Source organism: Leptospira selangorensis (assembly GCF_004769405.1).
Taxonomy (GTDB): domain Bacteria; phylum Spirochaetota; class Leptospiria; order Leptospirales; family Leptospiraceae; genus Leptospira_B; species Leptospira_B selangorensis.
Window position 1 is genome coordinate 115,344 of the sequence record NZ_RQES01000024.1, and the last position, 57,671, is coordinate 173,014.

The 57,671-nt window shown below is 40.6% G+C and carries 53 protein-coding genes (1 of these 53 only partly in view); 24 read left to right on the forward strand and 29 right to left on the reverse strand.

Annotated elements, in window-relative coordinates; translation table 11 throughout:
* The 6 genes from EHO58_RS18470 to EHO58_RS18495 form a co-directional block, all read right to left on the reverse strand.
* Nucleotides 1–440, reverse strand: partial view of a hypothetical protein gene (locus EHO58_RS18470; protein ID WP_244241232.1) — the 5' portion only. 430 nt of this gene lie to the left of the window's left edge; 440 of the gene's 870 nt are visible here — the first part of the coding sequence; its start codon is at nt 438–440; its stop codon lies off the left edge, out of view.
* Between the two features lie 14 nt (nt 441–454).
* Nucleotides 455–1,603 (reverse strand): methanobactin export MATE transporter MbnM, encoded by a 1,149-nt coding sequence (locus EHO58_RS18475; RefSeq protein WP_135680895.1) that lies wholly within the window; start codon nt 1,601–1,603, stop codon nt 455–457.
* 49 nt (nt 1,604–1,652) lie between these two features.
* Nucleotides 1,653–2,579, reverse strand: a complete 927-nt coding sequence (locus tag EHO58_RS18480) for an MbnP family copper-binding protein (RefSeq protein ID WP_135680896.1) — start codon at nt 2,577–2,579, stop codon at nt 1,653–1,655.
* Nucleotides 2,580–2,674: 95 nt separating this feature from the next.
* Nucleotides 2,675–3,121 carry an LIC_11090 family protein gene (locus EHO58_RS18485; protein ID WP_135680897.1) on the reverse strand — a complete coding sequence of 149 codons (447 nt, stop codon included), beginning with the start codon at nt 3,119–3,121 and terminating at the stop codon, nt 2,675–2,677.
* On the reverse strand, nt 3,118–3,312 hold the full coding sequence (locus EHO58_RS19750) for a hypothetical protein (RefSeq protein WP_244241233.1): 195 nt from the start codon (nt 3,310–3,312) through the stop codon (nt 3,118–3,120). Before EHO58_RS19750 ends, EHO58_RS18485 begins: the two co-directional genes overlap by 4 nt.
* A gap of 200 nt (nt 3,313–3,512) precedes the next feature.
* The gene (locus EHO58_RS18495) at nt 3,513–6,881 is read right to left on the reverse strand and encodes a methylmalonyl-CoA mutase family protein (protein WP_135680898.1); all 3,369 of its coding nucleotides are present in this window, start codon (nt 6,879–6,881) and stop codon (nt 3,513–3,515) included.
* Nucleotides 6,882–7,079: 198 nt separating this feature from the next.
* Between EHO58_RS18495 and EHO58_RS18500 the strand changes: the two genes are divergently transcribed.
* Nucleotides 7,080–8,084, forward strand: coding sequence for a phosphatase PAP2 family protein (locus tag EHO58_RS18500; protein ID WP_135680978.1), 1,005 nt, complete (start codon nt 7,080–7,082; stop codon nt 8,082–8,084).
* Between the two features lie 4 nt (nt 8,085–8,088).
* Entirely contained in the window at nt 8,089–9,384 is a 1,296-nt protein-coding gene (locus EHO58_RS18505; protein ID WP_135627336.1) for an oligosaccharide flippase family protein, read from the forward strand.
* 55 nt (nt 9,385–9,439) lie between these two features.
* On the opposite strand, the gene EHO58_RS18510 is transcribed toward EHO58_RS18505, so the two are convergent.
* The 4 genes from EHO58_RS18510 to EHO58_RS18525 form a co-directional block, all read right to left on the reverse strand.
* On the reverse strand, nt 9,440–10,345 hold the full coding sequence (locus EHO58_RS18510; RefSeq protein ID WP_135627335.1) for an ATP-binding response regulator: 906 nt from the start codon (nt 10,343–10,345) through the stop codon (nt 9,440–9,442).
* 93 nt (nt 10,346–10,438) lie between these two features.
* Nucleotides 10,439–11,812, reverse strand: a complete 1,374-nt coding sequence (locus EHO58_RS18515) for a PDZ domain-containing protein (protein ID WP_135627334.1) — start codon at nt 11,810–11,812, stop codon at nt 10,439–10,441.
* Nucleotides 11,809–13,278, reverse strand: a complete 1,470-nt coding sequence (locus tag EHO58_RS18520) for a S1C family serine protease (RefSeq protein WP_135680899.1) — start codon at nt 13,276–13,278, stop codon at nt 11,809–11,811. The genes EHO58_RS18515 and EHO58_RS18520 overlap by 4 nt, the downstream gene beginning before the upstream one ends.
* Nucleotides 13,271–14,152, reverse strand: coding sequence for an LIC11113 family protein (locus tag EHO58_RS18525; protein ID WP_135680900.1), 882 nt, complete (start codon nt 14,150–14,152; stop codon nt 13,271–13,273). Before EHO58_RS18525 ends, EHO58_RS18520 begins: the two co-directional genes overlap by 8 nt.
* Before the next feature lie 194 nt (nt 14,153–14,346).
* Between EHO58_RS18525 and EHO58_RS18530 the strand changes: the two genes are divergently transcribed.
* The 3 genes from EHO58_RS18530 to EHO58_RS18540 all read left to right on the forward strand — a co-directional run bounded on the left by EHO58_RS18530 (nt 14,347) and on the right by EHO58_RS18540 (nt 17,894).
* Nucleotides 14,347–15,198 carry a sulfurtransferase gene (locus EHO58_RS18530; RefSeq protein ID WP_135613846.1) on the forward strand — a complete coding sequence of 284 codons (852 nt, stop codon included), beginning with the start codon at nt 14,347–14,349 and terminating at the stop codon, nt 15,196–15,198.
* 62 nt (nt 15,199–15,260) lie between these two features.
* The gene (locus tag EHO58_RS18535) at nt 15,261–17,417 is read left to right on the forward strand and encodes an alpha-glucosidase (protein WP_135680901.1); all 2,157 of its coding nucleotides are present in this window, start codon (nt 15,261–15,263) and stop codon (nt 17,415–17,417) included.
* Between the two features lie 63 nt (nt 17,418–17,480).
* Nucleotides 17,481–17,894, forward strand: a complete 414-nt coding sequence (locus EHO58_RS18540; protein ID WP_135680902.1) for a thiol-disulfide oxidoreductase DCC family protein — start codon at nt 17,481–17,483, stop codon at nt 17,892–17,894.
* 575 nt (nt 17,895–18,469) lie between these two features.
* On the opposite strand, the gene EHO58_RS18545 is transcribed toward EHO58_RS18540, so the two are convergent.
* Nucleotides 18,470–19,276: an alpha/beta fold hydrolase gene (locus EHO58_RS18545; RefSeq protein WP_244241234.1), complete on the reverse strand. Its 807-nt coding sequence runs from the start codon at nt 19,274–19,276 to the stop codon at nt 18,470–18,472.
* A gap of 98 nt (nt 19,277–19,374) precedes the next feature.
* On the opposite strand from EHO58_RS18545, the gene EHO58_RS18550 reads away from it, so the two are divergent.
* From EHO58_RS18550 to EHO58_RS18560, 3 genes are all read left to right on the forward strand, one after another.
* Nucleotides 19,375–19,956 (forward strand): TetR/AcrR family transcriptional regulator, encoded by a 582-nt coding sequence (locus EHO58_RS18550; RefSeq protein WP_135680903.1) that lies wholly within the window; start codon nt 19,375–19,377, stop codon nt 19,954–19,956.
* A gap of 397 nt (nt 19,957–20,353) precedes the next feature.
* The gene (locus tag EHO58_RS18555; protein WP_208728869.1) at nt 20,354–21,166 is read left to right on the forward strand and encodes a M23 family metallopeptidase; all 813 of its coding nucleotides are present in this window, start codon (nt 20,354–20,356) and stop codon (nt 21,164–21,166) included.
* Nucleotides 21,167–21,171: 5 nt separating this feature from the next.
* Entirely contained in the window at nt 21,172–21,987 is an 816-nt protein-coding gene (locus EHO58_RS18560; RefSeq protein ID WP_135627327.1) for an HAD family hydrolase, read from the forward strand.
* 22 nt (nt 21,988–22,009) lie between these two features.
* On the opposite strand, the gene EHO58_RS18565 is transcribed toward EHO58_RS18560, so the two are convergent.
* Entirely contained in the window at nt 22,010–22,855 is an 846-nt protein-coding gene (locus EHO58_RS18565) for an SDR family NAD(P)-dependent oxidoreductase (RefSeq protein ID WP_135680904.1), read from the reverse strand.
* A gap of 31 nt (nt 22,856–22,886) precedes the next feature.
* Nucleotides 22,887–23,594 carry an RluA family pseudouridine synthase gene (locus tag EHO58_RS18570; protein ID WP_135680905.1) on the reverse strand — a complete coding sequence of 236 codons (708 nt, stop codon included), beginning with the start codon at nt 23,592–23,594 and terminating at the stop codon, nt 22,887–22,889.
* A gap of 96 nt (nt 23,595–23,690) precedes the next feature.
* On the opposite strand from EHO58_RS18570, the gene EHO58_RS18575 reads away from it, so the two are divergent.
* Both EHO58_RS18575 and EHO58_RS18580 read left to right on the forward strand, forming a co-directional pair.
* On the forward strand, nt 23,691–24,305 hold the full coding sequence (locus tag EHO58_RS18575) for a helix-turn-helix domain-containing protein (protein WP_100707703.1): 615 nt from the start codon (nt 23,691–23,693) through the stop codon (nt 24,303–24,305).
* On the forward strand, nt 24,286–25,284 hold the full coding sequence (locus tag EHO58_RS18580) for a hypothetical protein (RefSeq protein WP_425269464.1): 999 nt from the start codon (nt 24,286–24,288) through the stop codon (nt 25,282–25,284). Before EHO58_RS18575 ends, EHO58_RS18580 begins: the two co-directional genes overlap by 20 nt.
* A gap of 41 nt (nt 25,285–25,325) precedes the next feature.
* Here EHO58_RS18580 and EHO58_RS18585 read toward each other — a convergent pair whose 3' ends face one another.
* Complete coding sequence (locus tag EHO58_RS18585) at nt 25,326–26,813, reverse strand: sodium:proton antiporter (RefSeq protein WP_135680980.1); 1,488 nt, start codon at nt 26,811–26,813, stop codon at nt 25,326–25,328.
* Between the two features lie 226 nt (nt 26,814–27,039).
* Between EHO58_RS18585 and perRB the strand changes: the two genes are divergently transcribed.
* Nucleotides 27,040–27,489, forward strand: coding sequence for a peroxide-responsive transcriptional repressor PerRB (gene perRB / locus EHO58_RS18590; protein WP_100769990.1), 450 nt, complete (start codon nt 27,040–27,042; stop codon nt 27,487–27,489).
* 6 nt (nt 27,490–27,495) lie between these two features.
* Here perRB and lpdA read toward each other — a convergent pair whose 3' ends face one another.
* Together lpdA and EHO58_RS18600 are read right to left on the reverse strand one after the other, a co-directional pair.
* Nucleotides 27,496–28,914: a dihydrolipoyl dehydrogenase gene (gene lpdA, locus EHO58_RS18595; RefSeq protein WP_135680906.1), complete on the reverse strand. Its 1,419-nt coding sequence runs from the start codon at nt 28,912–28,914 to the stop codon at nt 27,496–27,498.
* Between the two features lie 63 nt (nt 28,915–28,977).
* Nucleotides 28,978–29,721 carry a class I SAM-dependent DNA methyltransferase gene (locus EHO58_RS18600; protein ID WP_135627322.1) on the reverse strand — a complete coding sequence of 248 codons (744 nt, stop codon included), beginning with the start codon at nt 29,719–29,721 and terminating at the stop codon, nt 28,978–28,980.
* Between the two features lie 67 nt (nt 29,722–29,788).
* On the opposite strand from EHO58_RS18600, the gene EHO58_RS18605 reads away from it, so the two are divergent.
* The 4 genes from EHO58_RS18605 (at nt 29,789) to EHO58_RS18625 (ending at nt 34,190) form a co-directional block, all read left to right on the forward strand.
* The gene (locus tag EHO58_RS18605) at nt 29,789–30,892 is read left to right on the forward strand and encodes a hypothetical protein (protein ID WP_135680907.1); all 1,104 of its coding nucleotides are present in this window, start codon (nt 29,789–29,791) and stop codon (nt 30,890–30,892) included.
* Nucleotides 30,883–31,395, forward strand: coding sequence for a chemotaxis protein CheX (locus EHO58_RS18610; RefSeq protein ID WP_135627320.1), 513 nt, complete (start codon nt 30,883–30,885; stop codon nt 31,393–31,395). Before EHO58_RS18605 ends, EHO58_RS18610 begins: the two co-directional genes overlap by 10 nt.
* Nucleotides 31,396–31,419: 24 nt before the next feature.
* The gene (locus EHO58_RS18615) at nt 31,420–32,445 is read left to right on the forward strand and encodes an alpha/beta hydrolase family protein (protein WP_135680908.1); all 1,026 of its coding nucleotides are present in this window, start codon (nt 31,420–31,422) and stop codon (nt 32,443–32,445) included.
* Between the two features lie 254 nt (nt 32,446–32,699).
* A complete protein-coding gene (locus tag EHO58_RS18625) occupies nt 32,700–34,190 on the forward strand; it encodes a DUF342 domain-containing protein (RefSeq protein WP_135627318.1) in 1,491 nt (496 codons plus the stop codon).
* On the opposite strand, the gene mtnA is transcribed toward EHO58_RS18625, so the two are convergent.
* Nucleotides 34,191–35,270: an S-methyl-5-thioribose-1-phosphate isomerase gene (gene mtnA, locus EHO58_RS18630; protein WP_135680909.1), complete on the reverse strand. Its 1,080-nt coding sequence runs from the start codon at nt 35,268–35,270 to the stop codon at nt 34,191–34,193.
* 162 nt (nt 35,271–35,432) lie between these two features.
* On the opposite strand from mtnA, the gene EHO58_RS18635 reads away from it, so the two are divergent.
* Together EHO58_RS18635 and EHO58_RS18640 are read left to right on the forward strand one after the other, a co-directional pair.
* Nucleotides 35,433–36,458 (forward strand): rhomboid family intramembrane serine protease, encoded by a 1,026-nt coding sequence (locus tag EHO58_RS18635; RefSeq protein ID WP_135680910.1) that lies wholly within the window; start codon nt 35,433–35,435, stop codon nt 36,456–36,458.
* A 136-nt stretch (nt 36,459–36,594) separates the two neighbouring features.
* A complete protein-coding gene (locus EHO58_RS18640; protein ID WP_135627439.1) occupies nt 36,595–37,038 on the forward strand; it encodes an LIC11177 family protein in 444 nt (147 codons plus the stop codon).
* 102 nt (nt 37,039–37,140) lie between these two features.
* On the opposite strand, the gene EHO58_RS18645 is transcribed toward EHO58_RS18640, so the two are convergent.
* On the reverse strand, nt 37,141–38,130 hold the full coding sequence (locus tag EHO58_RS18645) for an HpcH/HpaI aldolase/citrate lyase family protein (protein ID WP_100724582.1): 990 nt from the start codon (nt 38,128–38,130) through the stop codon (nt 37,141–37,143).
* A 102-nt stretch (nt 38,131–38,232) separates the two neighbouring features.
* Nucleotides 38,233–39,165 (reverse strand): ornithine carbamoyltransferase, encoded by a 933-nt coding sequence (locus EHO58_RS18650; protein ID WP_135627315.1) that lies wholly within the window; start codon nt 39,163–39,165, stop codon nt 38,233–38,235.
* A gap of 294 nt (nt 39,166–39,459) precedes the next feature.
* On the opposite strand from EHO58_RS18650, the gene EHO58_RS18655 reads away from it, so the two are divergent.
* Together EHO58_RS18655 and EHO58_RS18660 are read left to right on the forward strand one after the other, a co-directional pair.
* The gene (locus EHO58_RS18655; protein WP_135680911.1) at nt 39,460–41,085 is read left to right on the forward strand and encodes a peptide chain release factor 3; all 1,626 of its coding nucleotides are present in this window, start codon (nt 39,460–39,462) and stop codon (nt 41,083–41,085) included.
* A 276-nt stretch (nt 41,086–41,361) separates the two neighbouring features.
* On the forward strand, nt 41,362–41,967 hold the full coding sequence (locus EHO58_RS18660; protein ID WP_135680912.1) for a CsgG/HfaB family protein: 606 nt from the start codon (nt 41,362–41,364) through the stop codon (nt 41,965–41,967).
* Between the two features lie 223 nt (nt 41,968–42,190).
* On the opposite strand, the gene EHO58_RS18665 is transcribed toward EHO58_RS18660, so the two are convergent.
* A complete protein-coding gene (locus tag EHO58_RS18665; protein ID WP_135627312.1) occupies nt 42,191–44,272 on the reverse strand; it encodes a (Fe-S)-binding protein in 2,082 nt (693 codons plus the stop codon).
* A 266-nt stretch (nt 44,273–44,538) separates the two neighbouring features.
* On the opposite strand from EHO58_RS18665, the gene mqnC reads away from it, so the two are divergent.
* A complete protein-coding gene (gene mqnC, locus EHO58_RS18670; RefSeq protein WP_135680913.1) occupies nt 44,539–45,639 on the forward strand; it encodes a cyclic dehypoxanthinyl futalosine synthase in 1,101 nt (366 codons plus the stop codon).
* Nucleotides 45,640–45,732: 93 nt separating this feature from the next.
* Complete coding sequence (locus EHO58_RS18675; RefSeq protein WP_135680914.1) at nt 45,733–46,131, forward strand: LIC11299 family lipoprotein; 399 nt, start codon at nt 45,733–45,735, stop codon at nt 46,129–46,131.
* On the opposite strand, the gene EHO58_RS18680 is transcribed toward EHO58_RS18675, so the two are convergent.
* From EHO58_RS18680 to EHO58_RS18705, 6 genes are all read right to left on the reverse strand, one after another.
* Entirely contained in the window at nt 46,079–47,209 is a 1,131-nt protein-coding gene (locus EHO58_RS18680; RefSeq protein WP_244241237.1) for a GGDEF domain-containing protein, read from the reverse strand. The genes EHO58_RS18675 and EHO58_RS18680 overlap by 53 nt on opposite strands.
* A gap of 401 nt (nt 47,210–47,610) precedes the next feature.
* A complete protein-coding gene (locus EHO58_RS18685) occupies nt 47,611–47,913 on the reverse strand; it encodes a DUF3817 domain-containing protein (protein ID WP_135680915.1) in 303 nt (100 codons plus the stop codon).
* Between the two features lie 2 nt (nt 47,914–47,915).
* The gene (locus tag EHO58_RS18690; RefSeq protein WP_135680916.1) at nt 47,916–48,380 is read right to left on the reverse strand and encodes a hypothetical protein; all 465 of its coding nucleotides are present in this window, start codon (nt 48,378–48,380) and stop codon (nt 47,916–47,918) included.
* A 10-nt stretch (nt 48,381–48,390) separates the two neighbouring features.
* A complete protein-coding gene (locus tag EHO58_RS18695; protein WP_135680917.1) occupies nt 48,391–49,011 on the reverse strand; it encodes a TetR/AcrR family transcriptional regulator in 621 nt (206 codons plus the stop codon).
* Nucleotides 49,012–49,079: 68 nt separating this feature from the next.
* Nucleotides 49,080–49,910, reverse strand: coding sequence for a GerMN domain-containing protein (locus EHO58_RS18700; RefSeq protein ID WP_135680918.1), 831 nt, complete (start codon nt 49,908–49,910; stop codon nt 49,080–49,082).
* Between the two features lie 57 nt (nt 49,911–49,967).
* Complete coding sequence (locus EHO58_RS18705; RefSeq protein WP_135627304.1) at nt 49,968–50,639, reverse strand: HAD family hydrolase; 672 nt, start codon at nt 50,637–50,639, stop codon at nt 49,968–49,970.
* Nucleotides 50,640–50,737: 98 nt separating this feature from the next.
* Here EHO58_RS18705 and EHO58_RS18710 point away from each other — a divergent pair, with 98 nt between their 5' ends.
* From EHO58_RS18710 to EHO58_RS18720, 3 genes are read left to right on the forward strand one after another with little or no spacing between them, the layout of a single operon-like run.
* Nucleotides 50,738–52,012 carry a KamA family radical SAM protein gene (locus EHO58_RS18710; protein ID WP_135680919.1) on the forward strand — a complete coding sequence of 425 codons (1,275 nt, stop codon included), beginning with the start codon at nt 50,738–50,740 and terminating at the stop codon, nt 52,010–52,012.
* The gene (locus tag EHO58_RS18715; RefSeq protein ID WP_135680920.1) at nt 52,009–53,124 is read left to right on the forward strand and encodes a D-alanine--D-alanine ligase family protein; all 1,116 of its coding nucleotides are present in this window, start codon (nt 52,009–52,011) and stop codon (nt 53,122–53,124) included. Before EHO58_RS18710 ends, EHO58_RS18715 begins: the two co-directional genes overlap by 4 nt.
* Entirely contained in the window at nt 53,121–53,798 is a 678-nt protein-coding gene (locus tag EHO58_RS18720) for an iron-containing redox enzyme family protein (RefSeq protein ID WP_135627301.1), read from the forward strand. The genes EHO58_RS18715 and EHO58_RS18720 overlap by 4 nt, the downstream gene beginning before the upstream one ends.
* Here the strand turns inward: EHO58_RS18720 and EHO58_RS18725 are convergent.
* From EHO58_RS18725 to EHO58_RS19890, 3 genes are read right to left on the reverse strand one after another with little or no spacing between them, the layout of a single operon-like run.
* Nucleotides 53,795–54,142 (reverse strand): DCC1-like thiol-disulfide oxidoreductase family protein, encoded by a 348-nt coding sequence (locus tag EHO58_RS18725; RefSeq protein ID WP_135680921.1) that lies wholly within the window; start codon nt 54,140–54,142, stop codon nt 53,795–53,797. The two genes, EHO58_RS18720 and EHO58_RS18725, sit on opposite strands and share 4 nt — an antisense overlap.
* Nucleotides 54,142–55,320 carry an acetylglutamate kinase gene (locus tag EHO58_RS18730; RefSeq protein WP_135680922.1) on the reverse strand — a complete coding sequence of 393 codons (1,179 nt, stop codon included), beginning with the start codon at nt 55,318–55,320 and terminating at the stop codon, nt 54,142–54,144. The genes EHO58_RS18725 and EHO58_RS18730 overlap by 1 nt, the downstream gene beginning before the upstream one ends.
* 18 nt (nt 55,321–55,338) lie before the next feature.
* Nucleotides 55,339–56,505, reverse strand: coding sequence for a THUMP domain-containing class I SAM-dependent RNA methyltransferase (locus tag EHO58_RS19890; protein WP_135680981.1), 1,167 nt, complete (start codon nt 56,503–56,505; stop codon nt 55,339–55,341).
* Nucleotides 56,506–57,671: the final 1,166 nt, after the last annotated feature.

The window sequence follows — 57,671 nt, forward strand, 5'->3', positions numbered from 1 at the left end:
GAAATATCTCCTGGAGAAAAATCTCCTTTGATCCCGTATTTTTGGGAATAAGAGCCGGTTCCTGGGGTAGGAGTTTCCGAACCACCGGAATGAAATACATGGACCTTTCCATCAGCGGAAGCAGAAGAGACTGAAAAAGAATTTTCAGGCGCCTTAAATAACATGGAAATACTTTCTAATACTACTTCGTTCTCCGTAAGTTGTATCTGGTAAGTAGAACTTCCGCTTAATGTAAAAGAACCTATATCTGAATCTCCTTGGTCGTCGGAATAATATAACCAGGGATCGATGATCGCTCTTCTTTCGTCCATGATACGGAATAATGCCTGAAGTTCAGTCGATCTTTCTTCCGTAGAATTTCCTAAAGTTCCGTAGGCGCATGCCTGGAAAGATATTAGGAATAATAAGATATATTCGAATTTTATTTTATTCTTCATCATATTTATCTAAAATTTCAGAACGGATCCTGGAACTTGGGATTGGTGGTGAATTCCGTATCCGTAAGGCTTTTTAAGAATTCCACCAGATCCTGTTTTTCGGATTCGCTTAAGGAAAAACTTCTTACAAAAACGTCTCTGTTAGGATTTGTAGTGCCGTCCCCGGTTCCCCCGTTTACATAATGATTCACCACGGATAATAGGTCCGGAATGGAACCGTCATGCATATATGGAGCGGTGAGTTCAACGTTGCGTAGAGAAGGTGCTCTGAATTTTCCCCGATCCGATTCTTTAGTGGTGAATTCATACAATCCACCATTTGGGCTTACAAATCTGGAGGAATCCAATCCGTTATTATGGAAAGTAACTTCTTCGAATACCGTTCCCACATGAAGGATCGTGTCCGTAAAATTGAAACCTCCATGACAATGGAAACATTCCGCTTTTTCTCCAAAGAATAAATTTTTACCTCGGATCGCAGAAGCACTTAAAGCGGAAAAATCCCCGGCTTGGTATCTGTCGTATGCGGAATTTCCCGAGATAAAAGTCCTTTGAAAGCTGGATAAAGCTTTCGTAATATTCAATATACTAAAAGGATTTTGATCGTTAGGGAAAGCCGCCTTGAATTTAGAAACGTAATCCGGGTCATTCGTAAGTCTATCCAGCAAAAGATCTTCTCTGTCCTTCATTCCAAGTTCTACAGGATTGTCTCCGAACATGGGGACTCTTGCCTGGTCCTCCAATTTTTTTAAAACCGGATTTGCCCAGGTTTGTCTGAGATTATAGGCGACGTTGGATAGATGTTGTGCGTTTCTGGGATGAGATTGCCCGGTAGAACCTACGGAAACAGTAAGACCATCCGTGAACGCGTCCTCTTGTTTATGGCAGCTTCCGCAGGATTGGGTTTCATTTTCAGATAATTTTGTATCATAAAATAAAAACCTGCCAAGCTCCACTTTTTCCACGGTGACCGGATTATCACTCGGGATTCTTGGCGCGGGGAATCCGGGAGGAAGATCCCAAGTATAAGGAGTTCCTTCGGGGGCAGAAGTTCCTAAAAGTAAAAGAATTCCTTCCGATCCGGAACTTTTTTCCTTCTCCAATCCCAATTGTGTACATTGGAAAAGTAGAAGTAAGAATAAAGAAAACGTAATAAGTCGATTCATAATATATTCCGGCTTCGATCAGAATCGACCGAAACCATCGTTATAGTTCTTATTTGGATACGATCCCAAATACTGTTTGAGCGGTGGACCCAGCATTTCCGGTAGAATAATCCAAACCGAAATTCGGATACACTAAGGAACAGTTAGCGCTGTCCATAGCTCCCATAGAATGACAAGATTTGCTTCCAGCACTGATATCCCATCCTGTGACTGCTTTTTTAAGGTCGAATTGAACCTTTTGTGTGAATGGATTAAATCCTCCGGTCGGAGTGAGTTCGATCACAGTCCGGTTAGAGTTTGTGCATGTATAAACTCCACTGGACTCGGTGCAGCCGGCAGAACCTATATGTAGAACCGCTGCATTTCCTAATGTTGCAGCATCATTGGATATAAATTCACCTACGAAAAATCTATAACCCATGGTCCATCCCCAGGCCAGTCCGGAGATATTTAGAGGGCTAGGAGCAACACTGTAATCGATATGATTGAGTGATTCCGGGATTCCCAAAGTGAATCTAAGGGTTTTATAGGTTTTATTCTCAACAGAAGTTTGGACTAAATTATTGGTTTCAGCAGTTCCGCTGCAGCTCCCTTTTCCATTTTCGAAATCCAGAAGTGTAACTCCGCTATACTGCCAAACACCTGTATTAGGAATATCTAAAGTGGTAACATTATCGTCCTGGTCTACTAATTCGAATCCGGAAACATAAAATCTAAGATCCTTTAGTTTAATGGGCATTACCCCGGCTACGTGTTGGATGGTAACAACAGAACTGGAATGAGAATCCCCATGTCCGCTTATATCCCCTTCGCAGGTGGCGTGACTATCTCCAACCACTGCACTGAATTGGATTCCAGACGGATTTCCTGTGGCTAATGCTAATAGCGCCAAATTTGGGTTGGCAGATTGGCCGTCGCAATTTGCGATGTATGCGGTTAATAACGCAATAATCGCGGATTTATATAATAATTTCATAATATTCTCCTGAGGAAAGTATCACTTTCCGATTTTTCGTATTAGCGTGAGGATATAATTATCCACCGCTTCCTCGTTCGAGGTTTAGAAAAGGTTTAGGAGAATCGAGGGGGTCTTTCTAGATCGAAAGAAACAAACACTCCGGAATCTTCTTTTATACGGCTCAAAAGTTCCGAGCCAAGAGTTTCTGGAGCTATGTTTTCTAATTTGGAATAAGTGAAAAATTGAGTGCAGATAGTTCCGCTTAAATAAGAAGCCTTGTCTTTTGCTTTTTTACAGGCGCATTTATGTGCTTCTCCTGACTTAGCGGAATGACAATCGGGTAGGGAAGAAGGTTTAGAATTAGAATGATCTTCTCCAGAATCGGCAAGTTTGGAGGAAAATCTGGAATCTTCAGAGTCCGAATGTTTTTCTTTTTGGCTTCCGTGATTACAATGGCAAAGTTTGATCTCTCCCGCGAGCATTCCGCAGAACCAACCGCTTCCGAATACCAAACTTTGGAATAGGAAGCATTGGGCCAGAATGATAGAAATCGTTTTCATTGTAGGGAGATTTTCAGTCGATTCAGAACGGTTTTGAGTCCTTCGCTGGTTTTGATTTCCACCGGGACTCCTTTGGATTTTAATTCCGCTAAAAGTTTTAAGATCCGATTCAATATGAGAGAAGGGATTGCGACTACATTTTCAAGATCCAGTTCTACAACGGTCGGTTGGATTTCTTGGATCTTTTGCATGATCAGGCCGATTTCTTCCGTTTCAACAGAACATACGTTCCGCACAAAAACGACTCTAAACCGTTTTTTTTCAGCGTATACATGTGTCTCTGTAAACTGAATTGCAGAAGAAGTCATGGTCTTGGACCAAATTTTCTACTTTGAAACCCTAAGGGAAACAAAAAAAGGTCCTCAGAATTGATTTGTATCACCTTCGTCGGTCACATACTTCTTCTGTATTGGCCACCCACTTCATAAAGAGAATGGGTCATTTGTCCCAGAGAGCAGACCTTTCCGGCTTCTACTAATGCTTCGAATCCGTTTTCTCCGGAAAGGCAGGCCGCTTGTAAATTTTTCAGAGCATTAGAAGAATCCTCTTGGTTCCTGAATTGGAATGCTTCGAGTTCCTTAATCTGCGCCTTTTTTTCATCCTCTGTGGAGCGGATCACTTCTTCCGGAAGAATTGTAGGAGATCCATCTTTGCCTAAGAAAGTATTCACACCGATCACAGGGATCTCTCCGGTATGTTTTCTATGCTCATATTCCAAGGATTCTTCTTGGATCTTGTTTCTTTGGTACATTCTTTCCATTGCACCCAGAACTCCGCCTCTTTCAGAAATACGTCTGAACTCGGACAAAATCGCTTCTTCTACCAGATCGGAAAGATCATCGATGATGAAGGAACCTTGTAGAGGATTTTCATTTTTAGCCAGACCCAATTCTCTATTAATGATTAGCTGGATCGCCATTGCTCTTCTGACTGATTCTTCCGTAGGTGTTGTGATTGCCTCATCGTAAGCATTCGTATGTAAACTATTACAATTATCATAGATAGCATATAACGCTTGTAAGGTGGTTCGAATGTCGTTGAATGCGATCTCTTGTGCGTGTAAAGAGCGACCGGAAGTTTGGATATGGTATTTTAACATTTGAGAACGTTCCGATCCGCTGTATTTATACTTCATACTTTTGGCCCAGATCTTACGTGCCACTCTTCCGATGACTGCATATTCAGGATCAATTCCATTTGAGAAGAAGAAGGAAAGGTTAGGTGCGAAATCATCTATCTTCATTCCGCGAGAAAGATAATATTCCACAAACGTAAATCCATTCGCTAAAGTGAAAGCCACCTGAGTGATCGGATTGGCTCCCGCTTCTGCGATATGATATCCCGAAATAGAAACGGAGTAAAAATTACGGACCTTATTCCAAATAAAATATTCCTGGATATCTCCCATTAACTTCAGAGCAAATTCAGTGGAGAAGATACATGTGTTCTGTGCCTGGTCTTCTTTTAGAATATCCGCCTGAACAGTTCCACGAACGGAAGAAAGAGTTTCTTTCTTTATTTTTTCATAAACTTCTTTAGGAAGGATCTGATCTCCGGTGGTTCCTAAAAGAAGAAGACCTAGGCCATCATTTCCTCTCGGGATCTCTCCTTTGTAGTGTGGAACAGGAACTCCTTTTTTAGAATAGATCTCCGCAAGTTTGGATTTTGCCTCTTCTACTTTTCCTTCTGCCCGAATATATTTCTCACAGGTTTGATCAATTGCGGTATTCAAGAAGAAGGATAGAAGCATCGGTGCCGGTCCGTTGATCGTCATGGATACGGAAGTGCTCGGACTACAAAGATCAAAACCTGAATATAGTTTTTTAGCATCGTCTAAGGTTGCGATGCTTACTCCGGAATTTCCGATCTTACCATAAATATCAGGGCGAAGTCCAGGATCTTCTCCGTATAAAGTTACGGAATCGAATGCAGTGCTTAAACGATGAGCCGGCATTCCATGGCTAACGTAATGGAATCTTGCGTTTGTTCTTTCTGGACCACCTTCGCCGGCGAACATACGAGTAGGGTCTTCTCCGGTCCTTTTAAAAGGAAATACTCCGGCGGCATATGGGAATTCTCCCGGAAAATTCTCGGTATAAGACCATTTTACGATCTCTCCCCAGTTTCTGAATTTAGGAACGGAAACCTTCGGGATATTCAGGTTACTTAAGGATTTTGTAAAATTCTCTACTTTGATCTCTTTGTCTCTTACTGTATAAGTGAAAAATTCTCCCGAATACTTTTCTAATTTAGAATCCCATTCTTTTAGGATCTTTTTTGTGTCCGGATGAAGTCCTTCTTCTCTTTTGGAATATTCTTCTTCCAAGTCGGAGACATTTTTGCCTCTTTCTTTTAAAACTTCTATCGTTCCTTTGATCCTATATAGGATCTCTGCGGTTTCGGATTCTTTTTTGACGAAGTTTTCGTATTTCTCACATTCTTCAGCGATCTCTGCTAAGTATCTTTGTCTATCCGGAGGAATGATATGGATCTTTTGGCTAGTTTCTGAACTGGAAGCAAAATTGGATTTCCAATCCAAATTGAACTTTTTGTTTAATGAATCGATGAGTGCAACGTATAGATTATTCGTTCCAGGATCATTGAATTGGGATGCAATAGTCCCAAATACTGGCATTTTCTCCGGGGCTTGATCGAATAATTTTCTGGATCTTTGGAATTGTTTTTGAACATCTCTGATTGCGTCTAATGCTCCTCTTTTATCACATTTATTGACTGCAATCAGATCCGCATAATCGATCATATCGATTTTTTCTAATTGGGTGGCGGCGCCGAATTCGGGTGTCATTACATAAAGAGAAAGATCGGATACTTCCGTAATTTCAGAATCACTTTGTCCTATCCCCGCTGTTTCTACGATCACTAGATCGAATTCTGAACTTTTAAGAACGTCCAAACTCTTTTTAACATTTCGATTCAATGCGATATTTGCTTCTCTAGTTGCAAAAGATCTCATATACACTCTTGGATGAGAGATGGAATTCATACGTATCCTATCTCCTAAGAGTGCTCCTCCTGTTTTTCGTTTGGAAGGATCTACGGAAATAATCGCGATAGTTTTGTCTTCGAAATCATGAATAAATCTTCTTACAAGTTCATCCGTAAGGGAGGATTTTCCCGCTCCTCCTGTTCCCGTAATTCCTAAGATAGGGATTATCTTTTGGGAAAGTGGAAAATCCAATTTTGTCGGATCTATTTTTTTAGAATCATTTTCGGTAGATTCTACTAAGGAGATCGATTCTGCGATTGCGATCGGATTTTTTTTACGGATCTCCGAGAACAGATTTCCATTAAATCTATGTGGAGGAAGAAAATCAGATTTTTGTAATAGATCATTGATCATTCCTTGTAATCCCAAAGAACGCCCGTCATCCGGAGAATAAATTTTAGAAACTCCATAGGCTTCTAGCTCTTGTATTTCTGAAGGAAGAATGGTTCCTCCACCTCCGCCGAATACCTTGATATGAGAACTTCCTTTTTCTTTCAGAAGATCTATCATGTATTTGAAATATTCTACGTGACCGCCTTGGTAACTTGTAACTGCAATTCCCTGCACATCTTCTTGGATGGCGCAGTCAACTATTTCCTGAACAGATCTATTATGACCTAAGTGAACTACTTCTGCTCCTGAGGATTGGAGTATTCTCCTCATGATATTGATAGAAGCATCATGCCCGTCAAAAAGTGAGGCGGCAGTCACAAATTTTAATTTATTATGAGGTGTGTAAATTTCAGGTTCCATTATATTCTCCTAATGTTCGGGTTAGGGCAAATTTTAACCGAACTTTGTTTGTTTTGTCGTTTGGAGAACGATCGTTCAATAAATTCCACTTATATATCTATCATGCAGTAGGAATACGAATCTAGCAACTGGATTTTGGCTTACAAAACGAATGTTCTAAAAACATCCGGAAGGATAGAATTACTCAAAGAATTCATTTTGCGTTTAAAACCGAAACTTTATATGCTCGTTTTTATGACGGATAGTTTCCTTTGGAAAGAGATCTTATTCTCTAACTCGCCTTTAGAGGCTCTTCATATTTCTGCGTTAAGACCTGTGTTGGATCCTCTTACAATTGTGTTCCATCATTTGGGATCTTCTCTCTTTTTTATGGCCCTGGTCTCTCTCATATATCTTTGTATGGATAGAAAGATAGGGTTTAGAATGACACTCGGTCTTTTGATCGCAGGTGTTGTGAATGGGGCATGTAAGGCACTTCTTACCATGCCAAGACCGATAGGTTTGCCATTCCCATCCGAGCTTGGACTCATGGAAGGTTCCTACGGATTTCCATCAGGACATGTGCAGACTGCAGTGGTGTTATACGGAACATTATTTTTACATGTAAGAATCCCTTGGGTCAGAATACTCACCGCGTTTTTGATCTTATTTATGCCGATTGCAAGAATGTATGCAGGACTTCACTTTTTGGGTGATACCTTAGGTGGGTTTATTTTAGGACTACTTGTATTATTCGGATTAGAGTTCTGGTTCTCAAAAGATCCTGGAGTTTTGGAACCTGGTTTTACAGGACAGGCGCCGGATCAAAAAAGACTAAAATCACTTGTACTTTTTATTTTAGCTCTCACTGTGCCTAGCATTCTTCTGCATGATCCTAGCCAACCCGAGTCCACGAATAAATCTTGGGAGCAGGTGATTTCTTCTGCAGGAGCTCTTGCGGGTTTCGGGATCGGGATTTTGTACAATAAAAGGGCAGGGTTGGATTGGAAATCAGTCGATTCTTGGATCGTATTTTTGATCAGAGTAGTTGTGATCATTCTTGGGATCTTGATCTTTTATTTGGCTCTCGGAAAAATTCTCTCCTCTCTATTGGGGGAAAATCCGGTTGCCAGATACTTTAAGTATGGGATCGTGTGTTACTATATTGGCCATCTCGCTCCCATTCTTCTGAAAAGGATACGCGGAGGCATCTATCTGACTTAACTTCATGCTTCGCCTTGGATCCTCCTTACAGTTCATTTCCGAAAGTATCGGAAAATTACGGACCTCCGGATTCATACGTAGCTTTTTTTCAGTAGGGTTTTCCAAGGTAATCGCCTCCCTACTGAATTTTATCTTCATGGTCTATTCGGTCAGGATCCTGAGTAAAAACGAGAACGGTATCTTCCAATATTATTCCGGATTTCTGCCCGTACTTTTAGCAGTGGCAGAATTCGGATTGCCCACCGCTTTAGTACGTTTTCTTTCTCCAATGACCGAAGACAAAAGAAAGATCGGGGTTCTTCTTGCATCTTCTCTTTGGGTCAAATGGGCTGCATTATTTCTACTGGTGATTGTTACTGGTACTGCTGTTTATTTTTTAAAGGAGAATGCACTTGCCGCATTTCTTCTGGTATTCGGTAGCTTCGTTCTTTCCTTTAATTCATATTTCGAAAGTATATTCGTTTCTTTCGGACAATATCATGCGCTTTCGATTTGGTATCCTCTCCCGAATTTGATCCGCATTTTGATTTTGTATTTAGCGGACCAATTTTCGGAACATGCACTTGGGCATCTGGATATACTTGGGATCTTCTCCGTAGCTCCCGTATTTACGATTGTTCTATTTTTCCTTTTATTCCCCAGAGGAAAATTGCATTGGGCGGGTGATAAAGAAGAAGTCCGACAACAAACCAGAGAGCTTATCTCGTTCAACCGTTATGCGTTTTTGGCATCTTTATTTGCGATCGTATCGGATAGAATGGAGTTATTCTTTTTAAACAAATACCATTCTAATGAGGCAGTGGCGGCTTATGGAGTGGCATTACAACCGTTCAGCGGGTTTGTGATCTTATTTTCCGTTTTGAATTCAATGATCTATCCTAAACTCTCCAGGCTTACGGAGAATAAGGAATTCACTAGTTACTTGGGAAAATCCATCTTAGTAGCTGTAGTGTTTGCTTTGGCATTAGGGCCTTGGGTGTTTTTGGGAGATTGGGTCTTCTCCGCGTTATTCTCGGGAAAATATCCTGAATCAGTTCCGGTATTCCAGCTATTATACCCGAATTATCTTTTCCAATTGGTGTTCTCTCCGCTCGGAATGGCTTTATTTGCATTAGGCCAGCCTCGGTTACTCGCAATACTCGCATTAGTGAGATTGATCTTTGGATTAATTTTGGATAATCTTTTGATCCCGGAATACGGGACAATGGGAGCGGCAGGAGCTTTTTTTCTGGGACAGATCCCCTCTTGGTTCTTGCTTAGCGGTTATTTTTTAGCGTATTACAAACCTTCTTCCAAGTAAGAGAAGAATATATATTAAAATCAGAATATTCTATATTTCTGATAAATTTTCCCGTTCAGGTCTGTTTTTGTTTCGCTTCCGCTTTTTGTAATTTTTTAACAAATGTGACTTGGTTTCCCTTATCATTATAAGAAAGAGAATCAACATTCATACGAACTAAAAAGATACCTCTACCTGAAAGTTGGCTTGCATTCGGATCTTGTACTGGATCGGGAACTCTTGCAGGATCGAAACCTTCTCCACCATCTTCCAAAATAACAGTCACTCTTGTATCGTCATAGTCCACTTCTACCTGGATCCATTCTTCTTTGGATTCACAGATCTTATCCACATAAGAGAAGTAATCATTCTCTTGGAACATTAACTCTTGCTTTTGATGATAAGTGATACGAGCACAACCATGTTCTATTGCATTTCCTATCAATTCGTACAATGCTACTTTTAAGGAGAGTTGATCCTCATTATGTAAATTAGGAAGATGAGATAGGGATTTTAAGATCAAATGAACATATTGATTTAAATTTCCAAGTCTAGGAAGAAGTGCAAACTTCTGTCTGGATTCCCGGACCTGGAACATTCTTTTGTCCACAAGGTCCTTGCCCGCATAAAATAAGTTTCTAAATCTTAAGAGGGAATAACGGATCGCCTCCATCCGAAAAGGTTTGAGGAAAAAATCCACAGCTCCCAGTCGAAGAGCGTTGATGGAGATTTGGATGTCCTGGTTTCCAGTGATGACTATAAAAGGAGTATCTACTCCTTTTTCCCTCAATTTAGTGATGAACTCGATACCGTTCATCCTCGGAAGGCGAATATCGGTGATGATCAGATCGAATGTTTCCGACTCTGCTAATGTTAAGCCCTGTTCTGCGGTTCCGGCAAGAAGGAGTTCGTATTCGCTGCCGAAAATTTCCTGGAACAGATCTCGGATAACTTCTTCGTCATCAACGAAAAGGATTTTCATAATAAATTCCTAATTCAGAACTTCCGAATGTTCAATGGACCTATTCGGAAAACAAAAGAAAACCCTGGAAAGGTATTCTAGTCAAGAATTTTGTCAGCGTATATTGTCTAGAGAATCAAGAGAATATAAGGATTTTATCCTTTCATCCAAACTTTTTAACTCCGACTTATCAAAAACTGCCAATTTATTTCCTGAAAACCGGAATACCAAAAATTCGTCCTTATTTTCGGAAATGGCCGCTTTCAAACCTTCTACGGAGTCCACGACTTTGTCATTCACGGATTCTAAGATCAAATCTTGGAATTCCTGATATGCTCTATTTTTCTCGTCCGGAAATGCTCTAGAAAGTAATACGATACGGCTTCTTTCCGGATGAAGTTTTTTAGAATAACTTTCCGCTAAGTATACTAACTTTCTATCACTGGAAGATTTGTATTTTTCTCCGTATTCTTTTAAGTAAGTATGAGTGAGTTCTGTAAAAAGTAATCCGCCTGCGATGATATATTTAGGAGCGATCTTGTCCGAACTTTCAGGGATTAAAAAAGAATCCTCGTTATACGGTCTTAATTGATAACGTATTTCTCTTTTTCTTCCATCTCTATACAGTGAAAGAGTGACCCATTCTCCTGAATTCAGATAAGATCCACCCTTGCTGAGCAGAATATCATACAATACTTGTTTTTGTTTAGAAGCAACCGGAGTCCCGTTCACGGAAAGGACTGCATCACCTGGAAACAGATTATGCATTGGCCCAATCCCTGGAAGAACTTCCGAAACGACCGCACCTACGCTACCTTTCGGAAAATAATAATCTTCTTCTGCGGGAGTTAAGGAACCTTCCGCGGAAAAACCAGGATGAGGAAAAGGAGAAGAGGAAGAAAATCTACTTTGGTAAAATCTACGAAGAAGATCAGCACCCGCATTCCAGGTTCCATCGGTAAACCCACAGACTTTTTTTCCTGAAAAGAGGAAACTTCTGGTTCCGTCTTGGTTTTCTTTTCTCGCAAGTTTAGAAAGTGGAAGGATCGATTTAGAAAATTCTAAACTTCCCCATTCAAAGTTTGTGAAGAAGGGGGAGCATACTCCTTGCGTTTTTGCACTTTCTTCCAAAAGAGCGATAGGGGAGGCCTTTTTGGATTTTCCAAAGTTTTCGGGAAGAAGTACAATACCAAGTCCTGTATCCAGATCCACTTTTTGGAAATATGCCTTTCTTCCTGCGGATTCTTCCGGATGGATCTCCGCGAATAACGGAACTTCTCCAGGTTTTAAAAGTGCGACTGCAGTTCTTTCATCCAAACGGATTGCAGGGACTTTTTTCTGATATGGAGTTCCTTTTTGGAAAGGATTATGATGGGAATATTTTCTAAAATGGACCAGAAGTGAAAATTCTGAATCTGCTTTAGCTTCTATATTTTCTAAAAATCCTAAACAAAATACAAGAAGGAATACTAATTTATACGATCTCATTTTCCCTCCTTGGATTCGTCGGACTTGATATCGAATCTTTTTCTAACTCTTAAGTCTATTGTCCTGACTGTTTTAGCATCCAATACTAAAGGAAGCCCGACCCCTCTGAATTTCAAAACCAAAGTCCCATTGGAGAATTTTTTCCAATAATCCCTAAACTCTGAGATATTCGCGGGAGTTTTTCCGTTAATAGATTCTAAAATTTTAAAACGATAATTTAAATATTTAGAATTGAGAGGATCCGGGAATAGAGTGGTCAAGATCAGATCTCTTTCCGTAAATTTAAAAAGATCGTCCTGTATAAAATAACTGTAATGGTATCTAAGAGCAGTCTCTACTCTCTGGCTTTCTTTTCCGAATAATGCTCGGTTCACCGGTTGGAATAAAAGTCCAGCTCCTAAAAAACTTCTGATCTGACGATCTCTATACAATTCCAGTGAATCGGTCTTTTTTAACTCTGCTTGGATCTTAAAGTTTTTACCGTTTCTATAAAAATACAAAGTCAGTTTTTGGCCTACGAAACCGGGTTCGATTAGATCTACGATCGTTCTTCCCGTAAATTCTAAAAGACCACCCTCATTATTCAGATAAGCCTCATCAACCTTATATAAAAAATCATCCGTTTGCAAAACATCCGAAAAAGAAGAATTAGGATATACCTTATTTACAAGCACACCTTGCAAATTCTGAGGAATTCCCAGATACTTTTTCACAGACTCGGAGTTCCCATTTTGGAAAGTAAAACCTACGAAAGGAAACCCGTCGTATTGACCGTCTTGTATATCTTTTAGAAAATGTTGTACTACTTCCGGCGGGATTAGATACGCAGTATTTCCTTGGATTTGGCTGACTTCAAAAATGATCCCTGCCACTTTTCCGTTTTGGATAGCAGGACCACCTGAATATCCTGGAAGAATATTGGCACCTACGCGGATTACTTTTCTGTAATCTAAACCGGTAAAAGAATATCTCAATCTTTCCACACGATTGACTAAACCGTTTTCTAATGTGAGATTTTCTGCACCTTCCGGATAACCGAGCATTAAAAGATTACTTCCTAAAGAAGGGGATTCCTCGGTGATTTCCAGAGGTTCTACTCCGGAAAAAAATTCTTCATCTTCTACGGAGATCAAAGCCAGATCACAGTCGAAACCTATAAATTCCACTTTTGCGTTATAATATTTGCTGCTATTAAAACGTTTTACCTTCAAATACTTGGATTCTGAGATCACATGAGCATTCGTTAATATTCTATTTCCTGCAATAATGAAACCCGAACCAACGTCTCTAGAAAGATCCTGGTCCCCGAATTCCAAAGGATCGCTTGCATCCGGATAAATATCACTTCTAACGATCACAACGCCGTTCAATAATGTTTTAAGATCGGAGTTCCCGTTTGTTTGGGAAAAAACAGGAAAACTAAATATTAGGACCAATCCCGCGCGAAGTATCCAAAACTTATTCATGAAACAACTCCGCGTCGGACCATACAATTTTATCCTTTTCTACCGATTCTAATTTCAATTTTGCCAGGTAACGTGCCCCTTCTTGGAGTTCTTCCGTCGGTTGGTTATCCACTAAAACATTTCCGCTCAGATCCGCTTTGATCCTGATCCAGGAATAAGGAGAATCCGGTAAACAACTGGCCTGGAAAGAATAATACAAAGATTTATCCCAATAAAAATCCGCATCCTTACCCAGATACAGAAGAGGGCAGGAAGAATCAAAAAAGATCTCTTTTCCTTTAGGAGTAGGGCGGTCTATGGGATGTTTGGCAATGCTTAAGAAATATTGCAGACCAAAATTCACAGTGGAAGTTTTATCCACTAATTTAGTTTCCGGATTGGATTTATCGCCCGGTGCAGGTTTGGAACTCGCTACTTTTAAATTCTCCGCAGAAAATTCCAATTCCCAATAAACTGATTTTCCTAACTTAACCGGACCTTTCACTCTGAAAGAATCTATTCTTTCCGGAGAACGTAATCTTTCTTCTCCTGAATAAAAGAAACCGTTTAGTTTTTTTCCGGGACAATCCAAAGAAAGATACTGAATTTCCTCGGACTCAGGAAGAGATCTGAACTTACATTCACCTATATGAACGGTCCCATGTTGTTTGAACCATTCTTTTAAAGGCCTTGCATCTTTCTCTTTGCTGTATTTTCTCCATCCTTCCTGGAATTCTTTCTCAGCAAAGTCTCCAATCCTGGAATTTGCTTTTTGAAGAACTGGTTCTTCTGCGAAACTTCCAGAATCCGGAATAAAAACGGAAAAAAACAAAACTCCCAGGCTCACAAAAGAAAGAAGGAGTCTTTTCGTTCTTAAATGGAAAATATTCTGCATCGGGGAAAACATTCTTAATTATTATCGGTTCGGGAAAAAGCGGATTTTACAGATCTGAAAATAGAAGAGGAATTTCCGTAGAATTCTTGCGATTATGTCTCGAATTTCCAAGAATACCAAAAAAAAGTTAAACTCTGAAACGGGAGTATGAAATATGGTTAAAACTAAGAGTAAAAAATATAACGGTATTCATCTTGTCTCACTGGAGTTTTCTTAAAACCGACCTGAACGAAAAGCAGGACTTATTCATCGATTGTCGCTCACAAGCGCAATACCAAGAATCCACCTTAAAGGGTGCGTATTATTTTCCATTCGTCAAAAAGGCTTTTGCTTCCGATCCGGATTCTTCCAAAAAATTATTGGGCCCGATCGAAGAGATACTTGCTCTCGCTAAAAAAGAAGAGAAGTCCAGGATCTTGGTTTTTGACGAGGGCATGGGGATGTTCGCATCCAGACTCGTTTTCCTTTTGAGATGCGCAGGTTTTCAAAATGCGTTTTTGATAGGGCAACGTTGGCCTGTAGACGGAGCAAAAGAAAAAGGTTCTAAAGAATTAGATATAGGACCTTCTTCCAAAGTCCGCAAACTAGAGGGCGTGATCGACAAAGCATTCTTAGAAAAGAACTTAACTCGCCTGCAAATTTTCGATACTCGCACCCCGGAAGAATATGATGGAAAACTTCCTCGTTTGACTGCTCCTGAACCGGGAAGTTTATGCGGAAGATTGCCGGGCGCATTCCTTTGGGATTGGAGAATGTTGTATGACGCGAACGGTGAGCTCGTGGACAAAACCTTCTTTAATAAAAAGTTAAGAGGTTTTCCTTTTATGCCTGAAAGGACCACCGTTATCTATGATTATAACGGAGCAAGATCCTCCTTACTTGCAATGATGCTCAAAGAAGTCGGATACAATGACGTAAACGTATATGTTGGCTCTTGGTTCGAGTGGAGAAAATCCAATCTACCTAAACAAGCAGCGAATATTTACGGACAGACTGGGGCAGGAGCTTCTGCACCAAGAGTTGGTGGCGTAGACAGAAAAAGTTAAAAAAAGAAAGACTTCTAAAGCTTCATAAAAGAACCTCTCGTTAGTTTCTAAGAGGAATAACGATGAGGTTCTTTTTTATTATCAGCATACTATTTGCATTTTTATTGGATTGTGGATCCAGATTTGAAAAAATCTCTCCGTTTTCTATTCCTCCTCAAGAATTCGACCTTGGTAACGGGGTCAAAGCAGTATTCTTACCGACTGAACTATCGTTCATTACTCCTAAAGGTAGAATATTAGAATTCAACTTAAAAGATGCATTTCTTTCTTCTGCGAAAGGAGAACAGGTCGTAAATTATAGAAAAGCAACTTTCAAGATCAAAGATAAGATCTTATTAGAATGTGGATCCCAGACAATTGAAAGTCTTGGATTAGAATCGGGTGCATTATTATTAAAAGGAAAACTCACAGGAAAAAATTGTGAAACAGGATACTCGATCCGATTCATATCTTCCGCTAATTTCGGATTAGATTGGAAGGTAGAAGTTTCTAATCCTGAATTAAATCGAACATTTATCAAATTCAAATCGGATGAGTCAGAAAGTATTTATGGACTTGGTGAACAATTCTCTCATCTAAATCTAAAAGGAAAAAAACCATTTTTATTTTCCGAAGAACAAGGAGTGGGAAGGGGAGACCAACCGATTACCTGGGGAGCAGAATTATTAGAAGGAGCCGGAGGAAATGAATACAGCACCTATACTCCTATCCCATTTTTTCTCACTTCTCGAAACAGAGCATTCTTCTTTGAAAACAGTTCCTATTCAGTCTTTGATTTTGAAGAAGATTCCGAAATTGCAATAGAGTTTAGAGAAAGAGGACTTAATGTAAAATCCTGGAAAGCTGCTAGCCCTAAAGAGATCCTAAAATTATATACTTCACATACCGGAAGATTTCCGAATTTGCCTGATTGGGCATATGGAACCTGGCTTGGTATCCAAGGCGGAAAGTCTGTCGTTTTGGAAAAGATAGAAGAAGCAAAAAAGGCCGGAAATCCGATTACTGCTCTTTGGATCCAAGACTGGGTGGGACAAAGAAAAACAGTATTCGGTTCTCAACTATGGTGGAAATGGTTTCCGGATGAGACCAGATATCCTGATTTTAAAAACTTCGTAAAAGAATTAAATCAAAAGAATATTCAGGTTTTAGGATATATCAATCCTATGCTTGCAACGGAAGGAACTTTATTCGAAGAAGCGGTCAAAAACAATTATTTAGTAAAAGATAAAGAAGGAAAAGATTATATAGTCCAAACCGCAGGATTTCCCGCAGGACTATTAGATCTTACGAATCCTAAAACTCGGACCTGGATCAAAAATATCATCAAACAAAATCTAATAGGTAACGGACTCTCCGGCTGGATGGCGGATTTCGGAGAATGGTTGCCTACGGATGCGGTATTATTCTCTAAAGAATCTTCAGAGATCTATCATAACCGTTATCCTGTAGAATGGGCAAAGCTGAACAGAGAAGCCATCCAGGAAGCAGGCAAAGAAGGGCAGATCGTATTTTTCACTCGCGCAGGTTATAGTTATTCCAATAAATATTCCACTTCCTTTTGGGCGGGGGACCAGATGGTAAGCTGGGGAAGACATGATGGGATCGTATCTTCTTTGATCGGAATATTGAGCGGAGGAATGTCGGGACTTAGCTTAAATCATAGCGATATAGGCGGATACACTACGATCCCAAGTCCTATTAAAGATTATTTTAGATCTAAAGAATTGTTTCTTCGTTGGTCTGAGTTGAACGTATTCACTCCGGTTTTTAGAACTCATGAAGGGAATAGGCCTGCTAAAAACCACCAACCGTATTCAGACCCGGACACAATAAAAGAATTTGCAAGATACGGACAGATACATCTCGCATTAAAAGAATATTTTAAATTTCTAAATAAAGAAGCGAGTGAATCAGGACTTCCTTTATTACGTCCGCTCTATCTTTCTTACCCGGAAGATAATAATACGAGAGATCTACAAAACCAGTTTTTACTCGGAGAGGATCTGCTCGTAATCCCAGTCCTAGAAAAAGGAGAAGATACTGTAAAAGGATATATGCCTAAGGGAGAATGGGAACATGTTTGGACAGGTAAAACATTCCAGGGAGGAGTTTGGATAGAAATGGAAGCTCCTCTTGGATCTCCTGCGATCTTTTTGAAAAAGAAAGGTGTTTGGTACGAAAAACTAAAATCTGCACTTTCTACTTTTAAAAAGAATTGAACGAGCGGTTTTTGTTCGAGTAATAAAACTTCTAAACTGTCTAAATAAAGGAAGAAGGTCCCTTTGTCAGAATTCACGGATCCGATCGTACTATTTGATGGAGTTTGCAATTTATGCAACGGTGCAGTGAATGTACTTTTGGATCTGGACAAACATAAAAGATTAAAATTCGCCAGCCTTCAGTCTGAATATGCAAAAAACCTAATCCAATCTAAATCTTTGGAAGAAAAGATCCGGGGTATAGACAGTATCCTTTTCTGGGATGGAAAAGAGATCCATATAAAATCCAATGCAATCATTGAGATCTGTGATAAACTGGGCGGCTTCTGGAAAATCCTAAAACTCAGTTATATCGTCCCAAGACCGATCCGCAATTTTTTATACGATCTGATTGCAAAGAACAGATATAGGCTTTTCGGAAAGAGAGAATCTTGCAGGATGCCTACTCCCGAACTAAAAGAAAGGATCTTAGGATAAGTCTTTTTATTTATGGAACGGCCTGGATTAGTTCGTAAAAATCTGTGTTTGGACAATCTGGCGGCATGCAGGAAAATTCTTCGCCTGCCGAATAAATAGATAATGATTGTTCTGATCCTGTAACCCTATCGGTGGCCAAACTTAGCCCAGTTGTCGAATTCGCATTGGCAGCTACATAGTAGTACCAAGATAATCCCATATCAGCACCATTTTCGGGACATCTACAGCTCAGAGGATGTCCTGCTGTAACTGTCCCGGAAACGTAAGACCCAAGAGTTAAATCGTAGATCATATTTGATCCCCCAGAGCGAAAACAGAGACGATTGATACCTCGTATGGATCCTGGTTCTTGGCAGATTTTTTCGTTTTCTATAAATTGTACGTATACAGGAAGAGAGTCAAATAGCCCTACATTATCCGTTTGGGGCACTAACAAGTTTTCGCATCCGAGTAGAATACTGACGCTAAAACAAAGGATTGATATCCTTCTAAGATGTTTATCCAAATTTCCGATCATGCGCGCCTACATTAACTCAATTAAACGTTATTTGCAATTAATAATGAAAGAGAGAATTCTAGGATAATACAATTTTTTTTATAAATTCAGTCGCTTCTCTCATTGTGATCTCAGCCGCTTCTTTATGAGGGGAATGTTTTGCTCCAGGGATCATTCTTTTAATAGATTTTCCGGATACTTGACCTACAATTTTATCCACTTGTTCTTCACTTCCAAATTCATCCTCTTCTCCCTGAACTACGAGTACGGGGCATTGGATAGAAGATAAAAAATGTTCCATATTCCAATCTCTAAATTTTTCGGCAAGCCAGGTATCAGACCAAGCATGAAACACATCTTCCGTCTTATCAAAATGGTATTTTTCAAGCACCTGCTTTAGTTTAGTGGTTTGGTAAGACTTTACCACTTCTCTGATCCCATTTAATGTAATATCTTCTACGAATACATGCGCGCCTTCCGTTATAATTCCAGAAATATATTCCGGAAACTTGGAAGCTGCGATTAAAGAAATAGAACCACCATCGCTATGACCGAATAAAATACTAGTTTTGATATTTAGTTTTTGGATGATCTTGAATAATATATCAGCTTCCTTCTCCAAATAAAAATGATCTCTTTTTATAGATGTAAAAGGACCGGATTTCCCATAGCCGATCCTGTCGTATACGAGTAGGTTACAGTCAACCTTCTCCGCTAATTGTTCCGGAAAATTTTTCCAAAGAGAAATACATCCTAATGAATCATGTAGAAATATAAGAAATGGCCGATCCGGTTTTTCATTTTCGAATCGAAGGATATGTATAGAAGATCCATCTATCTCAATATCGAATTCTTTGGTATGATTTATTTTTTCTTTTTGATACACGAAAAATACTATCCAGGTCCTTAAATATTGAATATATTGTACCGACTGGTACGTACATAAGTCAAGGTGTTTTTACGAAATGGGCGGGGAAGAATTGAATGTCTAGTAAGGAAGATATATTAACTATAACTGCGGACCTATTTTACACGAATGGTTATAATAATACGGGGCTTGCGGAGATACTTAGTAAATGTAATTTAGCTAAGACAAGCTTATACCATCATTTCGGATCCAAGGCAGGTCTTGGGATTGCCTATTTAGAAAGGATGAAAGAAGAACTATTTACTAGAATTCACAAATGGGTAAATAAGAGAGAATCTCTCAGTGAATATTTGAGAGCATGGATCTGGTATATTAAGAAAAGTATAAAGGAAAACAAATTCCAAGGTTGCCCATTTGCAAGTTTTGCTTACGGGCTCTCCATGGATGATCTGAAAATTTTCTCTCCTAAGATGGAGGAGATCAGTAAGGAATGGATTTCGCTTTTATCTGAATTTATCCGGAGCCTTCAAAAGGATGGAAAACTTAAAAAAGACCAAAACCCGAGTGAAATCGCTTCCGAAATGTTGGCCATCTACCATGGACATGTTACTTTATGGAAGTTGACCAGGGATTCCAAGCAGATCGAAACGATGGATCGGAAATTTAAAGAATTAGCGAAGAGTGTAGAGCGGCGATAAGCTTCTTTCTTCCATTTTTCCTCAAAAACACCTACAAAATCTGGCCATTAAGTGCCTTCCCTTATGTCTATTCTATCCGGGTTTCCGGGTTCAACCACGACGAAACTTTCTCCAAATTTCTGAAAACTTTTCAGTAAGTTTGTATTTTTTCGGGACTATATCTATGGTGCCTCACAAAAACAAAGAAAATCCGTCAAAATATGCTAAAAATCAATAGAATAGGGACTAAAATAATTAATTTCATTAGGATTCGGTCGGATTCGTTTGATATCGTTAATTCCTCTGGATTTGGGTGGAGAAAAATCCTTGTCCCGAGATTATGGACCAGGAGGATAGGTTGAACTTTCGGAAATTTACTGCCGATCTTAAAAGCAATACCCGTTTTTTAAGAGAATTTTTGGCGGCGCAAAAAGGAAAGAACCAAATGAAAAGAAAAACTATTCTTTCAATAGTAGGTGCATCTGCCCTAGTCGTACTTTCCTGGAAATCTTTCGCAAATACATATTTGGAAGAAGTGAAGGTTGATAACCAATTCATCCAAACCTATCAGTCTAGAGAAGGGATCTGGATCGTTCCTGGAAAAGTAAAAGAATCCTTAGAGGATCTTTACCATAAATTCGGAACATCAGAAAGAGAAGTTCGCCTTCTTAACGGGATCCACGACAGCGGAAAAATCCAAAACTCAGAGCCTGTATTCTTCCCTTATAACGCAAATTATACACGTAATCTTCTATTAGAGGACAAAGGAAGAGAGATCTTCACCTCTGATGCCAGAGAGTTGATCTGGCCTTTAAGCTTTAAATATTCCAGAGTTACTTCCAGATTGGGAAGACGTTGGAATGCACTGCATGCAGGTGTGGACATTGCTTGTCCGAACGGATCCGTAGTGATCGCAGCAGCTGATGGAGTTGTGACAGATTCTAAAAGAGACGGTGGATACGGACTTAGAGTAGTTCTTTCTCATCCTCAAATCAATGGGATCCAGACATTATACGCTCATAATTCTCTTCTTTTTGTGAAACAAGGGGATAAGGTTAAAAAAGGGCAGGTGCTTGCACTTTCCGGAAATACGGGTCACACAACCGGACCTCATGTTCACTTCGAAGTTCGTTACCAAAATGTTGTATTGAACCCTGAACATTATCTTCCTCCTTTTTTAGCGGATAAAGAATCCCAAGTTGCGATCGCAAAAGAAACCATCCAACAATAATCACATTGTTCTCTAATTCAGACTGGTCTTCCGAAATCTTTTCCTATTTAGAAGAGAACCTGACCGGTCGTAAATTCCATACGGTTTTATTCGATTTTGATAATACTCTTGTACGTCACGATTTCGGCGAAGCTGTTATGTGTGAGCTCCTACTTGCGGGAGTTCCTTGGATAGAATCTCTTTCTCCATACTTTCCTGAAAAAAATATCTGCGAAAGATTAGAAAACCTTAGAAAGACAGATCCCAAATCCTTTATGGACGGGATCTGGGAATATTATGAATCCAAGATAGAAAGAGAAGGCCTAGGAGTAGGTTATAGATGGTCCACTTGGATCTTCTCTGGCAGATCTGCAAAAGAATTAGAAAAAACTGCAATATCCGTTTGGGAAAAAAATCAGAAGGACACGAGTGTAAACGGAGTCCAAGCCTTTCTTCCTATGTTCGAAATTGTAAAAGAACTTACCCAAGCAGGAAGTAAGATTTGGATCGTAACCGCTTCTCCAGAACCAGTGATCCAGGCAGTCTCCGAAAAATGGGGGATCCCAAGGGAAAATGTCCTGGGCATGCGTTTAATAGAAAAGGACGGAATTTTAAGCCCTGATTTAATAGAACCTTTCACATATGGTATCGGCAAGGTAGAACTACTCAATTTAGCAAATGGAAATCTAGGATACGATCTTGCATTTGGAGATTCGGAGAATGATTTTCCGATGTTAGCAAACACTCGCTCCAGAGGGATCTTCTTAGATAGAGGAAAAAAATCGCCGCCTCCCGGAGCCTTTGTTCAATCCGTCAAAAACTGGAAAACGATCCCGCTATAATAGACGGTGATTCTCCACTGACTTAGCGTTTTTTCAAATACTCAGGCATGCTCGGAAGTTTATCTTCCGTCCAGAGCCAGTCTCCTACTAAAGAAACAATTGGCGCCTTCTCTCCATCTAGTATTTTTAATAGAGCAATTTTTAGATCATTCGGTTCGGTGATCCTGTAGGGAATGCCTGGGAAATTTTTGGCAAAACTTTCGTTCTCTCTCGATTGGATATAATCTATAAAGAAGTCGCCGAATTTTTTGCCGGAAACTTTTTGCTCTTCCATCAATTTTTGTAAGTCAGGATGAGGAGAAGATTTTGCAAGTCTTTGCAGTATGATCGTGATCCCTCTTACACTTTGGCTGAAAAATGTTCCAGCGCGTATAATCTTTCTGGAATCCGGTTTTTGGAGAGCCCATTCTTCCATTTTCTTTTTGATGAATGCCAACGAACCATAGAATGTAAGCAAGTGGGGAAGATAATAATAAGCGGAATATCCGACTGTGATCCTTGGATTTAATTTTTTCTCAAGATCCAACATTGGATCAAAACAGAATTTTGCGGCAGCAATAATATCTTCGTCGGGAGTTTCGGATACTGGATATCCTAAGTTTCCTCTGGCAGGCGTATAGATGAGTATATCTACTTTGACATTTTCTTTATTTAAGAATTTTTGAATATTCGAAACTGCTTCTTCCGGTTCTTCTAATTTGATGAGTGGAATTGTTTTATCTGAACCTTGGACCTGAGATTCTCCAGAGGTAGTGGAGTAGATCTTCCAGGTTTGTCCTGTTTTGGAGGAATATTCTCGGATTGCATCAATTGCACTATGGCCTGCTGCTCCTGATCCACCTATGATCAATGCTATTGACTCGCTCATTTTCGCCTCCAGGAAGTGAGGACCAGCTTACTTATTCCGGGAATCGTATACCAGAAAAAAAGCGCATGTATGCTTGAAAATCAATCGGAAGCTCTGATACAATTTTTATATCTTCTTCGAATTCATTTTTGAATTTTAGAAGATACGAATGTAATAAAAAACGTTTTGGTTTAGGAACTAAACTTTTAACGGAAGGATTACTGTAAGTTTCATCTCCCAAGATTGGAGTGCCGATAGAAGACAGATGAAAACGAATTTGGTGCCTTCTTCCAGTAACCAATTTTGCTGCAACCAACGAGAGGTTTTTCTCCTTAGAATAGGAAAGAAGAGTAAAATCAGTGATCGCTTTTTTACCACCTGAACGAACTGAACTTACTTTTCCTTTTCCATCTTTTAGAAAACATTCCACTCTGAATTCTTTCTCTTTTGGAATTCCAATACAAATAGCCAAATATGTTTTTTCTGAATCCGCTAAGATTGAATCCGCTTCTTTGTTTTTAGATGGTTCTTTGCAGAATAATAGGATTCCGCTAGTGTCCCGATCTAGTCTGTGCAGTAACCTTAGATCAGGCTCCTTCTCCTGTTTCCGGACAAGATCTTCCAGGGTGGGACGATTCGGATCGAATGTAGCATGGACCGGGATCCCGGCCGGTTTTTCGACAGCAAGTAGGAACCCCTTCTCATACCATTTATGGATCGGAGTCTCAGGGACCTGAAATTTAGGCTTTGTTTCCCTCATAGGATCCTCCGTTGTTTCTTCTCTAATTTGATCATCCTCTTTTGAAAGGATTGAAATTGGATTGACACATCTTCCGTTATATTGGACGAATTAGGAATGAAACAGGCCGACGCCGAAGAACTGGATGGGAAGGAACTCATCTCCAGCGAACATATAACAGAAGTCGTTAAAGAAAACCTAAAATTAATTCGCCATACTAAAGGACTCTCATTAGACAAATTGGCATCTCGTTGTGGTGTGAGCCGAGCCATGCTTTCTCAAATAGAGCAAGGTAAAAGTGTTCCTACTATCGCAGTATTATGGAAGATCGCAACCGGTCTTAACGTTCCTTTCAGTGAACTTCTAAAAGAGAAGGGAACAGAGGGAGTTTTTCTCTTAAAAGCGGAGAATACAAAAGTCTTATATTCCAGCTCAAAGGTATATTCTAGTCGTGCCTTGTTTCCGTTTATCGGAGGCAGAAGGGTAGAATTTTACGAACTGATCCTGAAACCGGGCGGAATCGAAGTTGCAGAAGCTCATAAAGCTGGAACAACTGAGAATCTTGTAGTGGTCCAAGGAAAATTGCGCCTCCGTGTGGGGGACAAGGTGGTAGAACTGGATGCAAAGGATTCCGTATATTTTAGAGCGGATGTTCCTCACGAATACATCAATCCAACAGATACCGAAACTCTTATGTATCTGGTCATGGAATATACGGACGAAGCTAACTAAACTTTTAGTCCTAAGTTTACTCCTCACTCCGGGCCTTCTATTTTCGGAAGCGCCCGATCCTTCCACAGGTTATTTCGGCATCGATAGATACGAAGAGCAGATCTCTTGTCATGAGCAAGATTGTATCCGTTATACTTTGGATGAATTAAATGCCAAAGGTGGAAAATCAGAAGTTCGAAAACTTTTAGAAGAGAATGCCGGTAAGGTCTTGGTAGATCTTTCCGGAAAAAATCTTAAACTTGCAGACGATGAACTGGATGATCTCCGGGATTTTCTATTAGAAATTTCTAAAAGAGATGGAAGAGTCGCCATCGAAAAATTGCATATTGCGATCAGAGGACTGGAGATAGCTGATCCTCCCGTTTTAAAAGATGTAGGTCTTATCGGTTGGGGTCTTATCAGAAGGATTTATCGAAATGTATATTTTAAGAGGACAGGAGATTATAACGCAAAAGTTCTCTATCATCCCGGAAGTGGAAAGATCAATCTGATTTTCTTCGTTCATAAAAGATACGGTGATATCTGTGAGACAGTATTTTCTTCCTGTAATGAAATAGAATATTTGGATGAGGATACATTCGATCTTCAATTATCCACTGCACTCAGAGAATCCAAAGAGAAGGGACTTCCAGTCAGAGTGAATTTTAAACAGGTCCAAGCATCTTTTCCGGAAACAAAACTGGAATGGGAGAATGTAAAAAATATAGGAAGATCTGCGAGAATGTATAAATGGCTCGCTCTTCCCAAAGAAACGGAAATGAAACCTTTGAGCAGATCCAGGTTTCTTCCTTTGCAGGCTGCCTTGACTGTGATCGATTATTCTGTTTCAGTATTTGATTATGTGAATCAAATTATAATGTACAAACCTGCAAGAAGCACAAAAGCAGAAGTATTATATACACAAAGATTAGCTGAAGATGGGACACCCGGAACTAAAACGATTCATTCAGTTGTGTTTGTTCCAGTTAAAGAAGAGTAAAACTTCTCCGCCTCTGATTGAAGCGGAGAAGGAAGAATCTTTTAGATAAAGAAGATCCAGGTTAAGAGTAAGAATGTAGGGACCAAAAGTAGGAATGAATACAATACGTATCCGCCGAAACTTGGCATTTTGATCTTATTCTCTTCTGCTACTGATTTTACCATGAAGTTTGGAGCATTGCCTATATAGGTCAATGCGCCCATAAATACCGCACCCACGGAAATCGCTTTCAGAAGTTCCTCTCCAACTGGATCAGCCAGGATCTGAGTTACATTAGAGAACCCTAATAATCCTTTGGCTAAGGATAAGAAAGTCAGGTAAGTAGGAGCATTGTCCAGAACTCCCGAGAATCCACCAGTTACCCAGAAGAATTGCCATCTTTCAGTGATTCCTAGTTCTTTTCCATGATGTTCCAGGAGCAATAATGCTGGGATCATGGTTAAGAAGATACCTATGAATAGGTAAGCTACCTCTTGGATAGGACCTAAGGTAAACTTATTCTTTTCTCTTAGCTTAGGATCGGAAGTCACTTTGGAAAGTGCGATCAAACCGATTAGAACCGCTTCTCTAATGAATGCAAGGAAAGGATATTTTTCAATCGCAGGAATATAGTTTTGGTTCAAGAAAGCTACGGAAAGGATCACTCCTAAAAGCCAGAGTAAGTTTACTTGGCCTTCTAATCCAAGGGGTTGTCTATGAGAATGATCGTAACGGATATCCTTTTTGGTCTCTTTTCCGTGCATGATCGTGTCCCAAATAAAGTAGATCACGAGTAAAATTCCGGAAGCGATGATCATCTGAGGGAATAGTTTAAATGTCCAAACGAATGGAACTCCTTGCAGATAACCTAAGAATAAAGGAGGATCTCCGAGAGGAGTTAAGGAGCCACCAATATTAGAAACCAAGAAAATAAAGAAGATCACTGTGTGAACCACATGTTTTCTTTCTGAGTTGGTCTTGAGTAAAGGACGGATCAGAAGCATAGAAGCTCCAGTCGTTCCGATAAAAGAAGCCAGGAAAGTTCCCACGACCAAGAAGATTGTGTTATTTACCGGAGTAGCTTCTATATCTCCTTTTAAAACGATCCCACCTGAAATATAGAATAGTGCCGCAAGAAGGATGATAAACGGAATATAATCGAATACCATAGTGTGGAAAATTTTTCCGCCCCAGCTATGCGCCATTAAGATCCCGAAAGAAACTCCTCCAAGAGCTAAGGAAAGAAGAAGTTTGTTATTATTGTTTTCCCACCAATGCTCCGTTGTTTGAGAGATCAAGGGTAGAAGTGCAATACTGAGTAGGATTAAAACGAAAGGAATAACCGACCAAAGAGGAAGATCGTCTCCTGCCTCACCATGAGCCGATGCAGTCTCTTGGTGCCCGTTTCCAGTTCCGTGTTCCCCATGACCTGCATCCGTTTCGGATTGAGCCAGTGTATTTGTTTGAGGGGATGCCCCTGTTTCCGCCCAAACGGAAACGTTTAGGACCAGGGAGAGAAAGAGTAGGGTAGTAAAAAATTTGTTTCTCATCATTCTCTGCTTTTCGAAGATTTTTCGTCAGGTTATAGAGATTCAGATAGGTTTCAAAGGAAAATCCATGATTTCTCGGGTTTTTTTGGCCTCCTTTTTTTGGATTGCATAAATCCTTCCTTTTTTGCAAGATCCTAATAGGAATTCATATCTTCTAGACTTTTTGCTTTATATTCGGCCCTTTCGGACCGTCAGATATATAGGCCCATAGAGAGAACCGACGACCATGACTGTTTTAGGTAAACACAAACAATACTGCCTGACTCCGGACGAAATAGAGAGTAGATTAAAATCGGTTTCAATACAACCGACCATGCAAAGGATTTCCATTTGCCAATACGTACTTTGTGAAGCGGATCATCCAACCGCTGAAGAAGTAAAAGAATGGGTAGATAAACGTTCTTTGAAGATGAGTTTAGCGACCGTCTATAATACTTTAAACGTTTTAGTATCTGCAGGTCTATTAAGAGAGTTTAAATTTTCCTGTTTGGGTAAATCGGTATTCGATAGCAATATCGACGACCATTTCCATTTCTTCGATGAGAAGTCGGGAAAATTCCATGACCTGGACGCGGAACTTCTTACAATCGATTCTAAACTACCTAAAGAGTTTAAAGTGAATAAGATGGATATCCTATTCACCGGATCTTTAGAAGAATCGAACGCTTCCGTTTAATATTCATTAGATATTAATCGCTTCGCCTAAAGCCTGTCCTGCCGCTTCCATTACGGATTCTGAAAGTGTAGGATGGGCATGTATCCTTCCTGCAATTTCTTTAAGAGTTAATTCGGATCCCATTCCTAAATTGATCTCTCCTAAAATTTCGGTTACATTCGGTCCGATCAAATGAGCCCCTAATACTTCTCCGGTTTTGCGATCGGCTACTAGTTTTACCATTCCTTCTACTTCGCCTAGGGCTTGTGCTCTACCGTTTGCTCTAAATGGGAATTTTCCTACGACTACGTCTATACCTGATTTTTTTGCTTCTTCTTCTTTTAAACCTACTGAGGCGACTTCCGGATGGCAGTATGTGCAGGCCGGGATCTTAAGATAATCCAAAGGTTCAAAAACTAAGCCATGAGGATTTTTATTTTGGATAGAGATCGCTTCGGCAGCCTTGACACCTTCTGTAGAGGCCACATGAGCGAGTAGAGGAGCTCCGATACAATCTCCGATTGCGTAGATATTCGGGACCTTGGTTTTAAATTTAGTATCTACCTTGATAAATCCTTTTTGAAGAAATACTCCAATCTCTTCCAGATGAATACCTTCTGTATTTGGAGTAACTCCAATGGCTACTAGGACCTTATCGAATTTTTTTCTTTCTCCTTCTGGCGCTATCCCTTCTCCTTTTAGAAGAATGGATACTCCATCTGATTCCAGTTTTGGTTCTGAAACTCCTACACTGGTAAGGATTTGGATCCCTCTTTTTACGAAGGAACGATTGAGTAGATTGGATATTTCAGGATCTTCTAATGGAAGAATTTTGTCCTGCATCTCTACGATTGTGACTTGGGTTCCCATGCTAGAGTAGAAGTCTGCAAACTCTATCCCAATTGCTCCTGCACCAATGACTGCCAGAGTTTTAGGGGGAGATTCCTGTATCATTGCATGTTTGCTGGATAGGACCTTGTCTCCGTCGAATGGAAGTCCTGGAAATTCTTTTGGTCTGGCGCCGGTGGCTATAATAAAATATTCGGATTGGATCTCTTCTTTAGAAGTGTCAGGAAGCCAAATCGTATTTTTGTCTTTGAAAACTGCGCTTCCTTTTTTTACGGAAATTTTATTCTTTTTCATTAAGAATTCAACTCCGTTGGACATTGTGTCTGCAACACCTCTGGAACGTTTGATTATATTCGGAAAGTCAGGAGAGACTTTTTCTACCTTCAGGCCGAAGGATTCTGATTTGCGAATGGACTCTAATAAATGTGCAGATTCTAAAAGTGCTTTTGTGGGAATACATCCCCAGTTCAAACATACCCCGCCTAGTTTTTCTTTTTCAACTAGACATACGTTCAATCCGAGTTGGGCTGCTCGAATGGCGGCCACATATCCTCCAGGGCCTCCGCCGATCACAGTCAGGTCGTAGTTTTCCGCCATCTCATTCCTCCGGATGGCAATTTTGGATTTTTATTCCGACTCTGGGAAGAAAATTTTATGGGTTTAATTACTCTTCTTTTTCAAAACGAGGATCATTCTACTCGCATTACTTTTGAATTTTAATTCGTTATAGTTGGAGTAAACATGTAGGATCTCCATCCTGTGTTTTGCGAGCATTCTTTGGAGTTCTACCAGGAAATAGGCCCTCATTAAATGTTTATCTTTGATCTCTTTTGCATTCAGATTATAGATATAATTTACTTCAACAACTGTGGATTGGTCCGCCCTGACTAGACGAAATCCTCTGTTTCTCTGGATGGTAGTATTTTTGGCCTTGATTTGAGCTACTGGGCCGATCGCTTTTCTTTTGATCTTACGAAGAGGTTCCGCATTCCAAACTTCTAAAACTGCGATACCTGCAGGTTTTAGATTCAACTCCAGATTTTTAAGAGCTGCTTCTACTTCTTCATTAGATAATAAATAATTAAAGGAGCCGAATAAGCTGATGATTGCGTCCCATTTTTCCTGGGACTTATAGGATTGCATTGCCCCCACTTCGAATTTGCAATGGGAATATCTTTTTTTGGCGACCTCTATCATTTTGATGGAGGAATCTATCCCTCTGGATTTGTATCCAAGGCTTTGGAAATGAGTGACATGCTCTCCAGTTCCACAACCTAGATCCAAAATATTTCGGACCCTATGTTTTCGGAAAAGCCTGTCTATAAATTGGGTTTCCATCTCGAATTTTCGAGCGTTCTTTTCAATATCGAAGTAATATTCTGCCAGTTCCGAGTAGAGTTTCATAGAAAAATCGTTTGAGCCGGACCGGGGAAAACCCGTTACATATAGTAACGGAACTGAAGTTTACAAAATGCAATTTTTCCCCGAATTTTTTCCAATTTCAGAAGTTTTTCCAATCGCTTCCGCATCTCTTTCCACCTGGATAGACGGAGAAGTTTTGGCCTTGGGCGGGATCTCATTCTGCCTGCTTTCCCTTTTCGGTTACGTTGTACATACTACAATGGATCGAAAAGAAGAGAATGGAACTGAATCAGAGGTTCCATTCTTTCAGTCGGTTACAAAGGAAGAAGTTTCCGAAGTCCAAAAGTCGACTGCTTCCGAAGGGATCTCTTCTGAGGAAGGTGTTCCTACCAACTCCCAAGATACACCTTTATTCGTTTTTAAGGAAGATATTCCCAAGGAGACAAAAGTTCCCTTCCAATCCTTCTATTTTCCAGTTCGTGGAAAAACGTATGAGGCAGTGAAATCATTCTTAGATTCTATCCAAGTCGGAGAAGAAATCTGGGAAGTCCTTCTCCATGATCCGAAAGGGGATCTACAAACTGTAGCAAGTAAGACAGGAAGTATTTCAGTATTTCCATCCGAAAGAAAAAGAGCCGGCGAGCCAAAAGAGGGAGCAATCGTTTGGAAATTGGAATGGGATTCTTTTTCCTTGGGAGAAGTCAGACAAACTTCTTCTACAGTTAGCGAATTTTCCCTTGATGAAATTTCCTTTAGATTGGATAAACTTGTAGAAGGACTGGTTCTTGCCGGAGAATCCCAAGACGGAGAGACTGGCTGGAGTTCCTACCCTGTATTTTCCCAACATTTAGAAAGGGAAAAGTTCGAGGGAGAAGAGACCAAAATCCTGGTCTTTATGGAATTCGAGTCGGACGGCGATTTAGTTTCCGATTTTAGAAGTTTAGGGAATTGGTGGAAGTCTAGATTCGGAGAAAATTCTCCCATCTATCGTATCCGAAAAAACCGCTTAGCTACTTTCTTTCACGCGGAAGATTGGATCAAATTCCAAAACTCACTTTCCGGTTTAATGGAATTTTTGGGCCCGGATAAAACCAGACTGAATATAGGCGCTTCCGTTCGGGTCAGAAAAGACGATTCGGAATGGGAACCAAGAGCCAAAAAAGCATTACATTCTTCTAAAGAAGAGGGACCGAACCGTTTAGTATGTCTTTGAACATAGATCCTTTATTGGATGAAAAATTCATACTTACAATTTCTCAGATCTTCCCGGAGTTTTTGGAAAAAAACTTAGGAGTCCAGGCTGTTCGAGAAGCATTTGGTCCTTCTAAAAACGAAGGTTTATGTTACGAGAATTGTACTGCTGTGGATTTCCAAGGAGAAGCCAAGGGTAAACTTTTTCTTGCAATGGACGGTTATACTAAGCTTAAACTTCTCCCTAAAATTGCCAGATCCTTCCATATAGATCCTACAATCCGAAGCCACGCTGCTTCTATCATGTTGGAATTTGCAAATCAGATCTGCGCCGAACTTATCTCCGAAATGAAATTGGGAAGATTCCAAATAGATATTCTTCCCCCTGAAAATCTGAACAATAAATTGGTACCTATCGATCTGGAAAATTTAAGACAGTATATTCTGATCTATTTTCTGAAAGACGAGGACGCCAAAGAATATCTGGGCAGGATCTATCTCATTCTTCTGATGCAAAAATATTAATATATATAAAAAGGCTTCCTTTGCATGATTCGATACTCTTTCCAGGGACTCCCATTTTTACTCAAATACGCAGACATGATAGATTCTCCCGATTCCGAGATACGGGAGGAAAGTTTAAAAGTTTCTAAAAAATTATCCTTCAGGACCAAAATATTCCCCGGCCCTGAGAATTCTCCCGTGATCTATCTACAACATGGGATGAGCAATCGGGGGATTGATGATCCAAGAATCCTTACTCTTGCAAAACATTTAAAGAATACGGGTGCTACTGTTTATCTTCCTGAACTTAAGGAAGTGAAAGGTCTCGAGATCTCAGTGGATACTGTCCCGAATATTAGATCCTTATTCCAAGAGATCGTGAAAAGAGAAGGCCTGGCAATCTCCTTCTTATCTGCAAGCTTCTCCGCTGGAATGGGAATGGTGGCATTATCCGGAAAGGAAGAACAGAAAAATCTAAAATCCGCTCTACTCGTTGGAACATATTCTGATTTCGCGGATACTCTTCCTTTCATTCTATCCAACTATGATGTGGATCCTTATGCGGTTCATGTTTTATTATATAATTATATTTCTAAGCTTAGGCCCAAACTTTCCAAATTAGAAGAATTCTATTTTGAAGCAGCCCTAGACAATGGATTGAAAAGGACGGGAGAAGAGGAGAAGTCCCCCAAACTTCTGAAAAAGCTAAACCAGAAGGAAAAGGATTTCGTATACGGGGTCCAATCCGAGCCTGGATTTAGGATGAGCTTAGTAGAGCCTATTCTATCCGTATTGCCGCCTAACTTCATTTTGCGTAATTCTCCTAAAAACTTCCTCTCTGATTGGAAGGCGCCTATCGCATTATTGCATGGATCGGACGATCCAGTGATCTCTCCGGACGAATCGGAGCAATTATTCGATTCTTTAGGGAACGGGAAGGAAGAGTGGAAGGTGATCCTAAGGTCCAGATTGATCACACATGGGGACCATCTTCCTTTCTACACTCAATTAGGTGAGATCCCGAAGCTTGCTGGACTATGGGGATTTTTTCTAAAAAATTCTGGTCTCTAATATTGTTTACGTTATATTTTCTGAAAATATTCCGTCCTTAGAGATAGGACCCTTGCGTCTTTTTTATGCCCCGGACCCTTGTATATTCGGAGCGAAAGGTTATAGTGGTCTCTATTGTTAAAAACGCGAAAAGGAATAACCTTGCGGGTTCAAATATGATCTTTTTCGGAACTTTCAGAAGGTTTCGAGAAAGGATTTCTTCCGTGATAAAAAAAGGCGGAGGAAACTTCTTATTGAATTGTTAGCTAGGTAGTATGGTTGTGAGTACAGAGCAAACTTCGGGTGTATCAGATCAAGAGACAAGTTGGGAGAGTGTATTCTCTCTTAAGATCAGTTCGGATAATCTGGGCGCCGATCTAACGATTCGTCCCGGGATGATCAAGGGAAGGGCTCTTTCCACTAGCATTGTTATAGAATATCTTCATAATAAGGATATTTCCCAGGATCGTATCATCGGGGATAATATCTACGGCGCATTAAAACAATTACAAGCATCCACAGGCCGGATGGATTTTTCTCCCATTTCTTTCGTGGTGGCCCAAGGTTTTCCTCCTGTAAGAGGTGAGGATGGCTGGGTAAAATTTTATCATCCCCAAGCCCAAAGGGTCAAGATCGGCGAAGATGGTCATGCCGATTATAGAAACATTGAAAGATATATTTATGTGAAAGCAGGGGAGAAACTTGCAACATTATTCGAAGGTATCCCTGGTAAACCGGGAATGGATGTTTTCGGAAAACCGATCGCTCCTCCTCCCATCAGAAGGCCTAAACTTACTATCGGTAAGAATGTCCAAGAGAAGGGTCTGGTCCAAGAGAACAAACCCTTGGTAGAATATTTTGCTACTTGCAACGGCGCTATTTTCTCCACTGAATCTTCTATCACTGTTTCCCAAGAATTGCAGATCGATTCCAACGTAGGACTCGGAACTGGGAATATCAATTATGACGGAAACGTTTTAGTAAAAGGTGATGTGGAAGCAGCTACTTCTATCAAGACCCAAGGGAACTTGATGGTAAAAGGAAATGTGGAGACTTCCGATCTAGTCATCGCTCGCGACTTAGAGGTCAGCGGCGGGATCAAAGGTGATGGAAAGAATGTAATCAAGATCGGCGGACATCTTTACGCTAAGTTCATTGAGAACGCAGAGATAGAAGTAGATGGAGATGTTATTGTCGAAGGTTTTATTCTAAACTCCAAAATCCATTCTCTTGGTAATGTGATCCTGAATGGATCCAGTGGAAACTTAGTATCTTCTACCGTATCTACTTATATGGGATTGACTTGTGCAACTTTAGGTTCTCAGGCAGAGCTGGACGTAACTGTGGAACTTGGATTTCATTTTAGGAACGAGAAAAGTTTCCAAGATCTCACTAAACGTCTTCAAGTTGCGGAGAAGGAAATAGAGAAGATCCTACCTAAGGTGCAACAGATCAAACAGATGGTCCAAAGATCCAGAGGCCAGATCCCGGAAGATAAAAAAGAAGGCTATCGTACGGTCTTCGAGGAATACAATAAGCAGAACAAGTTTATAGAACTGGTGAAACAAAAACTGGAAGTATTGAAGTCTTCCAGATTTAATCCAGGGGAAGTTCAGCTTGTAGTCCGCAAAGGTTCTTATAAGGGAAGTATCATTAAGTATAGAAGACAGGTGGAGAAGGTTGAAAAATTCCAGTCCGCCTTTATGATGCGTTTCCAACCAGGGCAGGACAAGGCCGCCATGGTTGCCATCAAACCTCAAAAATAATCAGCCAAAAAACTCTTTGATCTTATCCGGAGGAACAATTCCTTTCTCCGTGATAAAGGCTTTGATTAGATTTGCAGGAGTCACATCAAAAGAAGGATTGAGAGCTTTTACTCCTACCGGAGCGATCACACCTTCCGAAAGGATTGCTTCTCCCTTTTCATTTTTTAAGAAATTCAAACGAGTGACCTCGTCTTGTGTTCTCATTTCTATCGGGATCTGAGAGCCGTCCGTGATCTTAAAATCAAAACTCTTTTCCGTGGCTGCAATATAAAATGGGATACCATGATGTTTTGCTAAAACTGCCAGAGGATATGTTCCTATTTTATTCGCGGAGTCACCATTTGCTGCTACTCGATCCACACCCACAATGACTGCGTCAATTTTCTGAGAAGACATGAGCCAGCCGGCCATACTGTCCGTGATCAGATAATTTTCGATCCCTTCTTCCATTAATTCCCAAGCTGTAAGTCTTGCACCTTGTAAGTAAGGACGGGTCTCGTCCGCATACACGGTAAGATCATGTCCTGCTTCTTTGAGAGAACGGATCACACCAAGTGCTGTCCCATGTCCTGCAGTTGCGAGTGCACCCGTATTACAATGGGTAATAATTTTTAATTTAGAAGGAGAAGGAGGAAAAAGTCCCACACCATTCTTGGCTAAAGCTAAATTATTCCTGATATCTTCCTCGAAAACATGGATTGCGAATTCTTCCGACTTCTGTTGGAGTTCCGATAAAGACACCTTATCATATTCTTCTTTTGGAAAAATAGAGGAGAGCTCTTCGAAAGCTCTGCGAAGATTTACCGCAGTTGGTCTTGATTCCAAGATTTTGGAAAGTAAGGTTTGGAATTCTTGGTAATCCGGTTTTTTAGAAAACTTTTTTAATTCTAAAACGGCACCGAATAATCCGGTTATGGCGATTGCGGGAGCTCCTCTCACCACCATTTCTTTGATGGCGAAAATTGCGTCCTCGGAGTTTTGAGCGGTGAACCATTCTTTTTTGCCTGGGATTTGTCTTTGGTCTAAAAGTTTAAGTCCTTCTTTCTCCCAAAAAATCGGCCTTAAGTTCTCTTTTTTCATTTTTTTACTCTCCGAGGCTAAAGCAGGCCTTTCGTTTTTTCGATGATAAAAATGTGATTGAAGTCATCCACCGACTCCCCGGCGGATGAGGACGAACCGGGGCAGATCCCGCCCCGGCTTTGCCTACTTGACTAGGATACCAGTACCTTTAATCCTTACATAATGGCAAAGAGAAATCCGACCTCAGGTCCGAAGCTTTTCGGATTCTCGATAGTTCATCCACTGAATCTGGTCTTATTCTTCAATATTTTCGTCTGGGCACTTCTTATGATGGAAGGTGGACGAGGAATTATTACTTACTTTTTCGGATTAAACCCAAGCTTCGTCATCGAAAAGAAAATGTATTGGCAGGTATTCACTTATGGATTCCTGCATGTGGTCGGCGGAGATTTTTTCTCTTCTCTCATCCATATTGGGATGAATATGTTCGGACTATTTACGGTAGGTTTCTGGCTTTGTAGATATATTGGCGGCTGGAAATTTTTAAGTGTGTATCTTCTTTCCCAATTAGGCGGGGGACTTTTCGTTTTGTCTTTTTCTTATATAGGTTGGAAGACAGGGCTTGTTCCGGAAAATTCGATTTGGGATAGTTATCATTCTGCCACCGTAGGTGCAAGTGGTGGAGTTTTCGGAGTGCTTGCCGCATTCAGTCTGATGTTTCCTGAAGCGAGATTCGTGTTTCCTCCTGTAAGAGCAAAATTTGCTCCTTGGGTTTTAATCGGTTTTGGATTTTCCGTAGATGCTTACTATCTTCTTCAATTCCATTCTAGTGGAGTCATGTCCCAAAGTTTTTTTGGGATGATGAGTAACTCCGGTCATTTGGGTGGGGCAGTCTTCGGTCTATTCAGTCTTCTTGGCTTACAAAAGTTCGGTGGAAAAACTAGAACCCCAATCTTTGTAAAAAGATGGGAAAGGCCTAAGGAAAATCAGGAAAGGGTAATTGTTCGTCCTAAAAATCTAGGAGATCCTTTTGAGACACAGGTCAGAAAAAACAGAGAACTCTTAAGTCAACTGTATGGAATTTCTGACGCAAAGGAGAAAGAAAATATTCTCTCTCCTATACAAGCTGAGAATACGAATCTATGTCCTCCTGGAGACTACAATCCTGACGATATGTTTTGTCTTCGTTGTGAATGGCTCCAGAACTGCGAATTGAGAAAATTAAAGAAAGATCACCCTGAACTTTGAAAGAATTTTTGAGAACTTTTTCGTCTATCTTGTTATAATAAGTATAGGCGGAAATTTCTGGACATAAATCGAATACGTCCATAGAATAGTTTCCGTCCGAAAATTCGGACAATCGGCTTTGAGGACCTCAGTAAAATTGGCGGATAAAAAGAAAACAATTCTCCCCGACGTTCTTATGAGGGAGAAATTACAAAAGATCGCCCTTAACGAAAAAGCAAAAGCAGCCCGGATAGTAGGGTCCGATAAAGTCGGATCTGAAGTTGATCCTAGAAAGGAAGATGGGCCAGGCTCTAAAATTTTTAAGGCTATAGACGAATCGCTCTCTGATCTCAGATATTATTTTCTGGAAGGAGAATACGGGGACAAAATTGCCGATCTATTCAATCGTAATGAAAGTCAATTCGACAGATTGGGAATCACTCCTAGAAGATTTTTAGAATTCGCAAGAGAATCATTCGATCGTTTTAAACAATTACAAAAAAAAATGCCTTTGGAACCAATGAACAAAAAGGGTTGGGAATATCTGGAAAGAAGTTTGTTGGAACTGATCGGAAAACTAAACGAGAAGTTTAATAAGTAGTAATAGATCTAAAGAGTCGGATGTTGGAGCTCCAACAAACGAATTCTATAAAAAAAGCCGCAGGATTCTGCGGCTTTTTCGTTTTGAAGTTTAGTGAAAGGATTAGAAGAATCTTTTCGCTGCTTCCTCTGGAATTGCAATACCGGTAAGTTTTGCTTTTTGAAGAACTTCCCAGAAGTAACGGTAAGTTGCTCTGTCATGAAGATCTCCATCGTGTTGGATCGGTCCCCATTCTGCATCTTGTGCTTTAACAAGGATTGCAGCGGAAGTTTGGACTTCGCTATAGTCTGGGGCCATCGCATCTAAGATCGCTTGGATCTGAGTTGGATAGATGGACCACATACGAAGGAATCCGAACTCGTCATGAGCTCTCTTAGCATCTTTATAAGTTTGGTATTGGTTTTTCAGGTCCAAAGTAACGTTATGAGCTGGGATTACTCCATGAGCTAAAGCAGCAGCAACACAGGAAGCTTTTGCTCTTCTTAATAATTCGTGATCGAATTGTCCCGGGCTTTTCATACAAGAAGCAGGGATTGCTCCGTGGTGTCCTGAGATGAAGTCCATTAGACCGAAATCAACTACTTGCATCCAAGGAAGAGCAGCGATCTTGTCTACGTCAGCAAGCGCTCCGTGAGTTTCGATCAGAACGTGGATTGGGATCTCTCTAGTGATCCCTGCTTTTTTAGCAGCGCCTTGGATATAGGTGATCATTTCTTCCACTTGGGAAGCTTTAGTAGGTTTAGGAATAGTGATGTATGCGATTTTGTTTCCTGCGCCTGGAACGATAATGTCTACGTCTTGTTTCCAGAAAGCGTTGGTATAATCGTGGATCCTAACACCGCTCATATTATGTTTATTGAGTTCGGAGTTTTGGATACGGACGATCATTTCCGCGTGTTCTTTTTCTTTTCCGGTTTGAGCACCGTCTTCGCAGTCCATGGTGATGTCGAAAAGACCGCCGAGTTTGTTTTGTAACTCTAGAGCTTTAGTGATCAGTTTTTCGGATCCGGCAAAATGTTCGCAGGCCGGGATGATAGGGAAAGGTTTTTCTCCTTCGAATAATGCATCCTTAGGATGTGGTAATTTGGACATACAAGTACCTTTTAAGTTTTTGCGATTTTAGCCTAGCTCGGCTGTCTTAGAACAGGGTTTTCAGGAAAGGCCTTCCCGGCAACGGATTTTTGGCGGTATGCCTTAAGCTTCTAGGAGTTGTAGGATGACCGCTTTCTGTGCATCCAAGCGGTTCTCTGCCTGTTGGAAGATAATGGATCTTGGGCTTCTGACTACTTCTCTAGTAATTTCGTATCCGGAGTGGATAGGCATATCGTGCATGACCTTTGCTTTAGTCTCTTTGAGTAATGCCTCGTTGATCTGAAAAGGCATCATTAGGTTCATACGTTCCTTCTTCTTATCCGCGAAAGCAGGATCATTGAAGAACTCCATGTCTACCCAGGTATCAGTATAAATATAATCCGCATTTTTCACGGAGCGGATAAGGTCAGTCTCCCATTGGACTGTGCCCTTCTTCTTAGCCCTTTCCACAGTGTCCTGATCAATGTTTTCAGTTTCTGCAATCGGGGTAAGAAGAGTAAGTTCTATACCTAATGCGGAAGTGATACCTATAAGAGAATTTACTACGTTATTATGGACACCGATATAGGTGAGTTTCAATTCCTTAATAGGTTTAGGATTGTCCATCACGATCGTCAAAATATCTGCGAGAGATTGACAAGGGTGGAATTTATTACAACATCCATTGATAACCGGGACCTGAGAACCTGACTTTAACTGTAAAAGTTCCTCATGTTTTCTCATCCGAGCCATGATAACTGAAACGTTTCTGGAAAGATATTCCGCTTCCAGATCGATATCCGAAAGAAGAAAGTTAGAAGTCATCCAATCCAAATAGATTGCATGTCCTCCCATCTCAGTCATTGCCACTTCAAAAGAAACTCTGGTACGAGTGCTCGTCTTTTGGAAGAGCATAGCAAGAGTCCTACCGGTCATATGTCCCAGATAATTGGCCCTATGATTTTTCACATGGACAGCAAATTGTAGAAGGTCCAGGACTTCTGCGTCCGACCAATCCTGCCAGGAGATAAGATGTTTGATTTTAGGGCTTTCCATAGACCGGTAAACTATTACAGTCTAGAAAATCAGCGTAGCTAGATTCGACAATCTCAAAACTCTGATAGGTAGGAAAGGAAAAGGGGGAGGGATATGAATCTCCCTCCCTAAGTGTTTTCCGGGGAAAAAAGCGTGATCCAGTTTCTTTCTAAGAAATGGATTCGGCCGGAAGAATAAGACCTTTTGGTTACGCTTGTTTTACCGAAGGAATACGAATCCGTGAAGAATTAAGCCCTGTTTTCATGCTGACAAGGGCCATCGTTTCAAAAACGTTTCCTAATAGAGAGGGGAACCGTGTCGGAAACCGTTGCAGGCCAGAATATAGTAGAAGAGGAAACTAAACGTAGGAGAACCTTCGCAATCATAGCCCATCCGGATGCGGGTAAGACCACCCTGACCGAAAAACTTCTACTGTACGGAGGCGCTATCCAACTTGCCGGTGCTGTAAAGGCTCGTAAAAATCGTAAGGCTGCCACCTCCGATTGGATGGAGATGGAAAAAGAGAAGGGTATCTCGATCACTTCTGCCGCTCTACAATTCGAATATAAAAATCATGTATTAAATTTATTAGATACTCCTGGTCACGAAGACTTCTCCGAAGATACATACCGTACATTAATCGCAGCGGATACCGCAGTGATGGTGTTAGATGCCGGTAGGGGAGTCGAGCCCCAAACGATTAAATTATTTAAAGTATGTAGGGACCGCGGGATCCCGATCGTTACATTCGTAAACAAGATGGACCGCCCGACCAAAAAGATGTTCGAGCTCTTGGATGAGATCGAAAAAGTTTTAGGTATCACTGCGATCCCAATGGTATGGCCGATCGGAACTGGAGTGGATTTTAGCGGAGTTTATAATCGTGTGGATAAAAAAATCTATACATACGATAAAACCCCAGGTGGTTCCCAAAAGTCTGCATTCCAGAGTTCTGGTATAGAAGATACAAATCTGGACTCTATGTTCGAGGATTGGGTCTTAAAACAATTTAGGGAAGAAGTAGAACTTGTAGAAGAAGGGATCGCTGCATTCTCTTTAGATGAATTTTTAGATTCTAAGATCACTCCAGTGTTTTTCGGGTCCGCAGTGAATAACTTCGGGATTCAATTATTTTTGGATCATTTTTTAAAGATCGCTCCTCCTCCTTTGTATTTTCCGTTAAAGAATGGAGATCGTTTAGATCCGATTACCACTCCTTTTAGCGGATTCGTGTTCAAGGTGCAAGCCAATATGAACAAGGCTCATAGAGATAGGATTGCTTTTTTGCGAGTATGCTCGGGCAAATTCGAAAGAGGTCTTAACGTGAATCATGGAAGATTAGGAAAAGCTGTAAAACTTTCTTCTTCTTTTGCATTCTTTGGACAGGATAGAAACACTGTTGATGAGGCTTATCCTGGAGATATTATAGGTCTTGTAAACCCGGGCACTTATTCTATCGGAGATATATTAGCGAGCGGCAAGGTTCCTGATCTAAAACCTCTTCCTGTATTCGCTCCTGAAATTTTTGCTACTCTTTCCTGTGTGGAAACAGGAGCTCTTAAAAGTTTCAGAAAGGGAATCGAACAATTGGCTGAAGAAGGTATTCTTCACTTATTCACTTCTCAAATTGTGGGTGGAGGATTGCCTGTGATCGGTGCGATGGGCCAGTTGCAGTTCGAGGTGTTTAGAAGAAGGCTCCAAGACGAATATTCCGCACCTACGAATATTAATATTCTTCCATACCAAGTCTCTTCCTGGTTGCTTGAAGAAGATATCCCTAAGGTTCCCCAAGGCTCTAATCTTGTGACTGATAGTCTTGGAAGAGCGGCACTTCTATTCGATTCTGAATGGGAGAAGGGTTATTTCCAAAAGAAAAATCCTGAGATCAGGTTATTGGATTATCCTACACAAGATGTTTCTGAACTGAATCAGGAATATTAAAAGTTAAGATCCTTCTTACATAGACATTGGTGAATCTGGATTCCGCGTTATAGAGGGAATGGGTAAAACTCGCCCCCACCCTGGCTTTGGGAGGGGGGAGTGGCCCGTGGGAGCTCAGGAATTCGCCTATCACAGTTCTAAATTTTCCGCAAGTCGAATTGTATTCTTGAGTTTGTAGGAGCTCCTACAAAGAAAGAGTCGCCGGTTTAATTATTTGGAAGAAATTTTAAAATTCTCTTCTTATCCTTGTCTAAAAATAAACTTTTAGGCGGCTTTATGCGACGAGTTCCGATCTTAATTTTTCTTTCTGCGATACTTATTTCTTTCTACGGTAATTGTAGAAGTCTTCCTTCTTACGATGTACAGCTAAGTTTAGGCAAAAGTCCTTCTAAATTGAAAACTTCCAAATACGTTGTATTTCCTTTCGAATTTGCAGAAGGTTTGGAGTTAACCGACTCTCAGGAAAATTCCCAGAAGATCGTTTCAGGAAGAAATAGGGAGAAGGCCGAGAAGGCATTATTCCAAGCCGGATTTACTGTTTTAGAAAGAGGTAAACTGGATAAATTGATAAACGAAATTACCTTGAGCAAGACCGGTATCACCGAATCCGAAGGTTTGAATTTAGGGAAAATAGTGAACGCAAACTCTGCGGTATTCGGAAAGATCACCAATTATTCCGTTGCAAGGCGCAGGCTTCGTAAACATTTCGTGGCTGAAATTATCCTCAAAGGGGTGGATATTGAAACAGGGCAGATACTTTGGGAATCCACTTTGAAGGGTCACGCTCCCTTTACCAATGGGCAACAAACCTTCTTAGATACTGAAAATCGGCTCTATGAGAAGTTTGTGAAAAAATTGCAGGAAAATGCGGGCAATCAATAGGGATTTCTAATCCTTTCAGTCTAGTTTCATAACCTGAAATTTCTTTCTAAAGAAAATAAATAATTTCCTGTAGTATGGCGTAAGTCCCCGCCGTCGTATATAATGTATTTGCACCAGATGATTCAGGGCGGGATGGAAACATTCCGCTATTTTTTTGTCCGGGCATAAAAAAGCCCCGACGTTACCGCCGAGGCTTCCCCATTCAAAGATATTAAACTTCTTCTTATTTCAAGTTTTCTGCGACTAATTCCGCGATATCTTTTACTTTTACTTCTTCGATCTTTCCTTCTTGTTTTACCCCGTCTGTGATCATAGTGATACAGAAAGGACAGGCGGTTGCGATCGTAGTCGCTCCGGTATCCAGAAGCTGATTGGATCTCTTAACGTTGACCCTCTCGCCATGCTCTTCCATCCACATCTGAGCTCCACCTGCACCGCAGCAAAGTCCTTTGGAGTGGTGGTCAGAAGCTTCTGCAAGTTTTCCACCGGAAACCTTTTTGACCAGGTCTCTTGGGTTCTCGTAGTTGTCGTTATATCTTCCGATATAGCAGGAGTCGTGGTAGGTATACTTTCCAGCATTTGCATCTTCTGCGACGCCTACGTCGATCTTTCCTTCTTTAGAAAGTTCGTTGATGAACTCGGAGTGGTGGATCACTTCGAAGTTTCCGCCGAACTGAGGATATTCATTTTTGATTGTGTTATAGCAGTGAGGACAAGCGGTTACAACCTTTTTCACGTTGTATCCGTTCATTGTGTCCACATTAGATTGTGCTAATGTTTGGTAGAGATATTCGTTACCACCTCTACGTGCGGAATCTCCGGAACATCCTTCTTCAGTTCCTAAGATACCGAACTTAACATCCGCTTTTTGCATAATCTTAACGAAGGATTGAGCGATCCTTTTGTTACGATCGTCAAAAGCTCCAGCGCAACCAACCCAGTATAGAACATCCACATTGGAATCTTCCGCCATGGTTTTAACGCCAAGACCTTCTGCCCAATCCGCTCTGGAGTGTGCAGCAACTCCCCAAGGGTTGGAGTTGTTTTCCATGTTTACGAATGCACCTTGTAATTCAGCAGGGAAGTTAGAATCAACAAGTACTAAGTGTCTTCTCATTTCCATGATCGCGTTCACTTGGTTGTTTCCAACAGGACAAGCTTCTACGCAAGCGTAACAAGTAGTACATCCCCAAAGAGCTTCTTCGGAAAGACCTTCGTATTTTCCGATCACAGAAGTGTCTAATGCGGCAACTGCGTCTGCAGCTCCTTCCGGATTTGTTTCTCTGATCTTTACAACTTCCGGCATTTTATCCATAAGCGCGTGTTTTAATTCCACGATGATCGCTTTAGGATTCAGGACTTTACCTGTACGGTTCGCAGGACATTGCACTTGGCAACGACCACACTCGATACAAGAAAGTCCGTCCAAAAGGTTTGGCCAAGGGAAATCTTCAGTTCTTGTAACACCCCAAACAGCAGTCTCATCTTCTAAATTTAATTTAGAAAGAGCACCTTTAGGAGTATCTGATTGTAAGAAATAGTTAAATGGCGCAAAGATCAAGTGTGCGTGTTTGGATGTTGGAACATACAACATGAACGCGAACACGGAAAGAATATGTGTCCACCACATGATTTGGAAAACAAGATCAGCGGAAGAATATTCTACACCGATCGCTTCCCAGAAAGCTCCGATACCTGCAGCGATTGGAGCCGCATCATGGAACGGGTTTGCGTATTCTGCTCCAACTGCTCTTGCACCTTCTCCCAATAGGGTAGAGATCATGAGTATGGAGATCATTCCGATTACGATTGCGGAAGCAGGAGAATGAACATCTAATCCTTTTGCTTTTTGGATCCAACGTCTCCATGCAAAGAATCCAAGTCCTACTAATACCAAAATGGAAACTACTTGAAGAGCAGCTTCGTAATAATGGTTTGCAGTTTCTCCGAATAAGCTTCCAACTAAGGTGAATTTGTAAGGATCATCCAACGCATATCCAAATACACCGGAGATAAACTGGCTGGTAGTATGCAGTAAGTAAGTAACGAATCCGTAAAATACGAATGCGTGCATGATACCGCGTAATGGTTCTTTGAAGTTCTTTTTTTGTAAGATTACGTTTAATACGAAACTTTTGATCCGGAATCCCCAGTTTTTATGTTCCAGGAAGTTTTCGGTTCCGTTTGCCTTTCTAGCATTAAATACAAGATTCAATCTGTAGAGAACGGCACGAACGAATACAACATTTGCTACTATAAATAGAGCCGTGAAGATCACGTGGAAGGCGATTTGAGAAATAGCCATAGTTTTTCAGGTTACCCTTTGTATTTGGATGGTCTTTCATAGCAGGCTACTGATTAGGAGGCGCCCTGTCCAGGAAAAAAGATACTTAGTCTCTTTGTAGGAATTCCTACATGTTCAGAAAAGATCCGGTCCCTTCTTCCCTTAAATCGTGTACATATTTAACTGCGACTCAATCGCAATAAATGAGAATGTGATTTAAAAAGGACGTGCATTTTTGAAGAAATAGAAAACTTTGAAGAAGTTAAGGAAGAAAACTTTCCATCCAGATGAGCCGAATATTCCCAAATCATTCCACAGATTCTATATTAGAAAAAGCCCTAGATGGAGAACGTATTTCTCCCCAAGAGGCGCTGGAGTTGTACGAGTCCGGAGACCATCTAAAAATTATGGCAACTGCTAGAACTTTAAGAGAGAGAGTTCTACCTCATACTAGTGCCAGCTACACAATGTTCCGAGTGGTGAACTACACCAATTATTGTAATGTTGAATGCAATTTTTGTTCCTTCATGGACGAGATAGGGAATGGAAAAGGTTACGTACTTTCTAAAGAAGAAATATTAGAAAAAATGGATTATGCCGTTTCGGAAGGAGCGGACCAAATGTTTTTGCAGGGGGGAGTTTATCCTGATCTTCCTTTCGATTATTATTTGGATGTGATCTCTACTGTAAAATCCAAATATCCTGACATGCATATACGTGCATTCTCTCCCGTAGAAATTATCAATTTAGAAAAGATCACGGGTAAATCTTTATTCGAAGTTTTACAAATTCTTAAATCAGTAGGTTTGGATTCCGTTCCTGGCGCGGGTGCGGAAATTTTAACCGATAGAATGAGAAACATCATCTCTCCTAAAAAAGCAAGCACCGAAGAGTGGGTCCGTGCAATGGAAACCTGTCATGAAGCAGGACTTCTAGGAAGTGCAAACATTGTTTTCGGTTCGGAAGAAACGAAAGAAGAAGTTATAGAACATCTCACAGTCGTGCGCAATCTGCAAGATAGGACTGGAGGATTTCTTTCTTTTATTCCTTGGACATTCCAACCTCAAACCAAAAGATTTAAAGTAAGAGTGGTTTCTACCCAAGAGTATCTGAAAGTTCTTGGGATTTGTAGGATCTTCTTAGATAATATTAAACATATTGAAACTTCTGTGATGGTTCTTGGAAAAGGTGTAGGGCAGTTGGCACTTACAAGCGGCGCGGATGATATTTCTTCCGTGGTGATCGAGGAGAATGTGTTACGTTCCTTCGGTCTGAAAACCGAAAAAGAAGCTATCAAGTTCTTGAAAGAAGGTGGATTTACGCCTAAAAGAAGAGACCTTCTCTATAATTACGAAAGATACGAGGGAAGAGAACTTTCAGCTGTCTGATCATTTCTTTTCAAATTGTAAATTTTTTTCAAAAATCCGAGTGACTTAAGTCCGTTAACCTTCCTAAATAGATAGAATTCGAACGGGGGAAGAATGAAAAAATCTTTGAGCTCTAAAATACTGCAGTTATCCGCGATTTGCGGATTTATATTCTGTATATCGAATTGTTTGGATTCTCATAGAGAAAGGATCCATATGGATACCGGAGTCAGCGTAAAAACCTTAGGCCCTCATAAATATCAATTCATAGCGATAGGAAAAGCCTCCGTTCCTTCTGTAGAAGAACAGGATTTTTTTAAGATGAAAAAGACTTCCTGCGAAGCTGCAAAATTGCAAGTCACCCAAAGATTGGATGAGTTAGAATCAGACCAAAAACATAGACAATTCTTCCTAGAACAAAAAGAACAAAAGTATTTTGGCGACGGAGAATACTGCGAACTTACTTATATATACGAACTTCCTCTGGCCAAGAAGCAGAAAGATCAACCTTAGTATTTAGCTTAGTAGCTTCTACTATAGTAACTCTGTTCCGACCGGAGGATTTGGATTTATACAAACCTGAATCTATGGATTGGTATAGATCGTCGAAAGTAAAATCTTCATCATAAGAAAGAATAGCTGCGCCTATGGATACGGTGATATTCACAGGTTTATCATTCGAGTCTCTGATAGAAAGCGGATGAGACTCTACACCTTTCCGCAAAGATTCGCATAAAGTTTTTAGACTTTTAGGATCTACTGAATCTAAGAGAACACAGAACTCATCTCCACCGATGCGTGCACAAATATCGGTGGATCTAACTCTTGACTTCATGACAGCGGAAAGAGTTTGGAGAGCATCGTCTCCTGCCATATGTCCGTATTTATCATTGATCTCTTTTAAATGATCTAGATCCAAGATCACAAGTGCCATTTGGAACTTGTGACGTCTTGCTCTCTTCTTAAATATATCGAATTGTTCTATTAGATATCTGCGATTATAAAGATCAGTAAGATCATCCAAGTTAGAGATCATTCTGATATGAAGATTTTTTGCCTTTAGTCTTAGAACCGCCCCGGATAATTTTCTTTTATCACGGTAATCCATAGTTCTCCAATAATTCATGATCACATTCCCGAAAGTTCCTACAAACAAATAGGTGAGAAGGATAGGGAATTCTTGCATAGCCTCTACAGGAGAATCTCCCAAGTAGCATACGCCTAAGAACATCAAACAGAATGCAAGGTTTGTGGCAACGGCAGTGGTAGTGGTTAACCAAAGAAGAAGGTTCATACTAAGCAAGATCGCGGATGCCTGGTGAAGATAGACATCGTAATGAACCTTATCGGAATAAAGGAAAGGAAAGAACGAGATCAGAAGTGTGGAAGAAGTCCATACTTTGTAGAACTCCAGTTTTTTAGGGACCCAATCCTTCTTACGTGCATGTCTCCATAAAAATATGAGTGAAAGAACAATTAAAGTGATTCGGCTGGATTGTAGAAGGATAAGAGATTCATCTTCGAAGTCCCGCGAATTCGGCAGGAAATAGGTGATTAAACTGATTACGATACAAAGAGAATAGTGGGCCACCAAGGATTGCCGGATTTCGCTCCAATTGGTCTCTAAAAATCCTTGGGGGTATCGATTAAAGAAGATCCGCTTTGATAGTAAGCGAATTCTTCGGTCTATGCCTGGGAACCACTTGAACATATGTTTTCATTTCCGCATGGAAGGCTTTTGGGAAAAAACCTCCATAATAAGACCACGGTTCAAGCATAACGTATCCCCGAGCAAGGAAGAATCATATTTTAGTCAAAAAAATTCTAAGGCAAGTGATTGTCGTTTTTGTCAGAAGATTGGAATTCTTATAGCGTTAGGATAAATCGCAACGCAGTATTCGCCTCGAAATTGGAGTTCCTACATTTCATTGACATCGAGGATGTTGGAACTCCTACAAAACTTATCCACAAAGGGATAAATTTTGAGATAGATTATAATTTTCTAAGGATGGTGCTATCTATATAGAAAGTTCCAAATGGAAAGACTGAACCGAGAGCCACTTTCCAGGTCCTTTCTCTAAAACTCCATGAGTTCTCGATAGAGAAATGAAATGTCCCAAGAAGGAATAAAAGAAATAATCCACCATGGATGGGGCCTAAAAGTTTTACTAGTTCCGGAGATCCGAAATAATATTTCAAAGGCATTCCTATGAATATAAGAAGAAGTAGGGATGTTCCTTCTAAGAAACCTAAAAGTCTAAGTCTTCCAAGCTCTGTTGTAAAAAATTTTGTCATTTCTAAAACTCTCTGATATAGGGTCTGTGCGCAAACGGGGAAAAAGGCCAAGGGATCGCGATTAGTATCAGGATGATCGAAATTAAGGTCCATACGAATAAATTTTTGAATTTTTCGGAATCCTCTTTTTTACGTTTGGAGATCGCGGATCCAATCGTGAGAAATACTACTGAAATGATCATAATAGAGATATGGATAACCGCAAAAAATCTTAGGTCGGAAATTTGAAAAGCTCCGGCGGGATCTTGGAAAAAAGATCGAATAATAGGGCTTTTGAAATATAGAAAAAATCCTAGTATCAATTGGAAATGTGAGAATGTAATCAGTAGTATTCTTCCTAAATTATCCCATTTTTCGAAATTTTTTCTGAATACTATTCCTCGAATACATCTTATTAAGGTGAACAAAAGAAAAAATAGAACAAGCCATCTAACGAATGAATGGAATATTAATAAATATGAATACATAATCTCTCTTTTATTTTTTCCTTTTTCCTTTCGATTTGGATCTTTCTAATAAATTTTCGAATGATCTATTTGCTCTATAATCCGCTTTAGGATCTTTTAAAAATCGTAAGGAAGTATGATGTACTAAATAGATCCCGCATAGTTCCCAGACAAATTGGTCCAAATCCAGGTCGGATCTTAATTCCCCCAGATCCACACAATCTTTTGTGAACTTCTTTAAAAGAGCTCTCCATTCCGATTCCATGGACAATAGTTTTTCTCGGACTGGACCTTTTGAATCATCCAATTCGAAGAGTCCCGCAGCAATAGGGCATCCTCCGGGAAGTCCTGCTTTTTTGGACCAACCCATCCAATATTTTACCAAGGAACGAAGTCTAGGCAGTCCTTCCTTGGATCTTAATGCCGGCTCTAAAACTTTTGATTTAGAGAACTCTACAGTATGATCTAAAATGGAGATTTGAATTTCTTCTTTGGAGCCGAAATGAGCAAATAAACCGCTTTTGGACATGCCGGAAAGTTCCGCCAAAGGACCAAGGCTTAAACCTTCGAGGCCTGATCTGCTTACTACCTGGAGTCCTTTGTCTAAAATACGATTCCTAGTTTCTTGGCTAAGTTTTCCTCCAGAGATCATAAATAAAAAGAACGACCGATCGTGCTATTTTTTCAAGAAAAATATATCGAATCGAAAGGATTTTAAAATTAAAGAGTAGCGATCTTTCTTGGGTTTTTGGTCAGAACTTCCGGTATAGGAAGTCCCACACCGCCTAGAGAGCGGACTTGTTTTCCGTTGATAAATAGTCGGATCCCTCTAAGCTCCGAATTTTCTAGAATGCTGTAACAGATCTGGTCCACTCTATCTTTCAGAAGTTCAGGGCCTGCTCCAGCTTCGAAATCAGGGCCAAGATAAAGTTTTAATACTCCATTTTCCACGGAGTATTCTTTGGAATATTCCATTTTATTAGGAAGTGCATTCAGAACACCCTGGGTTTTTTCATCCGAAGAAGGTCCCTTGGTGAGTTCTTTCAATATAAATAGGATCTTATCCCCATGATCGAATTTTCTTTTTAGCTGAACCAGTCTAGAGTGACTTTTGTTTCCTCTTCCATAAAACTTCAAAAAGTAAAGTTTGATCTCTCCGGGAGAATGATCCAAACGAATTTTGGGAGAAGGTCCGGTAGGTCCGGGTTTAGGCATTTCTACGATAGGGATAAACATTTCTTCCGGATCGTTTGAATCGGAGGTAATATCTTCAGAAGAAGAGTTTTCTCCATTCTGCATTAACTCTGTTAAAATTTCATCTTCTGCCTGGTCCATTACCTGTTCGTGGGTTTGTTTCCCTTTGTTCTCGGAAGAAGAAGGAGATAATGGATTTGTTTTTCCGATCGTATTAAATTTTGAAAAGAAAGAAGGGGATTCTTGTCCGGGGGAGGATGTACTCTTATTCCCCATAGACTTATCCAATAAAACTAGAACGAATAGAGCCCCTGTCAGGATATAAAGAAGCGATTTAAGTTTATCCGATTCGGGCACAATACAATTTTCGGCTGATCCGGAAACTGCCTTCTCACTTTTTCCGCAGAAAAGAGATTAGAATATTCGATCCAGATCTTCCAATTGGGCCAGACTCACTTCCCAATCCGGGATTTCCCCCTCAGGAGCGTGGCCATAGGCACAGAATGCGAAAGGGCTACCGTTTTTGCGGGCCGCCTCATGGTCGGAACTTCTGTCCCCGATCATCAGGATCTCTTCCGGGGAATATGAATAATCTCGGATGTATTTTGCAACTATGTCCGGCTTGGTTTTGATCGTTTCATTGTCCAAAACCACGATTGGGTCGAATAAGGGTAGGATCCCGGAAACTTCCAGGATGGTTTTGACATAGGGCATTCTACCATTGGAAGCGGCCAAGATTTGGTACCCCTTATTTTTGAGAGAGGTGACAGTTTCTTTCACCTTGGGGTAGAATTCACCTTCTCCTTGCCGGATCTTGGACACTAAAAGTTCCAGGACCGAGTCGGAGATCTGGTCTCTTTCTGACTCTTTGAGTTGTGGAACCAGGTTCAAAAAGATGGTTTTGACCGGTTTTCCGATCTCCAGCATAATCCTTTCTCTGTCAGGAACCTCGAGTGGGATCTGGGAGTTTACCGAAAATCTGCGGATTGCTTCCGCATAGGTTTCTAAGATGATTCCTTCAGAAGAAAATAGGGTTCCGTCCACATCGAAGGCAAGTGCGCGGACCCGTTTGGGATTCCAATCCATTAGCAAGACAATAGTTTTGGCCGGGGAATTCGAGGCATTCCTTTTTTCCTTCGCTTGATTTTCCCCGCGCGGGCATAAGGATGGGAAAAGAGTTCCGGATGGAGAGATTGGGGAAAAACCGGGGAATAGCGGATCTAGAGTCACCAGCTGATTCTAGAAAGAGTTTATATTCTTCTTTTGCCTGGACGGATTATAAGGCCCAACTCCAAAAAAGGATCAGGGCAGAAGACCTTTCCAAATATTTTCATTTAACCGAATCCGAAAAGATAGGAATCCAAGAAACCATTCGATTGAATGTAGGAACTACTCCTTATTATCTTTCCCTTTCCGATCCTAACGATCCGAATTGTCCCATCCGAAAAATGATCGTTCCGAGAAGAGAAGAATCCTTCTTCTCTCCGGAAGAAACATTAGATCCCTTACATGAAGAAGATCTTTCTCCCGTAAAAGGGCTCACCCATATGTATCCGGATCGAGTATTACTTTTTTCGAATCATGAATGCTCCGTATATTGTAGACATTGTATGAGAGGAAGAAAGGTTTCCGATTCTTCTGAAAGAATGGAAACTGGGGATTTGGAATTATGTTTTGATTATATTCGAAATCATCCTGAAATTTCGGATGTAGTGATCTCCGGAGGAGATCCTCTCAATCTTTCCGATTCCAAAATAGATTGGATCTTGGAAAATTTAGAAAAAATACCTCATGTAAAAATTTGCAGGTTGGGAACTCGAAATCCAGTCACACTTCCTATGAGGATTACGGCTGATCTATGTAAGATCATAGAATCCCATAATACGGATCGTTTATCTATTTTTTGTAATACTCAATTCAATCATGAAAAAGAATGCACTTCCGAGGCAAAAGAAGCGATCCTAAAACTTTTAAAAGCTGGAGTAAGTGTAGGGAACCAATGTGTGATCCTGAAAGGTATCAATGACGACGGAGAAACAATGCTCAGGCTGCATCGAAAACTTTTGGAACTCAGAATTCGTGCTTATTATATGTATGATCCGGAACTGATCCCGGGTTCTCGAGGTTTTAGGACCCCACTGGCAAAAGGTATTCAAATTATTGAATATATGCGAGGAAAAGTTGCCGGTATGGGAATTCCTCAGTTCGTGAATGATCTTCCTGGTGGTGGTGGAAAGGTGAGTCTTGGCCCGAATTGGTATCTAGGATTTCACAGACCTTCTCGAAATCATGTGTTCCGATCTGCAGTAAGAGGGACTTATCATCTCAGCCCAGAGCCGATCGACAGTGAATACGAGGAATTTTATCCTGAGATCAGCGAAGAAACTTGGTCGAAGTTACTACAGAATTCCTATTCAGCGTTTAAGGGCCTTGGTCCTTTAGGAGAATTTGGAAAATGAATTCTGATTCTCCATCTGTTCTGATCGTTGCAGATATCCAAAATCCAAGTCTGGATCCAAAGGATACACAGGAATGGGAAGATCAGAGTTCCGTCCAAGAGATCAAACGTTGCCTGGAAAATTTTGGAGAGAAGGTGGAGATCATTGAATTTCCGTCGAAGCTACTACAAAAACTCTCTGATTATTCTAACTTAGAGCCGCAAAATCGGCCTGTTCTATTTCATTTGGTAGAAGGTTTTCGCTCTCGGAATAGAGAAGCTCTTCTTCCCGGGCTCGCAGAATATTCGGGATTTCCTCATACTGGTTCTGATGCTTATGCTCAAAATCTGAGTTTGGATAAACATCTTTCTAAATTGTTCTGTGCGTCTGCAGGTGTTCCTACTAGCCCTTGGATGATTTGTGAGAAAGATTCTGTCGAAGATACTACAAATCTGGCCCGGAATATAGCGCGGAATTCGGATTCCGTGTTCCGCGGTGTTAGACTTCCCTTGGAATCTGAATTTCCAGTTTTCTTCAAACCTAGATTCGAAGGTTCAAGCCTTGGGGTGGGGGAAGAAAACCTGATCTCAAACCAAGCTGACTTAAATCAATTCCTCCAATCAAAATTTAACGAATACTCCTCTTGGATCTGTGAAACTTATTTGCCGGGTGAAGAATGGACAATGGCAGTTATAGGTTCGCCGACTTACGGATACAAGGCAAGCATGGTCGCAAGGATCGGTTTAGAAAATTCTACCGAAAAAATTTACGGAGAAATCACTAAGACCAAATTGAGTATGCCTGAGAAATTATATTTCGATCTGGATAAAGAAAGATCGGATCTTATTCAAAAAAATTCATTAGAATTATGTAAATTACTCAAAACTTCCGGAGCTGTCCGTTTGGATTGGAAGGCGGATGCGGAAGGAAAACCTATGTTCTTGGAATGGAATTTAACTCCGGGATTATCTTCTTTTTATAGCGCTTTTCCTATCTGTTATTCGGAAAGTTTCGGGACCTATTCGGATCTGATGAAAGAATTATTGGAAATCGCAAGGGAAGAATTTTTAACGGAAAGATTTCTCTATTCCAAACTGAAAAAAGAAAAACAAACTACCGGGATCGACGGATGAAAACGTTTCGAGAAGAATTAATAGATCAGGTCAAATATCATCCTGTATTGACCGCAAATTTATGGTTGGAAGAGAAAGAGGAACGGATGGAACATTCCGATCTTCTTCTTTGGTTGAAGCAGGAATATTTTGTGTCTGTGGAATTTGTGAACTGGTTCTTAAATACTGCGGCTCTTACTAATTTTGTGCCATCTAAAATAGTCTTAGTGCAGAATATCTGGGAAGAATTAGGAGAAGGTAAAGAAGAAGATTCACATGTTTCTATCCTTCGAAAATTTCTCTCTGAAATGGGCGAGGTAGTGACCGGGGAAGATATACTTCCTGAAACTGCAGCTTATTTGGATTTGATGAAAAGAATTACTACCACAGACTTTTATTCGGCTCTTGGGGCTCTCGGACCTGCGAACGAGTATCTTCTAAAATTAGAATATTCCAGAATGTACAAGTCTTATTCTGATCTAAAATCCAGGATTACTCTTCCGGAAGGAAAATTTTTCCAAGTGAATCTGGAAGCGGACGAATCTCATTCCGAAAAAATGTTTAGATTGATAGAAACTGTTGCAACTGATCCTGAAAAAATGCAAAAGGTAAGAGAAGGGTCTAAACTTGCATTGGATGCACGTTTAGTATTTTATGAAGGTTTAAAAAAGATAATCTCTCCGATTTCTCTTTAAACTTTAGAACGAATCGATTTTAATAAGCTCATAAAAAACATTCCGAGTATCGGAACCAAGGGTAAATAAAGAAGGGGAGAAACCCATCTCCATCCCTTTAAAGAATGAGAAAGTTTTCGGACTGCAAAAAAACCGGGATGTCTTATATTTCCGGAGACGAATTGCACATTACCCGCAACTAATTTAGGTTCTAAACTTGGATGTATTTCTTTTAAATCTTCAGGAGATAGATCTCTAAAACTTACAAATTTTACATTTTTATCCAAGGATAGTTTAGAAAGTTCAGAAGCGAGACCTGAACAAAATCCACAGTCCCCATCATACAAAAATACATTCTGTTCCATTAGGAATCGATCCGTTGTTTAGATTCTAAATCTTCCGGAAGGTTTCTTAAAAAATCGCAGACGGCAGGAATTTCTTTCTCTTTCAGTCCGATCCAAAAATAGATCCAGATACCTTCTTTTTGAAGGCCGCTACATTCTTTAGCATACCATTTGGAGATTGTGTTTTCTGCTCTGGCTCTCCAGAAAAGGACCGGTGCTTTTTTTAACATCTCATCCCAGATATTTCTTCCTACACCTTCACCTCTTGCGATCTCATTCACTGCGAATTTAGAAAGAAATGTTCCCCAAGGAGTATTTTGTAGAAGTGCACATCCTTTGTATTCCGACTCCAGAACGATCCCGGAAAATTCTTTATTCCAAAAACCTTGTTTTAATCCTCTTCCGAAAGAATCTTCTATCAAACCGTTCAATCTTTCGGGATCTATTTTTTGGAAATCCGTATGGAATTCTATTTTATTCTTTTTTCTTAATAGAGTTCCACTACCTTTGATGGTGAATAATTCTTTTAATAGGCTAGGGGCGGAGGTAATTGCGATCTGAAGATTCGGATCTCCGGTATATTCAAAGATCATTTTACATTCTTTGAATAATAATTCGTCTTCTTTTTGAAGAGTTTCAGTAGATTCGAAATCTAAGATGGAAATCTTTTTATCTTCAGAGTTATGGAGTCCACTTCTAGTCGTAAGAAGGATTAACTTTTTAGTTCTAAGTTCTTTGCATAAATTAGAAAGATAAGGATAAATTTCAGATCCACCCTGGTCTGTTACAAATACCGGGATCTTCTTTTCTTTTAAAGATGAAAGAACAGACTCCAATGCTTGGCTCGGGTTTCTGAACCATTTTGCCGGAAGGTTCCTGGAACCGGGAAGTTCTTGTCCTTCTTCCAATGAGTCCTTGATAGACTCCAAACTGATCTTGGAAGCGGGGGAGCGATAGAATAAATTTGCGTAAGATACTCCGTCCTTCTCAAGAACGACTACAGGGAATAGCTGTAATTTTTGTAATAATTTTAAATTGTATAAGAATGCTTCTGCAGACTCGGTCAAAGTCTCAGAGCTTGCATGGATGACCGCGAATTTTTCGGGCTCCAAGGACCTGAATAGTTTCAGGAACTGAAAACTGTCCTTGGAGTTTTCTGTGACTTCTAAAAGTTTGAGTAGGATCTCCTGGTGATTCATCTCTCCCGGGAGTCTGGTTTAGTCGATCCGGTAGGCAACTAATTTTCCTTTTAACTTTGCGATGGTGACTGATTGTTCTTTATCAGACTTCAGTTTTAAGAAGCCTAAAAGGGAAGGATCTCCTGCCACTAACGCCACATAGGATCCGGAGAAATTCTTTTTCAAGGCTTCTCCCCAACTGGAATAGAGTTCAGAAACGGATTCCTTATCTCCCAAACGAACTCCGTAAGGAGGATTGGTCACAATTTTTCCTTCTTTGAAGCTAAGATTTTCATCCAATTCTTCTGCGGAAGCAACCTTCCAGCGGATCAGGTCTGCGACACCGGCTTCTTTCGCATTCTTTTTTGCGAGTTCAATTGCATCTTCTGAAATATCCGAACCGAAGAGTAGGATCTCCTTAGAGGCCCATTCTTCTTTTGCTTTGCATGGTCCAAAAAGCCTAGTGAAAATAGAAGATCTGGATAAACTTTTATAATTCACCCAGCCCCCGTTTCTCATTCTAAGTGCTGCTTCTATCAATAGAGTTCCAGAACCGCAGAATGGATCGTACAATGCTTCTCCAGGTTTCCAACCTGAAAAACGGAGTAATGCTTGTGCCAGAGTTTCTCTGAGCGGAGCTTCTCCACCTTCTCTTCCATGCCCCCTCCTTTGTAAAGGTTGAGCATGTAATGCCACAAATAATTTTACCTGGTTCATTCTGGAACGAAGATAGAATAATACCTCAGGTTCTTCACGATCCGCTTCAGGAAGCTCCAGGCCTTGTGCTCTGAATCTATCAAAGATCGCGTCTTTTAGACGATAAGTTGCATAACGTGAATCTTGCAGATTATCTTTTGTTGCAGCATCTATTCTAAACTTCGTTTTAGGAGAAAGTAGTTTTTCGAAAGGGAACATTGCTGCTACTTCGTATAGATCATCCGGTCCTTGTATATCAGACCAAGAAGACAATTCAAAGCTGATCCCGGAAGAAATTCCCGAACTCAAACAGAAGTCCCTGACTTTTTTAGAAGGTCCTTGGAAGAAAACTCCTCCTCTATTATCGGAGAGGATTTCTAAGCCCGCGTCCTTTACTTCTTCTTTTAATAAGAATGCAAGGCCATCTCCGCATGACGCGTGATAGGTGAGTGCTTCCGGTCTATCGAATTCAGAAAGAGAGAGTTTTGCCGACTGCCAGCCTGCACGGATACCTTCTCTGAAATTATCTTCTTCATATGGGCGTGTTGGACGTTCTGAACGAAATCCTTCTTTTCCGCGAGGTGAAAAAGGTCGTCTTTCCCCACGATCGGAGTCGCGAGAGAATGGCTTTCTATCTCCGCGGTCTGAATCTCGAGAGAAAGGTTTTCTTTCCCCACGATCTGAATTACGGGGAAATGGTTTACGGTCGCCACGATCGGAAGAGCCTTCGTTGTAGGAACTCCTACCTTCTCCTCTTGTATTTCTGGAAAACGGTTTTTTTTCTCCGCGGTCGGAGTCACGAGAGAATGGCTTTCTTTCTCCTCGATCGGAGTCACGAGAGTATGGCTTTCTTTCTCCTCGATCTGAGTCACGAGAGAATGGCTTTCTATCTCCGCGGTCTGAATCTCGAGAGAAAGGTTTTTTTTCCCCACGATCTGAATTACGGGTGAATGGTTTACGTTCGCCGCGATCAGAGGATCCTTCGCCGTAGGAACTTCTACCTTCTCTTCTTGTATTTCCTGAAAAAGGTTTTCTTTCTCCTCGATCGGAGTCACGAGAGTATGGCTTTCTTTCCCCGCGATCTGAATCACGAGAGAAAGGTTTTTTTTCCCCACGATCTGAATTACGTGTGAATGGTTTACGATCGCCACGATCGGAAGAACCTTCGTTGTAGGAACTCCTACCTTCTCTTCTTGTATTTCCTGAAAAAGGTTTTCTTTCTCCGCGGTCTGAGTCGCGAGAGTATGGCTTTCTATCTCCACGTTCTGAATCACGAGAGAAAGGTTTTTTTTCACCACGATCTGAACTGCGGAATGGTTTACGATCTTCTCTCCCCGAGTCTTTTTCGCGGTAAGGTTTTCTGTCATCGTCCGAAAATTTACGATTTCCGGAACGAGAGGGAGAAGAAGGTTTGCGATCATTTCCAGAGCGAAAAGGTTTGGAAGCTCCTCTCTCTTTTGGTTTGTCGGAAGAATATCCTGACTTAGAATTTCCGTCTTTGGAACGATAAGGTTTTTCTGAATCGCCTCTTTCTTTAGAGCGATAAGGTTTACGATCTGAATCTCGATCGGAGCTCGAGTTTTTTGAGCGAGTCGGTTTTGAAAAAGATGAACCTGATTTATTAGCAGGCCCCTTCTTGCCATAACCGGAAGAAGGGGATTTTTTAGGGGATGGTT

Excerpts from the sequence above, each read along its gene's own strand:
- EHO58_RS18475 (WP_135680895.1), bottom strand. The coding sequence starts at position 1,603 with ATGAATCGACTTATTACGTTTTCTTTATTCTTACTTCTACTTTTCCAA.
- EHO58_RS18480 (WP_135680896.1), bottom strand. The coding sequence starts at position 2,579 with ATGAAATTATTATATAAATCCGCGATTATTGCGTTATTAACCGCATAC.
- EHO58_RS18485 (WP_135680897.1), bottom strand. The coding sequence starts at position 3,121 with ATGAAAACGATTTCTATCATTCTGGCCCAATGCTTCCTATTCCAAAGT.
- EHO58_RS19750 (WP_244241233.1), bottom strand. The coding sequence starts at position 3,312 with ATGCAAAAGATCCAAGAAATCCAACCGACCGTTGTAGAACTGGATCTT.
- EHO58_RS18495 (WP_135680898.1), bottom strand. The coding sequence starts at position 6,881 with ATGGAACCTGAAATTTACACACCTCATAATAAATTAAAATTTGTGACT.
- EHO58_RS18505 (WP_135627336.1), top strand. The coding sequence starts at position 8,089 with ATGCTTCGCCTTGGATCCTCCTTACAGTTCATTTCCGAAAGTATCGGA.
- EHO58_RS18510 (WP_135627335.1), bottom strand. The coding sequence starts at position 10,345 with ATGAAAATCCTTTTCGTTGATGACGAAGAAGTTATCCGAGATCTGTTC.
- EHO58_RS18515 (WP_135627334.1), bottom strand. The coding sequence starts at position 11,812 with ATGAGATCGTATAAATTAGTATTCCTTCTTGTATTTTGTTTAGGATTT.
- EHO58_RS18520 (WP_135680899.1), bottom strand. The coding sequence starts at position 13,278 with ATGAATAAGTTTTGGATACTTCGCGCGGGATTGGTCCTAATATTTAGT.
- EHO58_RS18525 (WP_135680900.1), bottom strand. The coding sequence starts at position 14,152 with ATGCAGAATATTTTCCATTTAAGAACGAAAAGACTCCTTCTTTCTTTT.
- EHO58_RS18535 (WP_135680901.1), top strand. The coding sequence starts at position 15,261 with ATGAGGTTCTTTTTTATTATCAGCATACTATTTGCATTTTTATTGGAT.
- EHO58_RS18550 (WP_135680903.1), top strand. The coding sequence starts at position 19,375 with ATGTCTAGTAAGGAAGATATATTAACTATAACTGCGGACCTATTTTAC.
- EHO58_RS18565 (WP_135680904.1), bottom strand. The coding sequence starts at position 22,855 with ATGAGCGAGTCAATAGCATTGATCATAGGTGGATCAGGAGCAGCAGGC.
- EHO58_RS18570 (WP_135680905.1), bottom strand. The coding sequence starts at position 23,594 with ATGAGGGAAACAAAGCCTAAATTTCAGGTCCCTGAGACTCCGATCCAT.
- EHO58_RS18575 (WP_100707703.1), top strand. The coding sequence starts at position 23,691 with ATGAAACAGGCCGACGCCGAAGAACTGGATGGGAAGGAACTCATCTCC.
- EHO58_RS18585 (WP_135680980.1), bottom strand. The coding sequence starts at position 26,813 with ATGAGAAACAAATTTTTTACTACCCTACTCTTTCTCTCCCTGGTCCTA.
- perRB (WP_100769990.1), top strand. The coding sequence starts at position 27,040 with ATGACTGTTTTAGGTAAACACAAACAATACTGCCTGACTCCGGACGAA.
- lpdA (WP_135680906.1), bottom strand. The coding sequence starts at position 28,914 with ATGGCGGAAAACTACGACCTGACTGTGATCGGCGGAGGCCCTGGAGGA.
- EHO58_RS18600 (WP_135627322.1), bottom strand. The coding sequence starts at position 29,721 with ATGAAACTCTACTCGGAACTGGCAGAATATTACTTCGATATTGAAAAG.
- EHO58_RS18605 (WP_135680907.1), top strand. The coding sequence starts at position 29,789 with ATGCAATTTTTCCCCGAATTTTTTCCAATTTCAGAAGTTTTTCCAATC.
- EHO58_RS18610 (WP_135627320.1), top strand. The coding sequence starts at position 30,883 with ATGTCTTTGAACATAGATCCTTTATTGGATGAAAAATTCATACTTACA.
- EHO58_RS18615 (WP_135680908.1), top strand. The coding sequence starts at position 31,420 with ATGATTCGATACTCTTTCCAGGGACTCCCATTTTTACTCAAATACGCA.
- EHO58_RS18625 (WP_135627318.1), top strand. The coding sequence starts at position 32,700 with ATGGTTGTGAGTACAGAGCAAACTTCGGGTGTATCAGATCAAGAGACA.
- mtnA (WP_135680909.1), bottom strand. The coding sequence starts at position 35,270 with ATGAAAAAAGAGAACTTAAGGCCGATTTTTTGGGAGAAAGAAGGACTT.
- EHO58_RS18635 (WP_135680910.1), top strand. The coding sequence starts at position 35,433 with ATGGCAAAGAGAAATCCGACCTCAGGTCCGAAGCTTTTCGGATTCTCG.
- EHO58_RS18645 (WP_100724582.1), bottom strand. The coding sequence starts at position 38,130 with ATGTCCAAATTACCACATCCTAAGGATGCATTATTCGAAGGAGAAAAA.
- EHO58_RS18650 (WP_135627315.1), bottom strand. The coding sequence starts at position 39,165 with ATGGAAAGCCCTAAAATCAAACATCTTATCTCCTGGCAGGATTGGTCG.
- EHO58_RS18660 (WP_135680912.1), top strand. The coding sequence starts at position 41,362 with ATGCGACGAGTTCCGATCTTAATTTTTCTTTCTGCGATACTTATTTCT.
- EHO58_RS18665 (WP_135627312.1), bottom strand. The coding sequence starts at position 44,272 with ATGGCTATTTCTCAAATCGCCTTCCACGTGATCTTCACGGCTCTATTT.
- mqnC (WP_135680913.1), top strand. The coding sequence starts at position 44,539 with ATGAGCCGAATATTCCCAAATCATTCCACAGATTCTATATTAGAAAAA.
- EHO58_RS18675 (WP_135680914.1), top strand. The coding sequence starts at position 45,733 with ATGAAAAAATCTTTGAGCTCTAAAATACTGCAGTTATCCGCGATTTGC.
- EHO58_RS18685 (WP_135680915.1), bottom strand. The coding sequence starts at position 47,913 with ATGACAAAATTTTTTACAACAGAGCTTGGAAGACTTAGACTTTTAGGT.
- EHO58_RS18690 (WP_135680916.1), bottom strand. The coding sequence starts at position 48,380 with ATGTATTCATATTTATTAATATTCCATTCATTCGTTAGATGGCTTGTT.
- EHO58_RS18695 (WP_135680917.1), bottom strand. The coding sequence starts at position 49,011 with ATGATCTCTGGAGGAAAACTTAGCCAAGAAACTAGGAATCGTATTTTA.
- EHO58_RS18705 (WP_135627304.1), bottom strand. The coding sequence starts at position 50,639 with ATGGATTGGAATCCCAAACGGGTCCGCGCACTTGCCTTCGATGTGGAC.
- EHO58_RS18710 (WP_135680919.1), top strand. The coding sequence starts at position 50,738 with ATGGAGAGATTGGGGAAAAACCGGGGAATAGCGGATCTAGAGTCACCA.
- EHO58_RS18715 (WP_135680920.1), top strand. The coding sequence starts at position 52,009 with ATGAATTCTGATTCTCCATCTGTTCTGATCGTTGCAGATATCCAAAAT.
- EHO58_RS18720 (WP_135627301.1), top strand. The coding sequence starts at position 53,121 with ATGAAAACGTTTCGAGAAGAATTAATAGATCAGGTCAAATATCATCCT.
- EHO58_RS18725 (WP_135680921.1), bottom strand. The coding sequence starts at position 54,142 with ATGGAACAGAATGTATTTTTGTATGATGGGGACTGTGGATTTTGTTCA.
- EHO58_RS18730 (WP_135680922.1), bottom strand. The coding sequence starts at position 55,320 with ATGAATCACCAGGAGATCCTACTCAAACTTTTAGAAGTCACAGAAAAC.